This is a genomic window from Pedobacter sp. Leaf194 (genome assembly GCF_001423945.1).
Lineage (GTDB): Bacteria > Bacteroidota > Bacteroidia > Sphingobacteriales > Sphingobacteriaceae > Pedobacter.
The window spans coordinates 1-45,617 of sequence record NZ_LMPU01000005.1 but is presented as its reverse complement, the minus strand read 5'-3'; the positions used below and the strand labels follow the sequence as shown (position 1 = coordinate 45,617).

Below are 45,617 nucleotides of genomic sequence, written 5' to 3'. Positions count from 1 at the left end.
AAGCATTTTCTCTTGAGATCTCGACCACAGACCTATCTCTTTTTAATACTTGATTGACAATAGCTAATTTAAATTCTAAACTATGCTTAACTTTTCTGCTCATAAAAATGCCCCCATAAAGTGTCTAACTTTTTGGGGGCATTGCATTATTCAGATGAGGCCTTTTTTATTTATGTGCTTCCAGCAACTAGAAATCAGTATACAAATTCCTGAACGAACTACGCAATCCAAAAGTGATGATTCCGGCATTCGTGGCACCAACTGCATTGCGTTCCCTGCGGAATATGCCACCCAGTTCCAAACGGAGGTTATATTTAGGATTGATAATGTAAGCTACTCTACCCTCAGCGTAATACAGATCGGTACGCAAACCTTGTGTTGTATAATTTCCGAATTGATTTGCTGGCTCTAAATAATTAATGAATATGTTTTTGCCATAATCCTGCCCATTTAAATCTAAACCATATTTAGCATACATGAGTTGGCCCGTAAAATCAAACCGCTTGTAAGAATAATTTGCAATGCCTACCAGTTCTCTAAAATTCGCACCAAAAGGATGGGCTAATGGTTCGCTGTAAGCGGCATAATTAACAATGCTTGTTCTGCCGGTGTAAGTGTATGGCTTGGCAGTATTATATTCTAGTAAATAATTTAAGTTTTCTACTTTAAAAACATCTGCGCCTCTGATACCAAGCTGCCAGCCATATTTATTTCGGGAACTGCCGTTATTTGAAAAGAAGTTCTTGGCTTCAAATTCATCCAGCGAAAACTGCCCGTATACCGCAAGTTGCTTATCAACTTTGTATTTGGCTGTAAGTCCTATTAAAGAATTGTCTGGCGAGCCACTGGAGGCTTCAACCGGACGAAGAAAAATTATTGGATTCGCATAACCCCAATCGAAGCCTCTGTTATTACCTAAATCATCTGTCTGCCCCCAGATAATAGAATCGAAAAAGCCTATAGATAATCTGTTATTTACATTCCAGTCGAGATAATGGAAAACGCCGCCCTTCTTCCTGTTTCCAGATTCGTACGATAATTTGGGTGCATTTGGATCCTGCATTGCTGCCCATAAAGCCATATACTGTACGTTGCCTAATTTACCTGTTAATTTCAAAAAAGGATAAGGTGATGCCACGTCTGATAAAAGCATTGAACGGTATCCATCACCAATAAAATTTTTGTCGTACCCTGCGGTTATATTTAAATATTTTATTGGCGTATACGAAATCAGGGCTGTTACGTACGACCAGTCTAAAGATGTTTTGCCCGCGTTTGAACCATAATCTCTGTTATATGCCTGACCTGGAACTACATTTTTGCTCCTGGCATAGTCTGTATAATACTTTGCAAACTGGCCTTGATTTTCGAAGCCGCTGGTATAAAATGAAAACTTTTTGCCAACGGTACCGCCAACCTGGTAACCTCTGGTATTTAACCATACATTTTGTTTGCCTGAAAAGTCTTTGCCGATTTGAAAGTCTGGCAGGAAATCAGCGTAAAAAGTATAGTCTGGCTTTTGAATATCTATCAAATGCTCATTAAATAACTTTCTGCTAACCCATGAATGTCTTAAAGAATCTACGCCAACACTTAAAAGCAGTTTACCATGATCAACCAACAGGCTATCATCTATAAAAAATGGTTTCAAACTCGTATGGAAACGAGTGTCGGGACTGTAAACTTCTCTGTTAAGTTTCTGATAAAACTGGTATGAATAACGTTGATATTGTGATTGAGCGCTTAACTCACCCATCGTGAGCATAAATAATATAAAGGGTAAAATTTTCTTCATAACCATATTTTTCACATTTGAAATAATTGAGCAAAGGACGGAAAATTATTCCGGTTGATTGATTTTATTATAGATTCTTATAAATAGTTGTCTGTTTTTGATGTTAATGAGCCTTTGTATGTCCGGCCAAAACCTGCCAAATCGTTAAAAAGGTTATTTTTAAATCCAGCAACAACGACCAGTTTTCCAGATACCAGATGTCAGCCTTGACACGCTCTTCCATAGAACCATCTTCCTTGGTTTCACCTCTGAAACCATTTACCTGAGCCCAGCCCGTTATTCCAGGTAAAAGAAAATGCCTGACCATAAACTGATCTATCAGGGCAGAGTATTCGGCGGTATGCTGTAACATGTGCGGCCGCGGACCAACAACAGACATTTCTCCCAGCAGCACATTAAAAAATTGTGGCATTTCATCAATGCTCTTCCTTCGCATAAAGGCACCAAATTTGGTTACGCGTTCATCCTTCGGGCTGGCTTGTTTTGTATCAGCTTCGCGATTTACATACATGCTCCTAAATTTCAGGCAATAAAAAGACCTGTTATCTTTTCCGGAACGGAGTTGTTTAAAAAATACAGGACCCTTGGAATCAATTTTTATCAGAATTGCCACTATTGGCAGTAACCAGCTCATGATAAAAACAATGATGACCGCCGAGAATAAGACATCGAAAATCCTTTTCATAACCTGATTGCTGAAGATTTCCAATGGTTCTGTTCTTGGGCTTAAAACAGGCAAATGGCCATATAACTGTACCATTACATTCTTTTTGAAATAATCTTTTACATCTGGCACAAGTTTAAAACGAATCATCGACTTGTCGGCCTGGCGCATGAGCACATCAATTTTAGATAATGCTCTATCTGGTAATGCGCAATAAATTTCGTAAATTGTTGTGTTTTTAACGTAATCAATACACTCGTCTACTCTGCCAAGTACATGGTTTTGGGTTAATTTAACAGGGTCATCATCAAAAAAACCAATTACCTTATAGCCTAAATGGGTGTTTTTCTCCAGATGATTTTTCAAATCCAATCCCAACGGGCCGGCGCCAACTATAACTACTTTCTTATAATTGATGAGTTTCGCTCTGCTGGAACGACGTAGCAATAAGAAAACGACTTTTCCTGTTAAAAATAATGGAGCGAAGAGAATGCCGGTGTAAATTAATAAACGATAGGATACGCTAAAATCTTTAAGGTAAACCACCAGTAAAAATATGATTATGCCAAAGAACATTAAGCTCCAAAGCGATTGCCTGATTGTGGGAATTGCATCCTTCACAAACATATCCTGATATAGCTTTGTAATCTGGGTAACGTTAAACCAAACAAAATTGATAAGCAGGATGTGTATGAAATTTATTCCACGCCCGTCAGACATCCCAAATGTACCATAAGCGATTATATAGCCGAGGTAACCAGAAAGGTTTACTAGAAGAAGATCTATTAAAATACTTATTGTCTTAAAATAAGTACTGTTACTTTCAATCATTAATTGGGTAAAATTTTGCCAAATATAGCCAGCTTGCTTAGAATACGGATAATTTGCTTGTTAAAAATAAAACCTTCGCGTGTATAAGTCGGCCGCGAATGCTAGAACAAAAAACAAGCCAATTCATTCCCTTTCCTAAAAACGATTAAATGGCCTGATTGTATTTTATTTATTATAAATTTGCCAAACAGCTGCCTGATAGTTTTGAAACAAATTTTAACAAGTTTTGTAAGTAATTTAAGAGAGACTAAAATAGTATCCAATTTTTTAAATCTGAGTAGTATTCAGATTTCTAATATGCTGCTACTCCTGCTCATGTATCCAATCATAACGCGGATAATTGGCATCAACGATTTGGGTATGGTTATGCTTGCAAACACTTTTTCAGGTCTTTCCGGTATCATTATAAATTACGGAACAAATCAATCTGGTATAAGGGATGTAGCTACAAACAGTAATAACCCAAAAGCTTTAAATATTGTATTAAACAACACCCTCTGGATTAGGATTCTCATTTTTTTTGCCTATTCTATTTTTGTTTTTATCTTATTCTGGGCTAATATCCGATACTATACTTACATCGTTTTATCTATTCCACTCGTTTTAGCCGAGGTTTTAAACCCATTATTTTTTTACCTCGGAATTGAAAAGCTTAAGCTCTATAATATTGCCAACCTCATATCGAAAGTGCTTATCATAGCGCTAATCATTTTATTTATTAAAGGACCACAAGATTCTGAATGGGTTAACTTTATTATGGGCATGGCCAGCGTTGCAACATTTGGCACATTGCTCGTGTATGTATTTAAAAAATATAAACTCTCTTTTACACGGCCACAAAAAACTGAACTGTCTAAAATAACAAAAGACAACTTTTTCCTAACCATCAATAACATCTCTGTTCATTTGCAGCAATCGCTAATGATTTTTGCTTTAGCAAAGTGGGGCAACCCGACCTGGCTAGGCGCATATTCACTTTGCGACAAGGTGGTTGGTTCCTCTCGCATCCTAATTATTTCGGTGTCTAACGCGATATATCCAAATGCGGCACAATTGTTTAAAGACGGCCCACAAACATGGATTGCGTATAAAAATAAGATGAAGAAAATCATAGCCGCTGCATTCTTTCTTTTATCGCTGGGCTTATTTATTTTGCCTGGTTTTGTGATTCAATTATTATCTGGCGAACAAAATCAAACTGCTATTGATTTCTTAAGGATAATGGCTTTTGTGCCCACAATTGCTGCGTTAAACGTTTTAAACGTGCTTGATTTGTTACTTAAAAACGATACTCTTTCCATTTTCCGGATTGCGCTGATTTTATTGGTAATATCTTCGCTTGCTGCGTGGCTATTGGTCAATCAGCAATTGCAGCAATGGTTTGGCTTTTATGCCGTTATTGTGGAAGGTAGCGCACTGTTGATGTATGAATATGTTATCAAAAAATCATCAGAAAAGCATGTCTAAACAGGTTGCCATTATATTGCTGAACTGGAATACACCAACGCATACCGCAAATTGTATCGAATCGATAATTAAAAATTGTAATTCGGAAGATTACGATTTAATCATCGCAGACAATGGTTCAACAGATGATTCTCTTTCGATCTTAAAATCTAAATTTCCGCAACACATTTACATAGACAACAAAGCAAACCTTGGATTTGCTGGAGGTAATAATACAGCACTGAAATTTAGTATCGAGCATAACTACACATTTTCTTTATTGTTAAATAACGATACTGAGGTTGACGAAGATTTTTTAACGCCGCTAACTGCGCACTTAAATGCCAACGCAAATGCGGTAGCTGTACAACCTGCCATATACTACCTCAATAATAAAGAGCAATTATGGAACGGGGGCTCATTTTTTAATCCATACTTTGGATTTACCTATTCTAAAAACAGTAAAAGCCGGCAAGCACTAAAAACGCCTGAAAAAGTAGATTGGCTTACTGGTTGCTGTTTTCTGATAAGAAACAGTGCGTTAAAAGAAATTGGCTTATTAAACGAAAAATTTTTCCTTTATTACGAAGATGTTGAATTATCGTTTCGGCTAAGAGAACAATGTGGAGAATTACACTACCTGCCAACAACCAAAGTTTATCATGAAGCAGGCGTGTCAGGCAAACAAAGAAGCAAAAATACCGAAGGGACTCTAAGTCCGATAATTCATTATTATGTGAATAGAAACAAAATCTGGTTTTTGCGTAAGTATGCAAATCCGTTTTTTTTCGTAATGATGTTTATCAATAATTCAATTTACTATAGCATGGTATTGTGCTATTTTATGTTGAGAAATAGAAGGAAAAAAGCCGCTTATCTGGTTCAGGCTATTCGGGAAGGATTATTTACTCCAAAAAGCAGCATTTGGCTATGATGATTATTTTTCCATTGGTTTATCTGTCTGCATTTGCCCTTGCGCTGCTGGATATAATAAAAGGCAAAAAAGAGGGCTTTGTTCTGTTTTTAATTTTTGGCCTTTCTATTTATACAACCACACTTTCGGTAACTTTTATGCTCGGCTTTAAGGGTTTAATTGTTTATCTACAATCGTTTAAAGAGATTTTTGTTATCCTCATTCTCGGGATAAGCATCTGGAATCTCAGAACAAAAATAAAGCTTCATTATTTAGATTACCTGATACTCGCGTTCTTTGCCTACACTTTAATTTATGCAATACTACCTATCGGGGAACAGGGATTAGTGGATCGCTTAATGGCCTTTAGAACGCTTTCTTTTTTTGTTATTGTTTATGCTTGTGGCCGCCTCTTTAAACCGCAAGAGATTTACGTAAGTAAATATTTTCATTACATCCTGCTTCTTGCAATAGCTGCTACCGTTGTGATGTTAACAGAAGTTGTTTCAAACCAACACCTGCAAACGAATACCGGGTATGCCGATTATAACTTTTATCTATTTAATTTCGAGCCAAGCGGTAATTATGGTTTAACCTGGACTTTTGAATCTGAAGGTGGCTACAAAAGATTCGCGAGTTTCTTTGCCAATCCTTTGGAGTTTGCATCTTCAACAATTATCGCAATATCTGTTTTGGCAGCTTTATATACAACAAATCAATACAAACTTAAAATAGATTCCTTCGGTTATATTGCCTTGCTCTCAACCTTAACCTGCATTATCTTTGCATTTTCCAGGTCGGCCTTTATTAGTTACTTTATTTTAGTTTACGCCTACTCATTATTTACCAAACGAAAATACATTACAAACACAATCCATGCAGGCGCAGCAATTGTGGTTATTTATGTGGTGTACCTGCTAACTAAGGAGCAAGATCAAAACGATGGTATCCAAATGGTTATAATTAATACCTTAAATTTCAGCAATCCATCCAGTGTTGGCCATTTGGTAGAATGGATTCAGGGTGCCCTGGCAATAGTAGCAAACCCACTTGGTTTAGGTTTAGGTTCTTCAGGCCGTATTGGCGGAACATTGGGAGAAAACATCGGAGGAGAAAACCAGTTCATCATTATCGGGGTTCAAGCCGGAGTAATTGCCTTGCTGTTATATCTGATAATTTACATATGTTTCATTAAAGAAAGTCTCAAATGGTTTTATAACCTGGAAGGAAAAGAAAAAAAGATTTGCTTAGCGATATTAATGATCAAGGTAGGTTTCATAGTTCCGGCATTGACATCGGAGATCGAATCATCATCGTACATTTCCTATTTAACTTGGTTCCTATCCGGATTATTCGTAAGTGTTATTTCAACAAAAGTTAAGGTTAAAGTAGAACCGGAAATAGAATTAACGCCAAATGCATAAACCACTAAAAATAGGTATTGATATCCGCGATTTAAAAGTTGCCAAAACAGGCACAAAAACCTATTTGGAAGAACTATGCAAAGTTTATAAAGCGAATACCGACCCAAATTATCAATTTTTTTTTCTAGATAATTTTTTACCTGTTTACGTTGGAAAAAATAAGATGCTTAATCTTATTGGCCATTTCAGGTATCAGTTTTGGAAGCAAATCAGCCTTCCGCTTAAGGCGTTCTTTAAAGGCGTCGATATTGTTTTCTGTACGGATAACGTAGCACCCTATATTCACCTCGGTTATAAAACGGTTCCAGTTTTTCATGATGCTTTCTTTTTCGAGAATCCGGAACACTTCAATAAGATATGGCTAAAAATCACCTTGTGGACGGCATTGCCCGCTGCAAGGCGTTCGCCAATAGTTGTAACACCTAGCATTTATGCAAGGCAGCAAATTCATCGCTTTTCAAATATCCCGCTAACAAAAATGCCTGTAATCTACGAAGGGCCCAAGTCTTTCAAAAACCAGCATCAAGAACATAAACGCTTGATTGAGGGCAGGTATATTCTACATGTAGGTGTGTTAAATAAAAGGAAAAATATTCCATCGCTAATAAACGCCTTCAAAATATTAAAAGATAAAGGCTTTGAAGACGTAAAGTTGGTTTTGGCAGGAAAAATTGAAACGAAGAAATTTAGTTACGATCACGATGAGATCCGGTTGGCGGTAAGCAATTCAGGGCTAGAAAAGGACATCATTTTCACAGGCTACCTTGCTGATGAAGATTTAGCATCACTATATCGCAATGCATCAGTTTATGCATTCCCTTCACTTAACGAAGGTTTTGGAATTCCTGTGCTGGAAGCTTTCAAGTATAATTTACCTGTACTGGTATCAAATAATACGAGTTTACCTGAAATTGGTGGCGACGCAGTTTTAACTTTCAATCCGCACGATATACAAGATATTGCCGCTAAGCTAAAGATGGTTCTGGAAGATGAATTATTGCGACAAGAGTTAATCAAAAAGGGTAAAGAACGATTAAGACAATTCTCGTGGGAGAAAACGGCGCAATCCTTGTTAAGGGAATTTGATAAAATCCGCTAGCATTATTTTATTAACTTTGCCCCTCGATGTATCTCTAAAAGAGGTTCATTTTTGCAATATGATTAACATTACCTGCCCTGTCTGTATAAATAAGGAAACAAAGTCAGATTCAATTGTTTTTAAAGTTGTCACAGATTCCAACGAAACCTATCAAATCAGGAAATGTCAAAACTGCAATCACGTTTACACTTATTTTACCCATGATATAGATATTTCGGCTTATTACGACGAAAAGGATTATACAGTTAAGGATACTAAAGAAAGTATTTTCTTTAAAATTCAAAAACTTGAATACAACCTTGTACTTAATAAAATTAAAAAGCTTAATCCATCATCAAATACGCTGCTTGATTTTGGTTCCGGAAAAGGCCTTTTCCTCAAGTTCGCTAGAGAAAAAGGATACGCTGTAAAAGGTGTAGAGAGTTCCGTTCCTCGTGCTCGTTATGCAAAAGATCACTTTGGTCTGGAAATCAATTCCGATTATTATAAGCAAGGGATGGTGTTCGGTGAAAAATTTGATGTGCTAACGATGTTCCACGTTCTTGAACATATCCATCTTTCAGAAAACTTACTTAATAACCTGATAACGGCCAATCTTAAACTTAATGGGACACTGGTGATTGAAGTTCCGAATTTTAATAGCTGGCAATCAAAATGGGCAGGTAACAGATGGCTTCACCTTGATGTACCACGCCACATCAGTCATTTTACCCCAGCCATTTTGAAAAAAGTTATAGCAGATAGCGGCTGTGTTGTTCAGCGTGAATCCTACTTCTCTCTACATTTGGGTATTGTTGGAATGGTGCAAACGATTTTTAGCTGGTTTGGTTATAAAGGCTTTCTCATAGCAGATTTAAAAAACAAAAAAAGCTTGGGCTTGCTCACGGGCTTGCTTGTTGTACTTCCCTTAGCAACCATTTTAGAATCTTTAGCCTCGCTTTGTAATCAAGGTGGTGTTGTTAGATGTTACGCTGTAAAGACGGTGCAACCATGAATATTTTAGTTGCAAACTGGACCTGGTTTCCGAGCGGAGGAGATTGGACATATATTGAAAACGTGAAGAAACTTTATGAAGACAACGGGCATAATGTTATCCCTTTTTCAATGGATGATGAACGGAACCTTCCTTCAGCCTACCAAAAGTATTTTGTTACGAAAATTGACTACCAGGCACTTAATCGTAAAAAGAATTTTAGCGATGGACTAAAGGTTTTATCGAAAAGTATTTATTCGAACGAGGCAATAGAGCATTTGGAGGAATTGCTAAACGATGTCGATATTCAGCTGGCGCATCTAAATCTAATTCACCATTACATTACACCAAGTATTATAAAAATTCTTAGGCAAAAGAAAATTCCTATTATCTGGACTTTGCATGATTACACTGCAATTTGCCCGCAAAGCACCTTTATTAGTAATGATTCAATCTGCGAATCTTGTAAGGGTGGCAGATTTTACAACGCGGTGTTAAAGAAATGCAAAAAAAACAGCCTTTTGCCAAGCATCGTGGCTGCCACAGAGAACTATATTCACCACATTAGGGGATATTATAAAGATGTTGATTATTTTATTTGTCCCTCTTTTTTTTCCTATCAGAAATATAAGGAATTCAATTTTTTTAATGAAAAACTTTATCAGCTTTATCATCCCTACAATACCGGAAAACTACCAAAATTGCAGTCTGCAGCTTCGGAAGAGAAGTTTATATTGTTTGTAGGGCGACTGGAAAAAATTAAGGGTGTACACACATTACTTAAAGCAATGCAGACGCTTCCTGATATTGCTCTAAAAATCATCGGTGATGGAACACAGGAGCACGAATTAAAACAGTTTGCCAATCAAAATAAGCTTACTAATGTTGCATTTTTAGGCAAAAGAAACAAATCTGAAGTTTTAGATTTCATTCAAAGATCTGCCTTTTTAATCTGCCCTTCAGAATGGTATGAAGTTTTAGGCTTTACCATTGTTGAAGCAATGCTTTTGGGTAAACCTGTTATCGGATCTAACCTTGGTGCTATTCCAGAAACGGTGGTCGACAGTGAAACAGGTTTGCTTTTTAGCGCCGGTAATGAAGACGAGCTATCTAAAAAAATAGAAGTTTTGTACAATGATGAAACATTAATTGATAAATTAGGCGCAAATGCTAAAAAACATGCAGGTGATTTGTTCGATCCGCAGAAACACTTTGAAGGTCTAAAGAAAATAATTCCAGCGTTGTAAGATAAAAAATGATGAGGATTGCAATTATTGGTTCGAGGGGTTACCCATATGTTTATGGCGGCTTCGAAACCTTCGTTAAAGAATTGAGTGAAAGACTGGTTAAACAAAACGTTGAGGTACATGTTTATTGCCAAAGAAATTTGTTTAAAAACAAGCCAGTACAGGTAAACGGAATTTACCTTCATTACATCCCAACACTTCCTCAAAAATCTTTAAACCAAATTATTCATTCGTTTTTTTCGATAGTACACGCAACTTTTAGTAAAGCTGATGTTTTGTTGGTTGTAAACCTGGCTGCCGGCCCAATGGGTTGGATTCCGAAACTAGCAGGAAAGAAAACCATGATTAATGTTGATGGCGTAGAATGGCTGCGGCCTAAATGGAAGGGCCTCGGAGCAAAATATTTCTATTGGTCGGCAAAGATGGCGACCAAACTTTATGATAAGATTATAACAGATGCCGAGGGCATGAGGCAAATTTATTTGAAAGAATTTGATAAAGATTCTACAGTAATTGCCTATGGTGCGCCAAATTTTAGTCCATCGACAGTGCATTCCATCGAAAGGTTAAACCTTAAGCCTGATGATTATTATTTAATTGTAGGCAGATTGATTCCTGATAATAATGCTGATCTGATTATCAGCGGTTTTTTAAAATCAGACTCCCAAAAGAAACTTGTTGTAGTTGGAGATGTGCCTTATACGGACAAATATGCTTCAAAATTAAAAGCATTACAAAACGATCGATTGATTTTTACCGGTTATGTGAACGACCAACAGGAATTGATGGCACTATATCAACATGCATTCGCTTACATTCATGGCCACAAATATGGCGGCACAAACCCTGCAATGTTGAAGGCCATGTCTAACAACTGTGCTATTTTAGCTTTAGATACAGTGTTTAACAGAGAGATGTTGAACGATGGTGAGTTCGGCTTGTTCTTTGACGAGGATATAGATGCAATAGTGCTTGCCCTGAAAACACTCGAGTTGGACACAGATACGGTTGCTGCGTTAAAGAAAAGGGTTGCAAAGGGTTTAACCAAAAAATACAATTGGGACAGCATTACAACCGCATACAAAAATGAATTACTTAATTTATTAAGCAAGTAATACATCCAACTATGATGCAAGCGCTATCAATTTAGCTGGTGATAAAATTCCATCCTTTGAGATAATTTTAATTTTTTTTTGCATACTGTCAAGTCAAAAAGGATTATATATAAACCAATGGCTTGCATCAAAAATGGCAGGAAAATTGTATAATCCGGATTAAACAATGACCAAACAATTATCAACTTCGATAAGCTCAACCCTCCATTTAGTTTTTTAGTTTATATTTGCAACTATTTAATATTAAAATACAATTCATGCGCTTAAAATATATTTTTTGTGTCCTGCTTATCGCTTTCATTCTACCATCAAAGCGTCTGTTAGCGCAAGCCATATCCACAGATAACCTGAGTAAGGTAAAAGTAGAGCAACTTTCGGATGCACAAATCCTCGAAATATCTAAAAGATTCGAATCCTCCGGTATTTCAGAAGCCGACGCCATCAAAATATTGGTTTCCAAAGGCATGGATCCGGCAGAGGTTGATAAATATAAAGAGCGTTTAGCCCAGGTTCAATCTGGTGGTAAAACTGCGAAAAACGCTCCACCTGCAGCGCAGGCGGCAAAACCACAAGCGCAAGCCAACCGCGACACTACAAAATCCTGGGAACCGAAACCGGTAAAAAAGGCCAGTCCAATTTATGGTTATGAGTTTTTTAGCAATCCGAACTTAAAATTTGAACCCAACATTCGCATCGCAACGCCGAAAAGTTATGTTATTGGCCCGGACGATGAACTTACCATTATGTTGACCGGTTTAAATGAAACCACTACCAACGCGAAAGTTACGCCCGAGGGTTATGTTAAAATACCATATGCAGGTTTAGTTTACGTAAATGGTTTAAGCATTGAACAGGCAACTTCTCAAATCAGATCTAAAATGATTAAGGCATATCCAGCATTATCATCCGGCCAAACCAAGCTTAATGTGAATCTAGGAACGGTTAGAAGCATTCGGGTTACAATTATTGGTGATGTTGCAACCCCGGGAACTTATACAGTTTCTTCATTATCGACACTTTTTAATGCATTATATCAAAGTGGTGGCCCAACATATCGTGGTTCGCTTAGAAAAATCGAACTGATAAGAAATAACAGGGTTATACAGGTTGTCGATTTGTATAACTTTCTTCAAAAAGGCACACAATCAGAAAATGTAAGCTTAAGAGATCAGGATGTAATCCGTATACCTGTTTACACCACCCGCGTAGCGATAGATGGTTCGGTTAAAAGACCGGGAACCTACGAGCTGAAACCTTCAGAAACTTTAAGTGATTTAATCGCTTATGCTGGTGGCTTTAGCGATTTAGCTTACAAAGGAACGGCAAAGGTAACGCAGGTTGGAGAAAAGGAAAGAACCATTAAAGATATATCATCAGACATGTTCGACAGATATACTTTAAAAAATGCGGATTCCGTATATTTTGGGGCAGTTCTGGATCGTTTCGCAAATCGGGTTGTAGTAGAAGGAGCGGTTTACAGACCAGGTGCTTTTGAACTGAGTCAAGGCATTACACTTAAATCGATAATCGCGAAAGCTGATGGCTTAAGGGATGATGCAGTTCTGGGTAACGGTTACATAAAAAGAACAACTCCGGATTTAGAGAAAGAAATGATTTCGTTCAATCTTGGCAACATCATGTCAGGCAAGGAGCAGGATATCCCATTAATGCGGGAGGATTCAGTGTTTATTATGTCGACCAAAGATTTGAGAGATGAAACATCAATCAGCATCGGCGGCTATGTGAGGGCCCCGGGAACGTTCCAATACCGCAGGGGTATGAGTGTAGCCGATGTGGTTAGCATGGCTCAGGGATTTCAAAATGACGCAGCAAATCATAGAATAGAAATTTCAAGGCTGATAAAAGACACAACAGATACACTTTCGAACAAACTGGTAAGTGTAATTACCATAAACCTCGATTCGGCTTTGACCTCCTCAACAGGGAGTTTCCTCTTAGAACCTTTGGATTATATTTATGTTCCGCGTTTGGTTAATTACCGTGCTATCGGTAATGTTAAGGTACGTGGCGAAGTGTTATTTCCTGGTGATTATGCGCAACAAAGACGGGACGAAACCGGCATTGAATTCATTAAACGGGCCGGCGGCATTACCCCGATGGGCTCTTTGGAAAACACTCAGGTTTACCGCAATGGCTTAAGGGTTGATATGGACCTAACAGGCAAACGAAAGCGCCAATCGAAAGATGCAACGGTTTTGATGCCGGGCGACAGCTTATTTATACCGAAAAATGTACCGCTTGTTGAGGTTACCGGATCAGTAAATAATCCTCAGTTATTACGTTATGCGAATTCAAACTTTAAGTATTATGTTGATGCCGCTGGTGGAATAACTGAAAATGCCCGCTTAAAAGGCGCTTACATTAAATATGCAAATGGAATCAATGCACCTGTAAAAAGCTTCCTTTTTATAAAAAATTATCCAAAAGTTACCGCGGGCAGCCAGATTGTTGTTCCGGAAAAATCGGGTAAAAATAAATTAGGTTTTGCAGAAATAACCACAATCGCATCGGCCCTTACCGGTATCGTTAGTTTGATTGCTATCCTCTTTAAATAAAACTATGCAGTCTGTAGAAAACAATGTAAAATACACAACGGTTGAAGAGGAATTTTCTTTTGCTAGCATGATCAATGCACGTAAAAAGGACTTAAAATACTTGTGGAAACACAAGATTCGGATTTTAATCATTGGCCTTATCGGTGGTGCGGCAGGTATTGCTTTGGCTTATTTCTGGCCGGTTACCTATACCGCTAAGTTAACCTTTGTTGTAGAAGAAGGAAAATCAAGTGGTGGCGGTTTATTGTCATCGCTGGCTGGCCAAATGGGTTTCGACATTGGCGGTTTAACCGGCGGAACGAGCGGTGTATTAGCAGGGGATAACGTGTTGCAATTATTAACGAGCCAGAAAATGGTGAAGCAAACCATTTTAACCCCGCTTGATAGCAACGGAACCTACACCTTAGCGGATAAATATGCAGATGCCTATAAGCTGAAGGAAGATTGGAAAGACCTGAAAGTCAATACCAAGAAAGAAACCGTCATGTTTCCGGCAGACACTAAGAAATATACCCGTCTTCAAGATAGTTTACTGCAATCCATTATCATTAAGCTAACGGAAAAAGAGTTATCCGTAAGCAAACCGGATAAAAAACTTGGCTTTTTTGCGCTTACGACCACCATGAAAAATGAGCAGCTTGCCAGTTTAGTTTGCACGAGATTAATTGAAGAAGCAACGCTTTTTTACATACAAACCAAAACTAAAAGGTTGCGGATCAATGTAGACAGGCTGCAAACAAGGGCTGATAGCATTGGCAGGCTGTTAAACAGAAAAACCTACGCCGCTGCGGGCGCAAATGCAATAATGTTAGATGCGAACCCAGCCTATGCAACAATCGGTGTTGGTGCCGAGCTGCAGGAACGGGATAAACGTGTATTGCAAACCATTTACTCGGAGATTATTAAAAACCTTGAGGTAAGCAGATCAATGCTGATGCAGGAAACACCTACTTTCCAAATTGTAGATGAACCAGAAATGCCGTTAAAGAAAAATAGAATGCGTTATTCTACCGGAATCTTAATCGGCGGCCTGTTATTCGGGGCTTTCTACTGTTTGTTTCTCCTCATCAGGCGAAAGGATTAAGTTACGTAGGTCTTACAGTGCTGAGAGTAGCAAAAGATTTCTTGCCTAAATTTACTCAATTAACGAAACACTATTTGCTGTTTTTACCTGATTGGCAAGGGATTGAAATTTCTAGGTCTGCCAATCGTATAACCGTGTTGAGCGGAGTCGAAGAACCACTAATAGCAACTTTCCTGCGCTATCAGCCATGCGCAGCCGACGACTGTATAATTTTAATGCTGAACAAAGTTGAATAACCTTAGCCAGCAATTAAAACCTAAAAGCTACCCCAAGTTCTCCGTGAAAATTAAATACCGTATTGTTTGGGATATAATACTGCGTATCCGTAAAATCCTTTTGTCTCCACTGATAATTTAATGATTTAATGCCCTGTAATTTTGCATTGAACAAAAGGTTTTTATAGTTCCAGTTACCTTCAGCAGCCATTGCAAAATCTACCCAGCTCCTGCTGCCGCCTTTAGCATTGCCGAACCCTGCATAATCATAAAAATCTCTATTGTGTTCCAAACGGTCAAATGTAAATCCGACTTTCTTCAAGCCTTTAACCCAACTAACCTCAAACGATTGCAAATTCCCACCGGTACCAGAGCCGGCTCCCAAAACCTCTCCATTATTGGTGTAACCTTGCCTCACTTCTCCATGATAATAGAAACTTCCGGCGTCCCTCAAAAGTAAGCCATCAATGGTTTGCGACATTTGTGTTAGCTCAGCGCCAAAAAGAATAAATTCATCTGTCTTATTACGCAGGGGCACCATTTTACGTAAGCCGAATAAATAGGCTCTAGAGTGTTCCGGAGAACCAATAAAATCTCTAAAATTATAAGAATTATCATTTAATCCATATTCGAAATAAATCTCTGCATGCGCCTTTGTAAAAAGCCACCTTGCATAAAGCGACGTTCTCTGGTCCCTTGCCGAGGCGTCATCGCCAGCGCCATTCCCAATTTTATTTTTTTGGAAAGGTATAAAGAAAGGAATGTAGTCATCCAGTCCTTGTAGATCTGGGCCATATGACATAAATGTTCTCGTAAAACCTAAAAATAGCCCAGGTACCCACTTAGGCTGATAATTTAAGTTTACGCCGGCCAGATACCTCCAGTCATTTCTCGTTGGAAGATAAGCAGCAACACCGTTAGAAAGATTTGTTTTTTCAAGGGGTGAATAGCCTGAAGCTTCAAGTCTTCCACCGATAATTTGTGCTTCGAAACTGCCAATATAAGTTTTTACTGGCTTAACAGTATTCAGTGTTACATGTTTAAACCCTGCTGCATTATTCCCCATCATCAAACTATTTTTTACACCTGGCCCCCACCATAAGTTTTCATTAGATAAACCTAATGAAGCAGGACCAACAGTAAGTCTGACGCTGCTTTGCCCCCACGAAAGTTTTTTATAAGCAGAAGAACCAAATCTCTCCGGTGCATCCAAAAGATTATAATTACCACTGTAATAAATACTTAATTCTGAATCACTTCTATCATTTCCAAAACTCTGAAAAGCCGAATTTTGCGCATAAACAAATTCAGGCTTAAGCTGAATGCTTAGGGGACCAAACTTTGCATAAAAACCGCCAGAAATAAGCGTTTGATATCCTTTGGCAGGTATCATTGCACCGTCGTTCCAGCCGTAAGGATGATGGGTATTTATTTGCTGTTGCCAGGAGAAAGGCAAAATCTGAAAAAAGCCTTTTCCGTTTGCAAATCGTACGGGGCCTGAGGATTTTAACCAGGAATCACCTGTTTCAGGATTAAAAATATCTTCGTGTCTCAGCGCTTCTGCAGACAGTGGCCTGTTGCTAAACGAAATTGACGAATCCAGTTTGCCGAGCAACTGCAACCTGCGGTAGTAATCTTCAGTAACGGCAGTTCCAACAGGAATTGTTTGCGCATAGAGTTGATTGGAAATAAAGCCAATAACAATTATTAAAATTTTCGAAATCTTTCGCATTATTATTCCTGTTTTAAAAACGGTAAGTAAGACCTGCCTGAATTTGCAAATTAAAAACATCCTTACCCGGTGTCATATAAGGCTGGTCTGGCGCCTGAATAAGGTACCATTGATAGTTCAGCGACTGAATACCTTGTAACTTCGCATTAAAAATAAAGTTTTTGTAATTCCATTCGCCACTAGCTGCAATGCTTAAATCCGTCCAGTGTCTTCTGTAATCTTTTGAATCCACATAGGCATAGTAATAAAAATCATTATTGTGTATAAGGCGCTCGAATTGTAAACCAAGCCTTTTTAAACCTTTTACCCAACTTACTTCAACGGATTGATGATTTCCGCCAGGACCGATTCCGGCACCTAAGACCTCACCCAAATTGGTATAGCCCTGTCGTATATTTTTGCTGGTATACCAACTATCCAAATTCATCACCTTTGAGATATCCGTTTCCTGCATTTGCGTAACCTCAGCACTTATTAATAAGTTTTCATCTTTTTTAGAACCAAACGGGAATAGTTTGCGCACACCAAAAATGTAAGCTCTGGACACATTCGGTTCCAGGGCCAGATCATTTAAATTGCCTGAGTAATTATTCCTGCCATATTCAAAATAGACTTCTGCCTTTTCCTGTGGCCATAACCAGCGCATAAAATAAGAATTTCGCTGATCTCTTTTGTTGATGGCTTCAGCCGCGGCCGACTGACTTTTCGATCCAAAAAATGGGAAATAATCACCAAAAGTATTTAAACCATTCCCATAGTTTTGCGAACTTCTTGTGAGTCCCAAAAATAGTCCGGGTACCCACTTTGGTTGCCAGGTAAACACAAGGCCGGCTAAATAACGCCAGTTGTTCGGCTTTGCAACGTACAACGGCTGGCCGAGATAAGTCCGCTCCGGCTCCAAAACGCCGTAGCCCGAATTTTCCAGCCGACCGGCTATTATCTGCCCTTCAAAGGAACCAATAGGGCTGGTTATCGGTTTGCGGGTGTTCAAGGTCAGGTGTTTAAATCCAGGTGCAGTATTACTCATTAACAATGAATTTCGCATGCCTGGTCCCCACCATAGGTTTTCTGTTGATAGGCCAAAAGATAGTGCCTTATAATTTATGCGAATGCTGCTTTGGCCCCAGTAAGCTTTGGTTACTCCGGCATTACCGAACCTCGCTGGTAAATCAATATTATTATAAAAGTCGTAATATCTGGCCGTTATAATGTCATAGTGGTTTTTATCAAAGGTATCAAAACTACTGTTTGCAGCCATTACAATTTCCGGCTTAAATTGAACTGACAATAGGCCATATTCTGCGTAAATACCGGCGGTAATTAAAGACTGAAGCCCTTTCGCCGGAATCATTGCACCATCATTCCAACCATAAGGATGGTGTGAGTTGTTTTGTAAAAGCAAACCCATTGGCAGAAGCTGCCACTTAAACTTCCCGTCTTTAGAAACACCCTGATAATCTGCATTGAGCATATTATACCTTGTTTCTGACGTATCCGGATAGGCAAAATCCTTTATCCCAAAAGCTACAGCAGGTATTATTGGCCTTACCGTGAATGAAACAGTAGAATCGAGCTTGCCTGAGAGCTGCATTCTGCGGTAGTAATCTTCGAGTGCTACTGTACCAACAGGCAAAGTTTGAGCATTAACTGTAATACAAGCCAGGCAGGACATTACCCCTATCAGCGTAATCAGTTTTCTCATAAATTAATGGTTTTAATACGAATATTATCTACCGACCAGCTTTCATCGCATTTAGGGTCGCTAGTATTTGTTTGTACAAGCTGATCTCTACATTGCAAAATCAGGCTGGCATTTTTGTGCTCAATAACTTTAGTTATGCGGTACATCGTTGTTCCGCCAAGTTTGCCGGCGAGATTACACACCCCTGGAAGGTTTGGATTGGCCGCACCAGTCTTAGGGTCATTGTTCGAATTTGGAAAATCTGCAGGGTAAGATTGAGGTGGGCAACCTAAAGCGTCGCAGCCTGAATTTGAAAATGTGGTATTTACATACAAATTACCGTCAACAATCATTTTCCATATGTCGGGCCCGTCAATTCCGTTACTGGTTTTGTTTCCGTCCCAACTGTCATGGATGTACAAATCGAAAGATATTTCAACCAATCTGTGTTGTGGCAGGTCAGTTAAGTCTAAATCGAAGCCTGAAGCATTATAACGTCCTAGAACCTTAGTGTTATTATAGCTTTCTACTGTTCCGTTAGCAATTTTGCTGAGATTACTGCTTTCGAAGTCATTAAAATAAACCTCCTGTTCATTTTTAACCTCCTTGGCACAGGAACCAAAAAGTAAACACGCGAATGCCGTGATTACAAATCTTCTCATCATGAGTGTTTGTTTAAGAGATATGGTCCAGCTCTTCAAAAACAGAGTTTTTGCTTTTAAATTCAGGAACCAGTTTTTTCATGTTAACAACAACCTGCCTGTCGTTATTATTTTTAGCAGAATGGATTAGCGCTGTAATCTGATTTACAACATCTTCAAAGACATATTGACGAACTTTTCCGATCATAATCTTCTGATGATGTGTAGGCATCGTGTTTTCATTATCATTCAGTAATTCTTCGTAGAGTTTCTCCCCCGGGCGCAACCCTGAATACTCAATTTTAACATCAACATTCGGTTCAAGCCCTGCTAACCGAATCATTTTTTTAGCAAGTTCCACGATTTTTACGGATTTACCCATATCAAACACGAAAATCTCACCGCCTTTACCCATGCAACCTGCTTCAAGTACTAGTCTGCAAGCTTCGGGAATGGTCATGAAATAACGCGTAATTTCCGGATGCGTTACCGTAACCGGGCCACCCTTTTCTATTTGTTGTTTGAAACGCGGGATCACGGAACCATTTGAGCCAAGAACGTTGCCAAAACGTGTGGTGATGAACTTAGTAATTGGTTTTGCTTCAAGTTCGTTGATGTAACTTAAACCATTGCTGAATATAAAATTATTCTCGCTGAGCGAATTATTTAAGGCCTGAACGTAAATTTCCGCAATGCGTTTGGAAGCGCCCATCACATTTGTTGGGTTAACGGCCTTATCAGTCGAAATCATCACAAACTTTTGCACACCATATTTAACGGATTTATCTGCAATGGTTTTGGTACCCAGCACATTTGCTTTTATCGCTTCGGCAGGGTTATCTTCCATCAGGGGCACGTGCTTATAGGCGGCAGCGTGATACACATAGTGTGGTTTATAGGTATTAAACAAAACATCCATACGTTGTTCATCCCGAACATCGCCAATAAAAGCATGGAAATTTTTATTTTTATTACTCTCCTCTAATTCAAGATACAACTCATGCAAAGCAGATTCGGCCTGATCGCATAAAATAATTAAACCGACATCGAATTTGGATAACTGCCTTACAATTTCGCTCCCGATGGAACCAGCTGCGCCAGTAATTAGAATGCGTTTTCTATCCAGCATTTTCCCGATTCCATCTATATCAATATCAATGGGTTTTCGGTTAAGCAAATCTTCAATATTAAGTTTTTGGATTTGAGCGGGTTGCAGTTGCCCATTTGCCCAAACATCATAAGGTGGAATGTTTAAAACTTTGATATCATTTTCCAAACACATATCAATTACCGAATCTTTACGCTCTTCCGGTATGGTGTAAGACGCAAAAATGATTTCATCCAGTTCGTGCTCCGCAACGAGATTGCCTAATTTTTTTGCATCAAGTATTTTTACGCCATCTATGGTTTTACCAACTTTCCGCTCATCATCATCAACGAAGGCAACGATGGTTTTATTCACCATCCCATCATGGTCAAAAGTTCTTTTAGCAGCCAATCCAGCTTCTCCTGCACCATAAATGATAACTTTCACTTTATGAAGCTTAAGGTTTTTGATGTACATAAAAAAATACTTAATCAAAACCCTGTAAACGATAAGAAACAGGAAACTACATAAACATGTCGTGATGAGTATGATGTTCGAAATAATTGCGACTTTGAAAAAGGTTAGGGCAATAAGGTTCAACACGAAAAACGTTCCGTTGCCGATTACCACAGCAATCAAAATTCTGAATGAATCCTGTGCGCTTGTGTATCTGATGATACCCGCAAAGGTTTTGATGTGTAAGAAAACAGCGCAATTAATCACACCAAATATCAACAGATTTCTCGCCAGTTCGGGTACATCAACGGATGTAAGATCAAAGTTATGTTTTAAGGTGTAAGCAAACACCATAGACGCTGTACAGATGCAAAGATCCAGAAGAAAAATAATCCAGCGGGGAACAATATTGATTTGAGTAAACAAGATTTATAGTCTTTATTAATGTAAAGATAGTTATAATATTCTTATCAAATAGATTACCAAATTTTGAAACTATGTAATGTTGATTAAAACATTTTAAAAAAAAGAATTTAGTACCACGGATATTCTTTCGCGATCAATATCTGAAAGGTTCGAGCCTGAAGGTAAACATAGCCCAAAAGTGAACAAATTTTCAGCGACAGTATCGCCATAAAAAGGCGCATTTTCAAAAACCGGCTGTAGGTGCATCGGCTTCCATAATGGCCGCGATTCAATGTTTTCGTTAGAAAAAGCCAATCTAAGCGCTTCTCTATTTTTCCCTGTAATTGTTTCATCAATTACTATTGCGGAAAGCCAGTGATTGGAATAATAATCCTGACTCGGTTCAGAAAACACCGCAACACCCTCAACGTCTTTTAATATCTGTAGATAGAAATCATGCATCTTTCTTCTTGCATCAACCCGTTGTGGCAACACCTCCATTTGACCCCTACCTACCCCAGCAACAATATTACTCATTCGATAGTTGTAGCCAATGTGAGAATGCTGATAGTGTGGAGCGTCGTCTCTGGCCTGTGTAGATAAGAAAACAGTTCTGTCTTTGTCTTCTTTAGAATTGCATACCAGGGCCCCGCCACCAGAGGTTGTAATTATCTTATTGCCGTTGAATGAAAGAATACCAAACTTACCAAAGGTTCCGCAGTTTTGCCCTTTGTACGTCGAGCCTAATGCTTCTGCGGCATCTTCAATAATCGGAATGCTAAATTCATTCGCAACCGTCACTATTTCGTCCATTTTTGCAGGCATGCCATATAAATGAACAACAATAATCGCCTTTGGCTTTTTGCCCTTTGCTACCCTATCTTCAATTGCCTGACGTAAAGCAATCGGACACATATTCCAGGTATCTGTTTCCGAATCGACAAAGACTGGTCTTGCACCGCAATAGGCAATTGGGTTAGCAGATGCGGAGAATGTCATAGACTGACAAATAACTTCATCTGCATAGCTAACACCGCATTGTAATAATGCTAAATGCAGCGCTGCGGTTCCGGCAGAAAGCGCTGCAACCTTAACATCTTCCTTTAAAAAGGATTCTAAATCAGATTCAAAACCATTGACATTTGGGCCTAAAGGTGCAACCCAATTTTCGTCAAATGCTTCATGAATATATTTCAATTCTGTTCCTCCCATGTGTGGCGAAGAAAGCCAAATTTTATCTTTCATATCTTTTAACACTAGCTTTACTCAATTGCTTTAATTATACATCCGCCCCAAGAGTATCCAACACCAAAGCCGGCAAGAAGTACATTATTTTTAATTCTCTTATCCTTAATTGCATTCGCTAATGCAATTGGGATAGTTGATGAAACAGTATTTCCACAATCTTCTAAGAAATAATAAAAATCATCCTCATTTATTTTGATTTTTTTTCTTAAATGGTTTAACATGTATTTATTTGCCTGATGGAAAATAAAAAGTTCAACATCCTCTTTAAGTAATTTATTCTTTTTAAGAACTTCCTCTATAAGACTGGGAACTGCGCTCGATGTAAAATTGAAAATTTCTGTCCCATTCATATACAAATTATTTTCATTTGTAATATTTCCAAAATCATCTTTCTTATCGCTTACCCCTAAAATAGATTTATCATATCGCACTCCTCCTCGTTTAACAATTAAATTTTCTGCACCTTGACCGTCTGTGCCAAGTTCAAAATCTAATATCTCTGCAATTCCCTCATCAGCGCTAATCAATGATGCAGAAGCTGCATCACCAAAAATTGTTTTATTACTTTTATCTTGCGGATGAATAAACTTGCTGTATGTCTCTGAAGTAATTAACAGCACATTTTTTGCAATTCCGCCATAAATTAGTCCTTTTGCTAGTGCTAATCCATAAATATATCCTGAACATCCTAAATTAAAGTCCAAGGCCCCCGCATTAGTTGGAATACCTAATTTATCTTGTAAAATACACGCTGTTGTAGGCAATAAATAATCTGGACTTTGCGTACATAAAAGAATAAAATCTATAGAAGAAGGCTTAATTTGATGGTCAGTGAAAAGTATATTTGCTGCTTTCAAAGCCATATCTGAAGAGAATTCATTCTCTGCAGCAATGTGTCTATTAAAAATCCCTGTTTTACTAGAAATTTTATCTACGGACCATTCTGGAAAATCGCTATTTATACTTTCATTTGTTAGAACCTTTTCAGGTAAATAGTAAGAAATTGCCTTTATGTATGCTTTAATCATATTATTTTAATGTTAAACCTCCATCTAAAATGAGATCGGTGCCGGTCATCCACCTACTTTCATCACTCAGAAGATAAGTAACTAGTGCTGATACGTCTTCAGGTCTGCCATAACCTAGTGGATATTCTTTTTCTGCGTCTTCTAACGAAGTTGTACTAACATCTTCTGCATTGGCTGTCATCGGTGTGATAACAATTCCCGGACAAATACAGTTAGCCCTAATCTTCTGAGCTGCCAATTCTGAGGCGACAACTTTTGAATATGCACAGATAGCGGCTTTAGATGCAGCATACAATGCCGTTCCGGGTATGCCTAATTTTGAGGAAATTGATGAGATAAATACCAAAGAACCTCCTTTTGTTATCAATTTATTTTTGATCAGCTGTTGACACAATAACACAGCACCTTTAAAATTAACATCAAATACTTTGTTTATTTTTTCATCCGACATGAATTTAATTGGCAAATAATCTACGATTCCAGCGTTAAAAACGATACCATCAAAAGGAATCTGTTGTTTAATAAAAGCAGCCACTTCGTTCTGCTTAGTCAAATCAAAAGAAAAACATTTATGATTGCCGTCTTTCATTTCTGCTGTTACGTTTTGCAGGCGCTCTAGGTTTCTGCCTACCAATGTAACTTGGGCACCTTGTTGTCCTAAGTGAATCGAAATTTGTCTTCCAATGCCGGAAGAACCTCCGGTTACTAAAAATCTTTTATCCTGAAGAGAAAACATTTACAATCTCTTTTTTATAGTTTCAAAAACATCAGCCAAGGTTGAAGAGTTTTTAAAATCATCGGCTGTAATTCTAACGCCATATTCTTCGTCAACCATTGCCATCACGGATAGTGCAACTAATGAACTCCATTCCTCAAGGTCTTTAAAATTGGTGCTTAAGGAAATAGATTCAGGATCAGTTTCATCAAACTGCAGCGCAAAATTTTTAACAAAATCGTTTTCTTTCATAGCGTATATATATATTAATCGTTAAACTTTACTGGCTTGGCCGGGATGCCAACAGCTGTGCAATTAGCAGGAAGTGATTTGTAAACAACCGCTCCTGCTCCAACTATTGTCTTGGTTCCGATAGATAATTGATTTATAATTTTAGCCCCAGTACCAACATAAACTTCATTCTCAATCACAACTTCCCCAGAAACATTAACAGAGGGCATAAATGAGCAATAGTCGTGAATTTCCGTATCATGTCCAACTGTACAACCTAAGTTAAATATTACGTGCTTTCCTATTTTAATATTCACAGTAATCATACTTCCTGCACAAACAATAGTCCCTTCGCCAATAGATACATCATCTTCACCTAAAACAACATTTGGATGTATTAATATAGGATAACTAACGTTTGAATTAGTAATTTTTTCAATCAATTTCTTTTTCAAGGAAGGCAAGCCAATTGCAGCCACTATATATACTTCTTCGGTTATAAGGTTAATATCCTCAATGCCTCCTAAAACGCTATAGCCATTAATCAGAGTACCTAGAGCGATCCCATCATCATAATAACCTAAAAAGTTAAACTGTGGCCTAACTAAGTTTATCTGATCAATTAGCATTTTTACTTCTCTCCCAAAGCCTCCAGCCCCAATAATCGCAATATCTTTAATCATAATTTTTACCCTTCAAATCTAGACATGGTAGCTTCACCGCTTTTTGAAATACCATCTTTCTTAATTACCTTTTTTATAGTTAATAACAATATTTTAACATCTAATGCAAATGAGAGATTGTTAACATACCAAACATCTAACTCAAATTTCTCGCTCCAACCAATTGCATTTCTACCATTTACTTGAGCCCAACCTGTAACACCTGGTTTTACATTATGCCTTTTGTTTTGTTCAGTGCTGTACAGCGGTAAATACTCTGGCAATAACGGTCGCGGGCCAACTAAACTCATTTCTCCTAACAAAACATTTAATAGCTGCGGTATTTCATCCAAGGAAGTTTTCCTAACAAATACACCCACCTTAGTCAAACGCATTGCATCTGGCAATAAAGCGCCATTTAAATCCTTCTTATCATTCATCGTCTTAAACTTGATGATTTTAAATAACTTGCCACCCTTTCCCGGTCGTAACTGGAAAAAAAAAGGTTTTTTATCATTTGCTATATACAATCCAACAAATACCACAACAAAAATAGGACTTAAAACCAACAAGCCTAACAAAGCAGCTACTATATCAATCAATCTTTTTATAAAAGTCTTATACATGCTTATCTCTTTTCAGCAATTAGATTAAAAGTCCTGTCTACCAGATATTCCTTTAACAATAAAATTCCTGCATTTTTACCAAGTTCATGTAGATCATCCTCTAAAACTAATTTTTTTAATTTGCTCTGCATTTCTGTTTGGTTACCTGCAGACACTTTGTAACCACAATTGGCAAATTCAATGATATCCCCAATGTCGGTATTCGGGTCTGTTGCAGCAAGTACTGGCTTTTTCATTTCTAAATACGATAATAATCTTGAAGGAAAATTAGGTATTAAAAAATTTTTATCTAAAAATATTAGTCCCACATCACATGCTGATAACAACTGGTCATAATCTTCTTTTGGTAAGTATTGTAAAAGTTTTGAATTAGTTGGTTTATGCTCCTTAAACCAATTTTCTATCCTTGGAAATTCTGTTCCGCTACCAACGATTAAAAAAAATGCCTCATTGAGTTCAGTCATTAAAATAGTTTCCAACAAAAAATCTAAACCTTGTGGCTTCCCTAAATTTCCGCCATATACCAAAACCTTTTTATTGGTTGGAATAAGATATTTTTCGCGGATTGCCATTTTCTGTTGGTGAGAATAGTTAAAAGCAACTGGCTCTATCGTGTTAGGATTCACCTCCACTTTGGCTTTACTGATTTCGGGGTTGTGATTCAATAGAAAATCTACATTCGCTTGCGACATGCAGCCAATTGTATCTGAGATTTGGTACAAGGCTTTTTCCTTTTTTTCGAAGATCTTATGAATTATACTACCTTCTTTAATCAGTTTCATATCCACTGCATTCTGAGGAAATATATCTTTTAAAAGCAAGTAAGCATAAGCGTTATCTTTTTCCTTAATATATTTTATAACCTTATAGAAAGTAATAGGAGGTGTTGAATAAATAATCAAATCATATTTTTTATTCGAAGCATATTTTTTAATTGCAGACAGGTATTGGAATTCTATTGCAAGAGTACCGATACCTTTTTCTATGATATTAGTTTTTTGAATGTTAAAAGTTCTTACATGCAAAATTGAAACACCATTTTTTTCTGCTAAGTTAGTTGCAATTCCCTTTCTTCTTTCGACTGGTGTCACGATGGTTACATCATGACCTTTACTACTAAATTTGCGTAATAAATCATGATATATTCCACGCTCTTTTATATCATTAATCTCTACTAATGTTAAAAATAGTATATTCATTTATATCATTCGCTCCAAACAACTCTTTTAATATAATCAACGTAGCTAATAATGATACGAACAACCTTTTCAGAAACATTTGGCATAGAATAATCAGCTACTTTCCTAAAATTCCTTTCAGCACCTCTTTTTTGATATTTAAGTTGTATAAGTGCCTGCATAATGCGCTCCTTATTCATACCCACCATCATTACAGAGGCTTCCTCCATTGCTTCAGGGCGTTCATGAGCATCTCTTAAATTTAATGCCGGGAAATTTAAAGTTGAGGACTCTTCAGATATCGTACCACTATCAGATAATACGGCAAAAGAATGCATTTGTAAAGCGTTGTAATCATTGAAGCCCATCGGCTTTAAAAATTGCACTTCAGGTCGCATCTCGATTTTTTTTGCATTAATCATGTTCTGAGTACGTGGATGTGTACTTACAATAATTGGATAACCATACTTCTCAGCAATGAGGTTTAGGCTTTCCATTAAACCGGTAAAGTTTTTTTCACTGCTGATATTTTCTTCACGGTGTGAGGAGACTACAAAATATTTGTGTTTTTCTAATTTCAATTTAGCTAACACATCTGAGTTTTCAATTGATGGCATGTAGTGCGTTAACACTTCAAACATAGGCGAACCAGTTTTGATGATTCTATCAGCTGGTAAGCCTTCTCTTAACAAGTATTCCCTTGCAATATCGCTATAAGTTAAATTTACATCAGATACATGATCGACAATTTTTCTGTTAGTTTCCTCAGGAACACGCTGGTCGAAACATCGGTTTCCGGCTTCCATATGAAAAATAGGTATGTGGCGTTTTTTTGCAGGAATAGCACATAAACAGCTATTAGTATCGCCCAAAACTAAAAAAGCATCTGGCTGTTCGGTTTCTAATAGTGGATCAATTTTAATTAAAATCTGCCCAACAGTTTCTGTAGCCGTTTTACCTGCGGCATTTAAAAAGAAATCTGGTTTACGAATAGCCAGATCATCAAAAAAGATCTGGTTCAATTCATAATCATAATTCTGACCTGTATGTACAATTACGTGCTCAATTGCATCTGATGCATCCAAAGCAGCCATCACTCTGGCCAATCTTATGATTTCTGGCCTGGTACCAACAACCGTCATTACCTTTAATTTCTCTTTCATCAATCTTATGTTTTCTTATAATTTAAACTGTCTCAAAATAAGTATCTGCATCTGCAGGGTCGTAAAATTCGTTTATCCAAAAATTGGTATATAGCTCCTCTTCACCAATGTTTTTGATGTTATGAGTGTACCAGATTGGCATATCGACAAAAGATGGCTCGTTTCCATCAAGATAAAAGTTTAAAACTTCATCAGTACCGATTCTCCGCAACTGGATTAATGCTTTCCCTTTAATCACTGCAAATCTTTCAATTTTGCGTGTATGGTAATGATTTCCCCTTGTGATACCCGGCACTGTTGTAGAAAATGAGACCTGCCCGCCAATATTTAATCGAATAATCTCAACAAAAGCTCCTCTCGCATCAGTATTTTTTACAAGTTTAACTGGGTTATGCTCTTTGATATCGATATAACACCTAAAGGTGTTAAAGAGGTTTAATTCAAATCGGGAATTAATTTGCGGGATTATTCCAGACAGGAAATATTGCTCCTTATAGGTTTCTAATAAGCTTAGAATTTGAGAAACTTTATGGGTTGAAGTCTCGGGGATTAGTAAGACTGGATTACCTTTTTTACTTCGGATTTCATTAATAATAATATCAACAAGTTCAGCCACATAAATCAATTTTACATCCCCATCTACGTCGATTTTTGGTTGTTCGTTATGAGTAAGCTGATGTGAAAAGGTTGCAATGAATGAATTGTAGTAAGGGTGGCCAAAAGGACCAAAAACATTTGGGATGACCAAGCCTGTGAAAGTCCCTGCTGCTCTTTTTGCCCAGTTTATAAATAGTTCACGCCCTTCTTTTTTACTTTTGCCATACAAGTTGTCTCTTTCTTCTTGTGAAGACGAAGAGAACAAGATGTGAGCCTTGCTATTTGCTTTTTCCAACGCAGCAATAAGTTGTTTTACCAAGTCGATATTGGTATCATACAAAATCTGTGGATCGTTATGCCTGTTCATTGCCGCCAAGTGCACAATCACATCGCATTGGCTCACGAAATTTTCTAACTCTAGCGGATTTTTAAAAAAGCTTTGGTGATATGGAATTTGCTCGAATTCTTCAGGGTACAATCCTAATGAATTGTATAAATGCTGTCCTACAAAACCTTCTTGGCCTGTAATACCTATTCTCAGTTTCATTTATTAATTATGCTTTAAAATAATCTATTGGAAATAAAATATCATCATTCTTAGCGTGTTCAATCGAGTAATCTGCAAATACCATAACTTCAGAGTCTGCTTTAATTGCACAAATTGCGCTTGCATATCCTTTGGGAACATGTAACACGACATTATCAGCAGCTTGTAGAACAAACTCTTGCTGACTAAGTGCAGGAGAAGGTTTCGTCCAGTCGTCTATTTGGACTAAATTAATTTTGAAACCACCTTCAATAACATGAAACCACCGTTGTTCAATTCTGTGCGCCCTCCAACCCCTAATAAAAGCAGTGTCATTGTGCCTAATTCGATAAAACCGCTTCACTTGACTCATATCAAAATCATTAACGAATGATAAAGTCCCACGATGATCGGAATGAGTACCCCCCTTTATGCAATCTACCTGGTTGCCCATTATCCAGCGTATTGCACAGCCGATAAGTCTCCTAAAACTTCCCTCTTTATTAATGGCAACCCTAAAAGAAGTTTTTTCATGCCTGCTACACCCTGTTGCTCAGTGTTATGTGAATGATAATCTTCTATAGCAGAAATCTCCTCTTCTCCCTCTGAGAAATATTGTGCATAATTTAAATCTCTATTGTCCGCCGGGATACGGTAAAAATCGCCCATATCTTGCGCTTTTATCATTTCTTCACGCGTACAGAGGGTTTCGTACAGCTTCTCACCGTGTCTGGTACCTATAATTTTGATTTCATTGTCGGCATTACACAATTCTTTAAGCGCCTGAGCTAAATCTCTAATAGTTCCTGCTGGTGCTTTGTTAACAAATAAATCACCAGGATTGGCATGCTCAAATGCAAACAATACCAAATCAACGGCGTCCTCTAATGACATTAAGAACCTTGTCATATTTGGATCAGTAATAGTTAAGGCTTGTCCACTTTGAATTTGCTTTAGAAAGAGAGGAATAACCGACCCTCTTGACGCCATTACGTTACCGTATCGGGTTAAACATACAGTTGTTTCGGTCGAATCCCTGGAGGCTGCGATGGCAACTTTTTCCATCAATGCTTTCGAGATTCCCATAGCATTAATTGGATATGCTGCTTTATCAGTACTTAAACAAATCACTTTTTTTACTTTGTTCGCAATAGCAGCTGAAATTACATTCTGTGTTCCGAAAACATTTGTTTTTGTAGCTTCTATTGGAAAAAATTCACAAGATGGCACCTGCTTCAATGCGGCAGCATGAAATACATAGTCTACACCATGCATTGCTCTTTCTACACTATGTAGATCTCGCACATCCCCTATATAAAATTTCAGTTTATCACTCTTAAGGGTATTCCGCATATCGTCTTGTTTTTTCTCATCACGTGAAAAAATTCGAATTTCACTGAAATGATCCGTCTGCAAGAATCGATTTAATACGGCAGAACCAAATGACCCAGTACCGCCAGTAATTAGTAGTGTTTTTTTATGTATTTCCATTATTTTGTTTGTATTTGCAAAGAGCCTGCTTTTCTATTTTTTCAAAGAATTTATAAAGTTTTTTCTATATTGAGGTAGCTCATCAAAGTTCAGAAGTTCGAGATGCCTGAACTTCACGGTTTTAAGATATAAACTTGGCTTGATTTTCATTAGGTGAAGGATAATAGTTTTAAGATATGCCGTAGCATAAAATTTAAGCTTGCTTAAAGGTGTTAACCTTAAAACATTTTCTTGAATCAGCCTTTTACTAGATTGAACAAAACTTTTGTGAAAATGAAGGGTTTTGTAGAGATTTATCTCCCTATCCTCTAAATACAGCATCAAGAATTCTTCGCAGAAAAAGCCTTTACATTTCTTTTCAAGAAAAACCATTAGTTCGAAGTCCTCACCCGCAACACCTTCCCCGTATTTTAAAGAACCTAATAAAGAACTCCTGAATGCTAACGTTGGGTGAACAAAACTTTTATTAAATACAATATCCGAAGGAAATCTTCTTACACCTTTTATCTTAAGCTGGTTGTCGACTATCAAAGCATAGGAGCAAAAATATTCAATGTCCTTATTTAGAAAAGCATTTTTTATTTTTTCAAGCCTATCCGGAAAATACAGATCATCAATGTCCCAAATTACTATGATATCCCCAGAAGCCTTTGATAAAGCCAAATTTCTAGCGAAACCTCTTCCGCGATTGTCATCGTAAGTATGGATCCTTATTCTTTCATCCTTCAAGGAATTTAATATTTCTAAAGAATCATCAGTTGAGCCATCATTTACGATTACCCATTCCCAATTAGTTTCAGTCTGTAAGCATAAGGTTTGCCAACTACTTAAAATGTACTTTGCACAATTGTATGTTGGCGTTAAAATTGAAAAAGTTGGTTTTAAATTCATAATAGATGTGCAAAGATATTTAACTTTTCTGGCAAATATATATAACCTTTCACATTAGTAGTTTAAATGGCAATATTAATAAATGGCAAGGGATCACGTAAGCAGTTTGAAATAAATACCCTGCACATATTCAACTAAATATTTTTTTAAAAACTGCAGAACTTCGCTGCTGTCAAAGGCCTTCGAATTACCATTTTCGATAAATTTAATCACCCGCGATAATTTATCATGATTGTCCAAATCTCCCTTATAAAAGTTGAAATTCATCGGATAACGTTCGAGAATTTCTTTCGAAGAGTCATCTACTATAGAACATACATTCAAAATCGGCTTCTGTAAATATATGTACTCAATTAATTTTGAGGGCTCTTGATATTCATTTGTATTTCCAATGTTGACTAAAATATCGGCAGACTCACCATATTTCTTTACCTGCTCTTTCGTGATTATCCCATGAACAAAAACGTTTCTATTTATTAGAAACTCGAAATCCCCAAATTCACGATTGCATTGATTTGTGTCTCCATAAATGTGCAATTCTATGTTGGACCCCAAACTTAATCTATCAATTTGAGCCATCAATTTAAGTAATGTGATAGGCGACCGTGACTTCGGCGTTAACGTGCCAAAGAAAACAAGCTTGATTTTGTTACTTTTTCCCCTAATATTTCTAGTCAAATCATAAGGTAAAAATATATTATGATTTACAATAACTTTATCCTTCAGGCCAGGATACAATTCGAGGTATTTTTGTTTTAGTTTTTCTGTTAAAACTGTAATATACGATGCCTCCAAAAGGATTTTATTTTCCAATCGATAATTTGCCTTCTTATATAAAAAACTATTGTTAACAGCATCACTAAGATAAAACGGATCAATCGTATCGGCTATCCAGTTTATATTATGCCTTTTTTTCAGTTGATAACCAATTAAATGATCTGTGAATGGCCACGATACGGTAATTAAATTATTTATATTATGTTCTTGAATCAACTTTGAAGCCAATTTTTTAGCTGGGCTAAGCCAAAGAAAAGCAAAATCAGGAAAATAAATTTTCTTAAACGTAGCATTGTAAATACGCTTGGCTGTAGATTCTTTGATAAGGTAAGATTCAGTCTGATTGTTCTGACCGGCCAGTACTTTAGTTTTAGGTAACTTCGACTTTAGCGTCTCAAACCAAGACTTTCCTGTTCGATAAACTCTTACTCCTTCGACAATTTCAAAAGCAGAGAATCCAGCTTTTTGAGCAGAAACTACAAAAACCTCGTGCCCATCAATCGCCCATTCTTTCAATATATTATGCCACCGATAAGTGTTAGGTGAGTTGTCAGGAAAGTAGTCGAAAGTCACCACAATGATCTTGAAGGGATTTAAGTGTTTTTTTTTATCCATGAATATGGTTTAATAAGTCATCGTTTGAAATTTGTGCATCAAGTTGTTTATTTTTACGCTCCAAAATTAGATAAACATAGATTAAAGCTATAAGTCGAAAGCTTGGAATAATGGCGATGAATAACCCTTTAACATTGCTGAGTAAAATAGTTATTGCAAACAACAAAATCAGCCACCTATATTGTTTGTTAATTATTCTCATTCTGAAAAGCATATAAAATACTAACGAAAATAATAAAATCAGGTATGTAATTCCACCATAATTCAACTGTATTAGATAACCTATGTCTGAATTATTCTGCTCTGAAGTAAAAATGTTTTCACCACTGCCGAAAATCCAACCATTAATGTCAGTTGGCAATACAGCCATTCGCCCGAAAAGCGTATCAAATGTATTGGTATCTGCAGTCGATTGACCGCTAATAAAATCCGATGATTGCAAAAAAAAGTCGAATGCCCACTCAATGGTTTGAGCATAATCCTTAAATAAGCTAGTTTGGAAAATCACTAAATAAAATAATATGGTAATTAATGCGATTACAAGTAATAACTTTATATTGAGTTTTAGAACAGTAAAATAAACAAGACTAAAAAGAACCGGCACTAATCCAACTCTGGCATTGAAAATTATAGACAGCAACAGTAGTGGGAGCAGAAAATAATATGAAGGATTTTTTTTTGCATTAAAAAGAGCGAGAGCAAAAATGATTCCTTGAGCAGTGCCAAAGGCAAATGTTAAACCTTCTGATAAACCAAATGACCGAAAAGATACCAATTCGGTAAAATCATCTGTTTTCAACACTTGATATCTTATAAAATCAGCAACGGAGGGAAGCAAAATCATAATGAGAGTGAAGAATGCAGCGACACTTCCCACGAGAATTAAATCCTTAATGAGATTGTTGTGATTTTTTATGTTAAAGTAAGCACTTACCAAAAAGTAAGGAAGGAATATGGTTTGAGTAAGAAAGAAAATATTGACTCTGAAAAAAATAGAGCTACCGAAAAATTCCCTTGCTAGGCAATAAGTGATTATAATGAAAAAAATTAACAACTCGCCCTTAAAATCTGATGCTAGAATTAACCACTTTTTTTGAATACTTAGATATACACATCCTATGATTAAAAGTATCTCCATGATGGAAATCGGCAAAGATGCGAATGGAGGATTATATATAAACAAATAAATCAATAGCAAAAACACAAAGTATTTAACACTGCTGATTGATATTTTCAGATCATACATCTATTGAAAACTTCTTAAAAATCTGGTTATCATTCTTTTAGAAAAAGTAAATGGCATATTAACAAAAGCCCGAAGCAGACTTCGTGACTTAAGGTTGTAAAATCTAAGCTCTTTCTTTAAGTTTGTAATCTTTGAACGTATATCTTTAGCATACAAGCTGCTAGTCAGTTCATCAAAATGATTCAGTAATCTAATTTGTTGTTCGGTGACAAATGCTAATTTCTTTCCATATAAAGCGCTTGCACTTGACCCAGAGTAATTTATGCGATATACAGACATTGTCTCATTCATAAAATGAACTTTACCTTTATGGCGTAATAGAAGCGCGAGTGTATAATCACCACTGTATATATCGTTTACCCAATTTGGAAGCGTGTCTATAAACTTCCGCCTAAAGAACATGCTAGCTGTTGGAATTATCCATTTATTTATAATGGTCGACATTGGTATATCAAATGAGGTTTTATTTGACGTAAAAAGGCTGGGCATTTTATCAATGCCTTCATAAACCTTCATCGCATTGTGGCAAACCATAGAATACTCAGCATTATTTTCCAGAAAGTTGAGTTGTTTTTGCAACTTGTGCTTGTCAGTCCAGTAATCATCTCCTTCACAAATTGCGATATATTTACCACTTGAGGATTGCATTGCCTTCACTAAATTTGGCATAATCCCTAAATTAGTTTCATTTACAAAATATTTTATACAATGGCTTCTTTCATTTGTATCCAGAATCCTTTTTACAACGTCATCTGTTCTATCGAGTGACCTGTCATTGGCAATGATCAGTTCAAGGTCATATTCACCTACTTGCATCAAGACGCTATCTACAGCTTGCTCAATACAATCTTGATGTCCATATGTAATCATTACTACACTTAGAAGTGGTTTTGTCATGAGTAGTTTAATATTTTTTATTTAATAAAAACGCATTCTAAGAACTCATTTGAAACAATCAGCTGTATTTCAAATTAAGAGTTACAAATATTTTTTGACCGGTATCTGGGTCTATAAAATATGCGTTATTTAATTCTCCATGAGACAGTGCCCTCAGTCTATTAATAGCTTCTAACATTGTTAGTTTTTCTTCCAAATTTAGTTTGCACAATTCTTTAAAATCCCTTTTTAAATATAAATTCCCTTCATCTTCAGGGACAATTGTAATGTAAGTATTGAATAGAATAGCTTCTATATTGTCGCGTAATAATTCAATCTCCTTTTCTAGAATTTTGTCATATAAGCTTTTGGAAGTATCAACCATCTCTTTCTTCACAAAAGATCTAGCTATGATATTTCCATGATCAATATCTTCATCGATTTCATGAATCGTAGCGCCAATTTCGCTATCATTTATGATAGAGAATATCTGGGGATACCAGCCCCGATTTATTGGATTGTAACCAGGATGAATATTAATACATCTAATGTTTGTTATCAGACTTTCGGGAAAAAGTTGTTTACAATGAATGGAAATAACTAACGAGTAATGCTTTATTATCAAATTAACGTCGGCTTCCAATCTTAAATCAAAGACTTTAACAGCCCCCAGAAGCTTTTCGTTAAATTGTTTTTTGTCTGAAAATGGGCTGATTGAATAATCGAACTCAAATTCGTGTGAATATTCCTCGAATATTGGTAGAGTGCGTAAACACAATTGTAAATTGTCTGATATTATTAAGACCTTTTTCATTTTAATTATTTTGTGTGCGTAATAAAAGTCTGCAGACATGATCAACTTCTTCTATTGTCAAATCATAATAAAAAGGTAGGCACAAAACTCTTTTTGCAATATCGTCAGTTACAGACATTTCTTTTGGTTCAAGATATGGCAGAGCGGAAGCCAAAGATGGAAAAAAATATCTTCTACTGCCTATTTCATTTAACTTTAATATATCAATACATTTTAACATCAACTCCTCAGAGTCGAAGATTACCGGGAAATAGGCATAGTTATTATGTGATTTTTGATGCCAAACCGGAACTTTCACTTTCATGTTTCTTAGCTTTTCAGAGTACCGTTCAAAAAGTAATCTTCTTTTTGTATCGATGGCGTGTATATATTTCAAATTAGCAAGACCCATCGCCGCATGAAATTCTGAATTTTTCCCATTAATACCTAATTCTGCAAACGTGTCAAATCCTGAGATCCCAAAGTTTCTGATATAAGCGAGTTTCTTTAGTAGAATACTACTGTTAGTGACTATTAATCCACCTTCGCCCGAATGAAAAAGTTTAGTTGCGTGTAAGCTACAGGTCGAAACGTCTCCAAATTCAAAAATCGAGCGCCCGTTAACTTTTACGCCAAAAGCATGAGCTGCATCGTATATCACCTTTAAGTTGTGTTTTTTTGCTATTTTTTCGATCTCTATAACATCGCAAGGATTTCCATATACATGGGTAGCTAAAATAGCTGAGGTATCTTTTGTTATAGCGGCCTCAATTTTACTAACGTCGATATTTAAAGAGTGCTCATCAATATCTACAAATACTGGATTGCAATTTTCCCAAACGATGCAGCTTGTTGTAGCGATAAAGGAAAAAGGTGTAGTAATTATATCACCTTTCAACTCCAAAGCCTTTATGGCCATCTGAAGTGCAACTGTCCCATTTGTAACAAAAAGCAAGTGGTTCACTCCTAAAAATTCCTTTAACTTGAGTTCAAGGCTACTTGCAAGTGGACCCATATTGGTTAACCATTGCCGAGCCCAGATTCCTTCTAAATATTCTTGGTAGTCTGCGATTGGTGGGAGAAAAGGTTTCGTTACTGGTATCATTTTTTTAAGATAAAATTTCTAATGTCAGCGAGGCTTTCAAATTTGAATGCCCATGAGATGAGGATGTAAGTACTAAGGCCTAATATGCTCCCAGTCGCTAATCTGATGATATTACTTTGTTCAATCAATTGGCGATCTATAAGGTATATAATTAAACCTGAAATTAATGCAAAAAGAAAAACAGGAAGTAGATCTTTAAGTTGGGCGAACATGCTGTAAGTTAATATTTTTCCAGCGTAGTGTGTATTTATAAACAATGCTAGAACGGATGATATGAGTTGCCCCCAGAGTAATCCATAAAAACCAAAATATAAAGATATAGGCAATATGATGACGACAATTATCTTTTTGAAGACTTCCAGCTTCAAAAAAAGATCACTTTTACCAACTACTTGTAATATTATTAAATTATACATATGTATTGGGTATAAGACGCCAGTTAGGCAGATAATCTGAAATATTGGAACCATCTTTAACCATTTCTCTGAAAATAAAAAAATAATTAAAGGTTGAGCTAATACCGCCATAAAAACTATTGCAGGTGTAATAATAAATAACACCATAAGCATAATTTTTTTATAAGCTGCTTTGAGTTTTGGAATATCGTCTTGGATTTTTGAAAAGATTGGAAAAACTACTCTATTTAATGCCCCAGAGATATTGCCAACTGGAAGCATCATTAATGAGTTGGCTCTGGCATAGTATCCAACTTGAGTAGGCGAGTATACTCTCCCAATGATTATTTGATATATATTGGTAAAAATAATATCCAATATACCAGAAAGCGTTAATTTGTATCCATAATGAAAGTGGTTATTAAACTTTTCTCTATCGAAAACTCTAATCGGATACCAACCTGTTGTTAACCAGAGCAACAAGCTATTTATAAATGCATTTACTACTGCCATGATAACAAGACTCCAGACACCATACTTTAAAAAAGCTAAAGTTATTCCACATGTACTGCTTATAATCAGAGAAGAAATAGTAATTAATGCTTGTTTTCTAAATTTTAATTCCTTGGTCAGTATTGTATTTTGTACGGCACCGAATGCAGTGATTATAAACGTTAAGCCATAAATACGGGCGATAAGCTCGAGCTGAGGCTGATGATAAAAGTCAGCTATAAATGGCGCTGAAATATATAGAATCAAATATATCAAGACGCTACAAGCGAAATTGAAATAAAACACTGTCGAATAATCGGCGGCATCTAGCTCCTTGGTTCTAATTAGAGAACTTGTAAGCCCTCCATCAAACAATACGGTTCCGATCCCAACGAACACAGTTAGCATTCCCACTAGCCCAAATTCTTCAGGGATTAAAACCCTCGATAAAATGAGCGAAACAAGAAAAGTTACGAGCTGTCCACCAAATTGCTGACTGTAAGTCCATACTATACCCGATAACGCCTGCTTCCGTAAACTCATATCTTGAATTAAGTTGAGATTGATAAATAACGATATTTAATCCTTAATTACGATTTCAAGATATCGCTTGATAGAAAAGAAAAGAATAGCTAAAAATCCTAAAATAAATCCTCCCATAATCACTCCATAAAACTTGCTAGTTTTCTCGACACTCAGGGGATATATTGGTCGGTCAATAATCTCTAGTAAAGGCATCTCTTTCATTAAACTCAACTTAGACATCTCTAAATTTTGTACTAACGAACTCAATATAGCTTTATTTGTTTCCGCAGAAAACTGGGAACGCTGTACTGGAGCTATCCGTTGCACTTGGCGAGTCGGATTCAAATTTGGGGTAGCATCTGCGACTGCAGCAGCTGAATATATTGCACCGTTCATCACAGCACGGACAGAATCCGTTTTATGCTGCAAGATATTCACATTTTGGAGGGTTTTTTTTGTCTTGGTATTCAAATAAAATTGATTTACATTTTTTACCAATTCATCATTTAACTTTTTAGCAAAAGCCTCATCAGTAGCCTTAACATCAACCTCAATTGTACTTAGTTTTTTGTCAGGCTTAGTTACCTGTAGGTAACTTCTATTTATGTCTGTAACGACGACACCTAAAATGCTATCTTGAATTCGGAGAGAATTTACTAATCTTTTAGATTGAATTCCTTCATTGGAAGAAAATTCCAAATTGACCAATTCAGGCTTAGCCTTCCATTTTTCTCTCAATTTATTGATATCAATATACAAATCGATCAAAAGTAATTTTTTACCATTTATTTCAATAGGCGTCAGTAATGTCTTTTGTAACATTGCTCTGGACTTGTATAAACTTAATATATTTTCACCCTGAAAAAGCCCCCCCCCGGCGCCCCCGATATCTACCCCTGCAATTGATGCTAAACCTGCTAAACTCCCTAAGCCGGTGCTCTTTTGGTCTTCTAGAACGAAAGTTGTAGTTGCCGTATAAACCGGCTTTTTAAAATAAGCATATGTGAAACCCAAAGCACCACCAAGGGCCCCACAGGCAAGTATAATCAGCCACTTAGACAAAAGATAACGCCACCAATCGATTATTTTAACTATGATTTCTCTTACCGAAACCTCATCATTATCATTAACTATATTTCCCTGACTTTCTCTTGCCATTTTCTTTACGTTTTGACTATTGAGCCATGATTATTTAAGTAGTAACCAAAAAATAAACTATCTCAACAATTGACACTTACCTTAGCAAACTCACTATTATTGCACCCAAAGATGCCAATCCTGTTCCAATACCGATCCACGCCGCAGCAGTAATCTTCTCTCTTTCAGCACGTTTTGGGACTAAAATTTCTGCGCCAGGTTTAATCCTTGGATAGTTGTTAAAGAATAAAAAGCTTCTTGCGCCTTCAACTGATCCATTAGCATATTTAACATAAGCTCTACCCTTTAGTGCACTTGCTGTAAAGCCACCAGCACCGTTCACATAGTTTTTGAAGCTTTTACCAGACTTAAAAACGATATTGTTAGGATTTAAAACCTCGCCGCTAACACGCACAGTCTGTAGTTGTTTAGGTACTCTAATTATATCACCATCTTCTAATAATAAATCATTTCGCTTGCCCGGCTCTTTTAAAATCTTTGTTAAATCAATACCCACCATATCGGATGCGATAATTTGGGCTTGTTTACTGAAAGAAGTGGTATCTACACCCGACTGCGTTGAACGTTGCAAGTTCATAATCCTAGCCTGATTTTCCTCTCTTCTTTCATCGGATTTACTGTCACGAATCAAATCCTGCATGGAATAAGTGCTACCATATTTTGCTCTTTTAATTACTAACTCCCTTTGTAAAGAATCTTTTTGGCTTTGGAATAAGGTTGTATCTTTTCCTGGCCTTTTCAATGAAGCACCATCGCTGTAAGCTAAAACGGTCAAGCCACCAGCCCTTTTCACTAAATCTGAAATCCGCTCATCCTTGCTTTTAATGGTATAAGTACCTGGGTACAATACTTCGCCTTCGATTTTGACCTGCTTTTGAACTACATAACCTTCAGCATTCCTTACAGAAATGATGTCAAAGGGCTGTAATCTGAACGTTGTATCCGAAAGCAATTTTAAATTTTTATCAATGTTGACCGTATAAACATCGGCGGTACTTGCAGACTTAGATAAAACATCGCTGTTACGAACACGTCGGGAAATTTCAATTCTACTCGGTGAAGCGCCTTCTTTAAAACCGCCGGCCATTTGTATCGCATCTTCAAGACTCATGTTCTCCGCATAAGGGAATTGATTTGGTTCTCTTACTTCGCCCTGTACAGTAATTTTATATTCTTCTCTTAAATCAAAAATTGACGAGATGGTTATCCGGTCTTCTCTTTTAAGCGGGATATCCGGCTGGCTACCATTCATAATGGCAGCTACATCGAAAGCTTCCAAGCCAGCGGTATTGTCCGGATTTAATCTTGAAATGTAACCCCTGCTCATAAAAGCATCTTCTTTCAATCCATCTGCTTTTTGGATCAATTGCTTAAGCGTCATGCCTTTTTCCAGTTCAAAATAGCCTGGCCTGAAAACAGCACCACTAATCTCAACGCGGTTCTCAAAACGATCTAAAATCGGTTCAACAAAGAATTTATCACCATTTCTTGGCACGTAGGTATTAAAATCTGCTGCAAAGATATCGCTGATTTTTCTTTCTCTCGCTGTATTCTGAAAAACTTTAACGGCTGATTGGTACGCGATATTTGAGAATCCACCCGCAAAGTTAAGAACGTTCTGAAAGTGTTCTCCTGCTACCGTCTCAAAAATTGCAGGGTTTTTAACTTCACCAACCACTTCAACACGGTTTTCATAAACCGGAACGTTAATTACATCCTGGTCCTGTAAACGGATGTTGCCCTTTTGCATTCCATTGATGATTAGGTCATAAAAATCGACTGTAGCAACAACTTTGTTGTTTCTAACCACCTGAATTTTACGATAAGAACCATTATCGTTCGGTCCGCCAGCCGCATAGAGGGCATTGAATACGCTTGATAATGAACTTAGCGTATAAGTACCAGGTTTGGTTACCTGTCCATTTAATATAACCTTAATTCCTCTTATGTTTCCGAGATTAATGGCTAAGTTCGTTCTGCCCGAGCGTAAACCCGGATAGGTTGACGACATTAATGATTTGATTTTAGACCTTGCCTCTTCGATACTTAGTCCTCCGACTTTAACCAAACCAACATATTCAATACGAATGGAACCGTCCGGACTAACTTTCAAATCATAATTCGCTTCATTGTCGCCAGTAATGTCAATTAGTAACTGATCATCAGGCCCGATCACATAACCTGCAGGTGTTGCCATTCGCAGGTTGGGCTCGAAAGTAATGTTGGAATTTTTAAAAAGTTCCGAACCAAATATTTTAGGCTTTAATTCTTCAAACGCTTTATCAATTAGTTCTTGCTTTGTTGGCTGACTAGAAGCGGTACTATCGCTTGAATCGCCAATATATTGCCTGTCGGTTCTATTCGAATTGTTTCCACTTACAGCCGCACTTTGCTTAGTGCTTGTTAACGAGTTGCCTTGTTTCCTTATCTTTTCGACTCTCATCTTAAGTTTTGAAACCTCTTCCGCTTTCATACCTTGAGCAGCAGCCATTTGTTCCAACTGTGCATCATTATATCCTGAAGCCTCTGCACGTTGAATTAGTTGTCTAATTTGTATATCAGATAATTCATCAACTTTAACAGATCCATAATTGCTCTGCCCAAATACATCCGTTGCAGTGATGAACATTAAAAGAATGAGGGATAGTAAAAGAAAAATTTTTTGTTTCATAGGTATTGTTTTTGAGTCATTCAAGCTCACGTTTACTCAAAATAATTTAGTGTTTTAAAACCCCCTTGTTTAAGGTAGTCATCTTTTTTCATTAAATGCAGATCTGAAAGTACCATGTCTTCAACCAGGGCACGTAAATCATACTTAGGCTGCCAGCCCAATTGTGTCTTTGACTTGGTAGGATCACCCAATAACAAATCAACTTCCGTTGGGCGGAAATATGTTGGATCAACCCTAACAACAGTTTGTCCAAGTTTTAACGTTTCGGCATTTAAACCCAAAGCTAGAGCCCGTTCTTCGTCGACGTTAATAACCACGCCTTTTTCATTTTCATCTTTGCCCGAGAATTCGATATCAATACCCAGTTCGGCAAAACTCATGCGTACAAAATCACGTACAGTGGTGGTAATGCCGGTTGCTATTACGTAATCCTCTGCCTTTTCTTGTTGAAGAATCAGCCACATGGCTTCGATATAATCTTTTGCATGGCCCCAATCCCGCTGGGCAGAAAGGTTACCAAGATACAGACAGTTCTGTAAACCTAAAGAAATCTTCGTTGCCGCCCTTGTGATTTTCCTCGTCACAAATGTTTCGCCTCTTAACGGGCTTTCATGGTTAAATAAAATACCATTGCAGGCAAACATATTATAAGCTTCGCGATAGTTTACCGTAATCCAGTAGCCATAAATTTTTGCTACAGCGTACGGCGAGCGTGGGTAAAACGGAGTAGTTTCGCTTTGGGGAACTGCTTGTACCAAACCATATAATTCTGAAGTAGAAGCCTGATAAATTTTAGTTTTTTGAGTTAAACCTAAGATGCGGATGGCCTCGAGCAACCTTAAAGTGCCTAAGCCGTCTGCATTTGCAGTATATTCTGGCATTTCAAAACTCACATGAACATGACTCATTGCTGCCAGGTTATAAATTTCATCTGGCTGAATTTCCTGGATAATCCGGATTAGGTTGGTTGAATCGGTTAAATCGCCGTAGTGCAGTTTAAAATTGACATCTTTCTCATGCTGATCCTGATAAAGGTGATCAATTCTATCTGTATTGAAAAGCGAGCTCCTTCTTTTTATTCCGTGAACAAAATATCCCTTTTTTAGCAGGAACTCTGCTAAATAGGCACCATCTTGTCCAGTAACACCCGTTATAAGAGCAACCTTCATAAATTAATTCATAGATTTTGAGGTTGCAAATGTAAACAAAATATAACAGGTTAGAAAAAAGTAAAAACATTAACAGCTTTTATCGACTGGTGACTGCTAATCCTTAATGAGTTGGTATTGCATAAGCAAACCTATCAATTAACTAAAAATACGAAGAGTTAGGCGACATAGCTTCCAATCCTATGGCAGAAAAGGATCTGAACAATCAACAAACCTAATGGATTTCATCTGTATCATTGTGCAAAGTGTAATATGATGCGAGCTTTTCAAATTCATCAAAATTAATTGAACTCCAAAAATTTCACAATCCGATATCGAAATTAATTAATAAATTAGTTTATGTGTTACAGAGCAACCCAAACATCTAAGGCTTACGAGTATGCAGACTTTTATGCAGCACCAATCATTAATGAAGCCGATTTAGAAGATCACATTTATTACCATGCCAACGGTTTCGCCCATCCAAACCTGGTTACAATAACGGCAAAAGACGGTGTGCGGCAAACGGAACGGATGACCTGGGGTTTGATGGCCAACTGGAAAAAACCACTGACAGATATGGTTAAGCTATCAAATAATACACTGAATGCCAAATCTGAAACAGTGTTCGACCTCGCTTCGTTTAAAGGAAGCATCATGAGTAAACGCTGTATACTGCCGGTTGAAGGTTTTTATGAATATAAAGAAGTTGAAAAAGATAAATTGCCCTACTTCATTCATCCAAAAGAACACCCGTATTTTAACCTGGCCTGCATTTACGCTTTTTATCAAAATCCTGAAAATATGGAATGGCACAAATCATTTGCAATTATAACTGCGCCGGCAAACGAACTAATGGCAGACATTCACAATACAAAATTCAGACAACCCGTAATTACTTCGAATGAACAGATAAACACCTGGTTGGATCTGTCAGCATCAAAAGAGGAAGTTATTCATCTAATGCAGCCCTGCGATGACTCGAATATGGCCGCCTATCGGGTTGACCGGGATTTAATCAAAATCGGAAATAAGCCCGAAGCCATGCAGCCAATAGAAGCGTAAAAACTATTTATAGCTTAAATTAATGTCAGTAAAGGTAATAAGGCAGCAGACGTAGCAAGTGAATTTGAATTGGTTTTAAATGAAAGTAATCAAGTTAACTATCTCTTAAACGGCTTTTGGAACTCAGTTTATTTTGATCACAAGGCTTGCAAAACAACTAATGGCTCAAACGAATTAAGTTCGAAGCGTAATTTGCGTTTAACGATCGATGGGGTGCATCTTAATTCTAACGGTGCAAAAATTTTTAAATCTGTAATCGACAAGCAGATTCATGCCATCACACAAATCGATAATATTAGTCACTAATTTCTTAATAAGCTTGAGGGGGTAACATTTTACTACATCATTTTTTTATCTGAAGTAAGCTAGGTTCTCTTTGATATCCACTGTAAAACATATGAAGCCACTTCTGAGCATCTCATTATTGTAGTATTTTTTATAAAACTGACTTCTTTGATTAGAATTATAATATTTAATAGCTGTCGAATCAAAAGCAAAATCTAGCCTGGAACCGTAATTATTTAAAATTATGATCGAATCTGTTTTTCGTTTATGCCACATTAAACTTATCCCATTACGAGTGGTGGTCGAAATGTAGTTGCTTTTTGGAGAAAACAATGAGGTATATTTATAGGGAATTATCAAACACTCTCCGCCTATTTTTTTCCATACCGTTACACATACTGATTTATCGTCATTATAGTAATACTTTCTTTTCTCTCCAAAGAAAAATACCAGACAAACTATAACAGTAACTATTGTTAATATTAAATATTTCATAACAGCAAAATGAACTATTAGCTTTCGATACTATTGTGTGGTTACAGCCGAAAACTTATGTCTTCCATCATAAACCAACTCAATGAATACCGCTCATCTTAGATACGATTTTGTTAATATTTATGTCAAAGTTTGCCCAAATAATTTTTCTGTCTAGCATAGTGAAACGAAGAAAGTGATTGTACCGTGAGGTTACATTGAAGGCTGGCTCCAATAAGGCTGGCTCCAATA

At 37.0% G+C, this 45,617-nt stretch carries 37 protein-coding genes; 10 read left to right on the top strand and 27 right to left on the bottom strand.

Annotation, left to right across the window (positions count from 1 at the left end; genetic code table 11):
- Nucleotides 1-187 precede the first annotated feature (187 nt).
- Nucleotides 188-1,795, bottom strand: a complete 1,608-nt coding sequence (locus ASG14_RS07660) for a hypothetical protein (RefSeq protein ID WP_056870493.1) — start codon at nt 1,793-1,795, stop codon at nt 188-190.
- A 103-nt stretch (nt 1,796-1,898) separates the two neighbouring features.
- Nucleotides 1,899-3,290, bottom strand: coding sequence for an undecaprenyl-phosphate glucose phosphotransferase (locus tag ASG14_RS07655; protein ID WP_056870491.1), 1,392 nt, complete (start codon nt 3,288-3,290; stop codon nt 1,899-1,901).
- Nucleotides 3,291-3,470: 180 nt separating this feature from the next.
- Between ASG14_RS07655 and ASG14_RS07650 the strand changes: the two genes are divergently transcribed.
- From ASG14_RS07650 to ASG14_RS07610, 9 genes are all read left to right on the top strand, one after another.
- Nucleotides 3,471-4,757, top strand: a complete 1,287-nt coding sequence (locus tag ASG14_RS07650; RefSeq protein ID WP_369817222.1) for an oligosaccharide flippase family protein — start codon at nt 3,471-3,473, stop codon at nt 4,755-4,757.
- Complete coding sequence (locus tag ASG14_RS07645) at nt 4,750-5,670, top strand: glycosyltransferase family 2 protein (RefSeq protein ID WP_162238720.1); 921 nt, start codon at nt 4,750-4,752, stop codon at nt 5,668-5,670. The genes ASG14_RS07650 and ASG14_RS07645 overlap by 8 nt, the downstream gene beginning before the upstream one ends.
- Complete coding sequence (locus tag ASG14_RS07640) at nt 5,667-7,073, top strand: O-antigen ligase (RefSeq protein WP_056870488.1); 1,407 nt, start codon at nt 5,667-5,669, stop codon at nt 7,071-7,073. The genes ASG14_RS07645 and ASG14_RS07640 overlap by 4 nt, the downstream gene beginning before the upstream one ends.
- The gene (locus tag ASG14_RS07635) at nt 7,066-8,172 is read left to right on the top strand and encodes a glycosyltransferase family 1 protein (protein ID WP_056870487.1); all 1,107 of its coding nucleotides are present in this window, start codon (nt 7,066-7,068) and stop codon (nt 8,170-8,172) included. The genes ASG14_RS07640 and ASG14_RS07635 overlap by 8 nt, the downstream gene beginning before the upstream one ends.
- 58 nt (nt 8,173-8,230) lie before the next feature.
- Complete coding sequence (locus tag ASG14_RS07630; RefSeq protein WP_056870486.1) at nt 8,231-9,166, top strand: class I SAM-dependent methyltransferase; 936 nt, start codon at nt 8,231-8,233, stop codon at nt 9,164-9,166.
- Nucleotides 9,163-10,392 carry a glycosyltransferase gene (locus tag ASG14_RS07625; protein WP_162238719.1) on the top strand — a complete coding sequence of 410 codons (1,230 nt, stop codon included), beginning with the start codon at nt 9,163-9,165 and terminating at the stop codon, nt 10,390-10,392. The genes ASG14_RS07630 and ASG14_RS07625 overlap by 4 nt, the downstream gene beginning before the upstream one ends.
- Nucleotides 10,393-10,400: 8 nt before the next feature.
- The gene (locus ASG14_RS07620) at nt 10,401-11,507 is read left to right on the top strand and encodes a DUF1972 domain-containing protein (protein ID WP_235528539.1); all 1,107 of its coding nucleotides are present in this window, start codon (nt 10,401-10,403) and stop codon (nt 11,505-11,507) included.
- A 257-nt stretch (nt 11,508-11,764) separates the two neighbouring features.
- Complete coding sequence (locus tag ASG14_RS07615; protein ID WP_056870483.1) at nt 11,765-14,083, top strand: SLBB domain-containing protein; 2,319 nt, start codon at nt 11,765-11,767, stop codon at nt 14,081-14,083.
- Between the two features lie 4 nt (nt 14,084-14,087).
- On the top strand, nt 14,088-15,167 hold the full coding sequence (locus tag ASG14_RS07610) for a Wzz/FepE/Etk N-terminal domain-containing protein (protein ID WP_056870482.1): 1,080 nt from the start codon (nt 14,088-14,090) through the stop codon (nt 15,165-15,167).
- Nucleotides 15,168-15,416: 249 nt separating this feature from the next.
- Here the strand turns inward: ASG14_RS07610 and ASG14_RS07605 are convergent, their stop codons facing one another.
- The 25 genes from ASG14_RS07605 to gmd form a co-directional block, all read right to left on the bottom strand.
- Nucleotides 15,417-17,114, bottom strand: coding sequence for a capsule assembly Wzi family protein (locus ASG14_RS07605; protein ID WP_162238718.1), 1,698 nt, complete (start codon nt 17,112-17,114; stop codon nt 15,417-15,419).
- A gap of 13 nt (nt 17,115-17,127) precedes the next feature.
- Nucleotides 17,128-18,816, bottom strand: a complete 1,689-nt coding sequence (locus ASG14_RS07600) for a capsule assembly Wzi family protein (RefSeq protein WP_056870480.1) — start codon at nt 18,814-18,816, stop codon at nt 17,128-17,130.
- Nucleotides 18,813-19,460 (bottom strand): hypothetical protein, encoded by a 648-nt coding sequence (locus ASG14_RS07595; RefSeq protein ID WP_157274866.1) that lies wholly within the window; start codon nt 19,458-19,460, stop codon nt 18,813-18,815. The genes ASG14_RS07600 and ASG14_RS07595 overlap by 4 nt, the downstream gene beginning before the upstream one ends.
- Nucleotides 19,461-19,470: 10 nt before the next feature.
- Nucleotides 19,471-21,405, bottom strand: a complete 1,935-nt coding sequence (locus ASG14_RS07590) for a nucleoside-diphosphate sugar epimerase/dehydratase (RefSeq protein WP_056870478.1) — start codon at nt 21,403-21,405, stop codon at nt 19,471-19,473.
- Nucleotides 21,406-21,498: 93 nt separating this feature from the next.
- Entirely contained in the window at nt 21,499-22,629 is a 1,131-nt protein-coding gene (locus ASG14_RS07585) for a DegT/DnrJ/EryC1/StrS family aminotransferase (RefSeq protein WP_056870477.1), read from the bottom strand.
- Nucleotides 22,630-22,646: 17 nt separating this feature from the next.
- The gene (locus ASG14_RS07580; protein ID WP_235528538.1) at nt 22,647-23,660 is read right to left on the bottom strand and encodes a 3-oxoacyl-ACP synthase III family protein; all 1,014 of its coding nucleotides are present in this window, start codon (nt 23,658-23,660) and stop codon (nt 22,647-22,649) included.
- A gap of 1 nt (nt 23,661) precedes the next feature.
- A complete protein-coding gene (locus ASG14_RS07575; RefSeq protein WP_056870476.1) occupies nt 23,662-24,396 on the bottom strand; it encodes an SDR family NAD(P)-dependent oxidoreductase in 735 nt (244 codons plus the stop codon).
- Nucleotides 24,397-24,627 (bottom strand): acyl carrier protein, encoded by a 231-nt coding sequence (locus ASG14_RS07570; protein ID WP_056870475.1) that lies wholly within the window; start codon nt 24,625-24,627, stop codon nt 24,397-24,399.
- Between the two features lie 14 nt (nt 24,628-24,641).
- On the bottom strand, nt 24,642-25,289 hold the full coding sequence (locus tag ASG14_RS07565) for an acetyltransferase (protein WP_056870474.1): 648 nt from the start codon (nt 25,287-25,289) through the stop codon (nt 24,642-24,644).
- A 5-nt stretch (nt 25,290-25,294) separates the two neighbouring features.
- Complete coding sequence (locus ASG14_RS07560; protein WP_056870473.1) at nt 25,295-25,894, bottom strand: sugar transferase; 600 nt, start codon at nt 25,892-25,894, stop codon at nt 25,295-25,297.
- 2 nt (nt 25,895-25,896) lie between these two features.
- Nucleotides 25,897-27,093, bottom strand: coding sequence for a glycosyltransferase family 4 protein (locus ASG14_RS07555; RefSeq protein ID WP_056870472.1), 1,197 nt, complete (start codon nt 27,091-27,093; stop codon nt 25,897-25,899).
- Nucleotides 27,094-27,098: 5 nt separating this feature from the next.
- Nucleotides 27,099-28,235, bottom strand: coding sequence for a non-hydrolyzing UDP-N-acetylglucosamine 2-epimerase (wecB, locus tag ASG14_RS07550; RefSeq protein WP_056870471.1), 1,137 nt, complete (start codon nt 28,233-28,235; stop codon nt 27,099-27,101).
- Between the two features lie 22 nt (nt 28,236-28,257).
- Entirely contained in the window at nt 28,258-29,379 is a 1,122-nt protein-coding gene (locus tag ASG14_RS07545) for an NAD-dependent epimerase/dehydratase family protein (protein WP_056870470.1), read from the bottom strand.
- Between the two features lie 7 nt (nt 29,380-29,386).
- On the bottom strand, nt 29,387-29,812 hold the full coding sequence (locus ASG14_RS07540) for a WxcM-like domain-containing protein (RefSeq protein WP_056870469.1): 426 nt from the start codon (nt 29,810-29,812) through the stop codon (nt 29,387-29,389).
- On the bottom strand, nt 29,812-30,849 hold the full coding sequence (locus ASG14_RS07535) for a polysaccharide biosynthesis protein (protein WP_056870468.1): 1,038 nt from the start codon (nt 30,847-30,849) through the stop codon (nt 29,812-29,814). The genes ASG14_RS07540 and ASG14_RS07535 overlap by 1 nt, the downstream gene beginning before the upstream one ends.
- 33 nt (nt 30,850-30,882) lie before the next feature.
- Nucleotides 30,883-31,740, bottom strand: a complete 858-nt coding sequence (locus tag ASG14_RS07530) for a glycosyltransferase (protein WP_056870467.1) — start codon at nt 31,738-31,740, stop codon at nt 30,883-30,885.
- A gap of 93 nt (nt 31,741-31,833) precedes the next feature.
- On the bottom strand, nt 31,834-33,132 hold the full coding sequence (locus ASG14_RS07525) for a hypothetical protein (RefSeq protein ID WP_056870466.1): 1,299 nt from the start codon (nt 33,130-33,132) through the stop codon (nt 31,834-31,836).
- A complete protein-coding gene (locus tag ASG14_RS07520) occupies nt 33,125-34,270 on the bottom strand; it encodes a hypothetical protein (RefSeq protein WP_157274865.1) in 1,146 nt (381 codons plus the stop codon). The genes ASG14_RS07525 and ASG14_RS07520 overlap by 8 nt, the downstream gene beginning before the upstream one ends.
- 108 nt (nt 34,271-34,378) lie before the next feature.
- The gene (locus ASG14_RS07515; RefSeq protein ID WP_056870464.1) at nt 34,379-35,275 is read right to left on the bottom strand and encodes a glycosyltransferase; all 897 of its coding nucleotides are present in this window, start codon (nt 35,273-35,275) and stop codon (nt 34,379-34,381) included.
- Nucleotides 35,276-35,333: 58 nt separating this feature from the next.
- Nucleotides 35,334-36,068 (bottom strand): dTDP-4-amino-4,6-dideoxyglucose formyltransferase, encoded by a 735-nt coding sequence (locus ASG14_RS07510; protein ID WP_162238717.1) that lies wholly within the window; start codon nt 36,066-36,068, stop codon nt 35,334-35,336.
- Between the two features lies 1 nt (nt 36,069).
- Nucleotides 36,070-37,152 carry a DegT/DnrJ/EryC1/StrS aminotransferase family protein gene (locus tag ASG14_RS07505; protein WP_056870462.1) on the bottom strand — a complete coding sequence of 361 codons (1,083 nt, stop codon included), beginning with the start codon at nt 37,150-37,152 and terminating at the stop codon, nt 36,070-36,072.
- The gene (locus ASG14_RS07500) at nt 37,149-38,582 is read right to left on the bottom strand and encodes a lipopolysaccharide biosynthesis protein (protein ID WP_056870461.1); all 1,434 of its coding nucleotides are present in this window, start codon (nt 38,580-38,582) and stop codon (nt 37,149-37,151) included. Before ASG14_RS07500 ends, ASG14_RS07505 begins: the two co-directional genes overlap by 4 nt.
- 36 nt (nt 38,583-38,618) lie before the next feature.
- Nucleotides 38,619-39,722, bottom strand: a complete 1,104-nt coding sequence (locus ASG14_RS07495) for a Wzz/FepE/Etk N-terminal domain-containing protein (protein ID WP_056870460.1) — start codon at nt 39,720-39,722, stop codon at nt 38,619-38,621.
- A gap of 76 nt (nt 39,723-39,798) precedes the next feature.
- Entirely contained in the window at nt 39,799-42,393 is a 2,595-nt protein-coding gene (locus ASG14_RS07490; RefSeq protein ID WP_056870459.1) for an SLBB domain-containing protein, read from the bottom strand.
- Nucleotides 42,394-42,425: 32 nt separating this feature from the next.
- Nucleotides 42,426-43,562: a GDP-mannose 4,6-dehydratase gene (gene gmd / locus ASG14_RS07485; protein ID WP_056870458.1), complete on the bottom strand. Its 1,137-nt coding sequence runs from the start codon at nt 43,560-43,562 to the stop codon at nt 42,426-42,428.
- A 339-nt stretch (nt 43,563-43,901) separates the two neighbouring features.
- Between gmd and ASG14_RS07480 the strand changes: the two genes are divergently transcribed.
- Nucleotides 43,902-44,606, top strand: coding sequence for an SOS response-associated peptidase (locus tag ASG14_RS07480; RefSeq protein ID WP_056870457.1), 705 nt, complete (start codon nt 43,902-43,904; stop codon nt 44,604-44,606).
- Nucleotides 44,607-45,617 lie beyond the last annotated feature (1,011 nt).

Coding starts and splice junctions, on each gene's coding strand:
- ASG14_RS07660 (WP_056870493.1), bottom strand. CDS start 1,795: ATGAAGAAAATTTTACCCTTTATATTATTTATGCTCACGATGGGTGAG.
- ASG14_RS07655 (WP_056870491.1), bottom strand. CDS start 3,290: ATGATTGAAAGTAACAGTACTTATTTTAAGACAATAAGTATTTTAATA.
- ASG14_RS07645 (WP_162238720.1), top strand. CDS start 4,750: ATGTCTAAACAGGTTGCCATTATATTGCTGAACTGGAATACACCAACG.
- ASG14_RS07640 (WP_056870488.1), top strand. CDS start 5,667: ATGATGATTATTTTTCCATTGGTTTATCTGTCTGCATTTGCCCTTGCG.
- ASG14_RS07635 (WP_056870487.1), top strand. CDS start 7,066: ATGCATAAACCACTAAAAATAGGTATTGATATCCGCGATTTAAAAGTT.
- ASG14_RS07630 (WP_056870486.1), top strand. CDS start 8,231: ATGATTAACATTACCTGCCCTGTCTGTATAAATAAGGAAACAAAGTCA.
- ASG14_RS07625 (WP_162238719.1), top strand. CDS start 9,163: ATGAATATTTTAGTTGCAAACTGGACCTGGTTTCCGAGCGGAGGAGAT.
- ASG14_RS07620 (WP_235528539.1), top strand. CDS start 10,401: ATGATGAGGATTGCAATTATTGGTTCGAGGGGTTACCCATATGTTTAT.
- ASG14_RS07615 (WP_056870483.1), top strand. CDS start 11,765: ATGCGCTTAAAATATATTTTTTGTGTCCTGCTTATCGCTTTCATTCTA.
- ASG14_RS07610 (WP_056870482.1), top strand. CDS start 14,088: ATGCAGTCTGTAGAAAACAATGTAAAATACACAACGGTTGAAGAGGAA.
- ASG14_RS07605 (WP_162238718.1), bottom strand. CDS start 17,114: ATGCGAAAGATTTCGAAAATTTTAATAATTGTTATTGGCTTTATTTCC.
- ASG14_RS07600 (WP_056870480.1), bottom strand. CDS start 18,816: ATGAGAAAACTGATTACGCTGATAGGGGTAATGTCCTGCCTGGCTTGT.
- ASG14_RS07595 (WP_157274866.1), bottom strand. CDS start 19,460: ATGATGAGAAGATTTGTAATCACGGCATTCGCGTGTTTACTTTTTGGT.
- ASG14_RS07585 (WP_056870477.1), bottom strand. CDS start 22,629: ATGAAAGATAAAATTTGGCTTTCTTCGCCACACATGGGAGGAACAGAA.
- ASG14_RS07580 (WP_235528538.1), bottom strand. CDS start 23,660: ATGATTAAAGCATACATAAAGGCAATTTCTTACTATTTACCTGAAAAG.
- ASG14_RS07575 (WP_056870476.1), bottom strand. CDS start 24,396: ATGTTTTCTCTTCAGGATAAAAGATTTTTAGTAACCGGAGGTTCTTCC.
- ASG14_RS07570 (WP_056870475.1), bottom strand. CDS start 24,627: ATGAAAGAAAACGATTTTGTTAAAAATTTTGCGCTGCAGTTTGATGAA.
- ASG14_RS07565 (WP_056870474.1), bottom strand. CDS start 25,289: ATGATTAAAGATATTGCGATTATTGGGGCTGGAGGCTTTGGGAGAGAA.
- ASG14_RS07560 (WP_056870473.1), bottom strand. CDS start 25,894: ATGTATAAGACTTTTATAAAAAGATTGATTGATATAGTAGCTGCTTTG.
- ASG14_RS07555 (WP_056870472.1), bottom strand. CDS start 27,093: ATGAATATACTATTTTTAACATTAGTAGAGATTAATGATATAAAAGAG.
- wecB (WP_056870471.1), bottom strand. CDS start 28,235: ATGAAAGAGAAATTAAAGGTAATGACGGTTGTTGGTACCAGGCCAGAA.
- ASG14_RS07545 (WP_056870470.1), bottom strand. CDS start 29,379: ATGAAACTGAGAATAGGTATTACAGGCCAAGAAGGTTTTGTAGGACAG.
- ASG14_RS07540 (WP_056870469.1), bottom strand. CDS start 29,812: ATGGGCAACCAGGTAGATTGCATAAAGGGGGGTACTCATTCCGATCAT.
- ASG14_RS07535 (WP_056870468.1), bottom strand. CDS start 30,849: ATGGAAATACATAAAAAAACACTACTAATTACTGGCGGTACTGGGTCA.
- ASG14_RS07530 (WP_056870467.1), bottom strand. CDS start 31,740: ATGAATTTAAAACCAACTTTTTCAATTTTAACGCCAACATACAATTGT.
- ASG14_RS07525 (WP_056870466.1), bottom strand. CDS start 33,132: ATGGATAAAAAAAAACACTTAAATCCCTTCAAGATCATTGTGGTGACT.
- ASG14_RS07520 (WP_157274865.1), bottom strand. CDS start 34,270: ATGGAGATACTTTTAATCATAGGATGTGTATATCTAAGTATTCAAAAA.
- ASG14_RS07515 (WP_056870464.1), bottom strand. CDS start 35,275: ATGACAAAACCACTTCTAAGTGTAGTAATGATTACATATGGACATCAA.
- ASG14_RS07510 (WP_162238717.1), bottom strand. CDS start 36,068: ATGAAAAAGGTCTTAATAATATCAGACAATTTACAATTGTGTTTACGC.
- ASG14_RS07505 (WP_056870462.1), bottom strand. CDS start 37,152: ATGATACCAGTAACGAAACCTTTTCTCCCACCAATCGCAGACTACCAA.
- ASG14_RS07500 (WP_056870461.1), bottom strand. CDS start 38,582: ATGAGTTTACGGAAGCAGGCGTTATCGGGTATAGTATGGACTTACAGT.
- ASG14_RS07495 (WP_056870460.1), bottom strand. CDS start 39,722: ATGGCAAGAGAAAGTCAGGGAAATATAGTTAATGATAATGATGAGGTT.
- ASG14_RS07490 (WP_056870459.1), bottom strand. CDS start 42,393: ATGAAACAAAAAATTTTTCTTTTACTATCCCTCATTCTTTTAATGTTC.
- gmd (WP_056870458.1), bottom strand. CDS start 43,562: ATGAAGGTTGCTCTTATAACGGGTGTTACTGGACAAGATGGTGCCTAT.
- ASG14_RS07480 (WP_056870457.1), top strand. CDS start 43,902: ATGTGTTACAGAGCAACCCAAACATCTAAGGCTTACGAGTATGCAGAC.